64 protein-coding genes (2 of these 64 running past the window's edge) are annotated in these 53,094 nt (G+C 57.7%); 18 read left to right on the top strand and 46 right to left on the bottom strand.

Translation table 11 applies throughout. The annotated features are described in order from the left end of the window. The 6 genes from dnaB to AC07N6_RS21650 all read left to right on the top strand — a co-directional run. Positions 1-1,230 carry the 3' portion of a replicative DNA helicase gene (gene dnaB / locus AC07N6_RS21675; protein ID WP_494783691.1) on the top strand. 144 nt of this gene lie to the left of the window's left edge, so 1,230 of the gene's 1,374 nt are visible here — the last part of the coding sequence; its start codon lies off the left edge, out of view; the stop codon is at positions 1,228-1,230. Between the two features lie 61 nt (positions 1,231-1,291). Then, positions 1,292-1,543 (top strand): hypothetical protein, encoded by a 252-nt coding sequence (locus AC07N6_RS21670; protein ID WP_494783692.1) that lies wholly within the window; start codon positions 1,292-1,294, stop codon positions 1,541-1,543. 77 nt (positions 1,544-1,620) lie between these two features. Then, positions 1,621-2,421 carry a SprT-like domain-containing protein gene (locus AC07N6_RS21665; protein ID WP_494783693.1) on the top strand — a complete coding sequence of 267 codons (801 nt, stop codon included), beginning with the start codon at positions 1,621-1,623 and terminating at the stop codon, positions 2,419-2,421. Positions 2,422-2,586: 165 nt separating this feature from the next. Beyond that, complete coding sequence (locus AC07N6_RS21660) at positions 2,587-2,886, top strand: hypothetical protein (protein WP_494783694.1); 300 nt, start codon at positions 2,587-2,589, stop codon at positions 2,884-2,886. After that, entirely contained in the window at positions 2,880-3,488 is a 609-nt protein-coding gene (locus AC07N6_RS21655; RefSeq protein ID WP_494783695.1) for a DUF6036 family nucleotidyltransferase, read from the top strand. The genes AC07N6_RS21660 and AC07N6_RS21655 overlap by 7 nt, the downstream gene beginning before the upstream one ends. 78 nt (positions 3,489-3,566) lie before the next feature. Next, positions 3,567-4,100 (top strand): hypothetical protein, encoded by a 534-nt coding sequence (locus tag AC07N6_RS21650; protein ID WP_494783696.1) that lies wholly within the window; start codon positions 3,567-3,569, stop codon positions 4,098-4,100. A gap of 101 nt (positions 4,101-4,201) precedes the next feature. Here the strand turns inward: AC07N6_RS21650 and AC07N6_RS21645 are convergent, their stop codons facing one another. The 13 genes from AC07N6_RS21645 to AC07N6_RS21585 form a co-directional block, all read right to left on the bottom strand. Further along, on the bottom strand, positions 4,202-5,053 hold the full coding sequence (locus AC07N6_RS21645; protein WP_494783697.1) for a prepilin peptidase: 852 nt from the start codon (positions 5,051-5,053) through the stop codon (positions 4,202-4,204). A gap of 9 nt (positions 5,054-5,062) precedes the next feature. After that, a complete protein-coding gene (locus AC07N6_RS21640; RefSeq protein ID WP_494783698.1) occupies positions 5,063-5,413 on the bottom strand; it encodes a hypothetical protein in 351 nt (116 codons plus the stop codon). Positions 5,414-5,509: 96 nt separating this feature from the next. Continuing rightward, the gene (locus tag AC07N6_RS21635; RefSeq protein ID WP_494783699.1) at positions 5,510-6,040 is read right to left on the bottom strand and encodes a DUF5440 family protein; all 531 of its coding nucleotides are present in this window, start codon (positions 6,038-6,040) and stop codon (positions 5,510-5,512) included. A gap of 38 nt (positions 6,041-6,078) precedes the next feature. After that, complete coding sequence (locus AC07N6_RS21630; protein ID WP_494783700.1) at positions 6,079-6,969, bottom strand: hypothetical protein; 891 nt, start codon at positions 6,967-6,969, stop codon at positions 6,079-6,081. A 23-nt stretch (positions 6,970-6,992) separates the two neighbouring features. Further along, the gene (locus AC07N6_RS21625) at positions 6,993-7,916 is read right to left on the bottom strand and encodes a recombination-associated protein RdgC (RefSeq protein WP_494783701.1); all 924 of its coding nucleotides are present in this window, start codon (positions 7,914-7,916) and stop codon (positions 6,993-6,995) included. Positions 7,917-7,985: 69 nt separating this feature from the next. Beyond that, positions 7,986-8,480, bottom strand: a complete 495-nt coding sequence (gene ssb / locus AC07N6_RS21620; protein ID WP_494783702.1) for a single-stranded DNA-binding protein — start codon at positions 8,478-8,480, stop codon at positions 7,986-7,988. A gap of 253 nt (positions 8,481-8,733) precedes the next feature. Then, positions 8,734-9,132 carry a hypothetical protein gene (locus AC07N6_RS21615; protein WP_494783703.1) on the bottom strand — a complete coding sequence of 133 codons (399 nt, stop codon included), beginning with the start codon at positions 9,130-9,132 and terminating at the stop codon, positions 8,734-8,736. Continuing rightward, positions 9,132-10,382: a DNA methyltransferase gene (locus AC07N6_RS21610; RefSeq protein ID WP_494783704.1), complete on the bottom strand. Its 1,251-nt coding sequence runs from the start codon at positions 10,380-10,382 to the stop codon at positions 9,132-9,134. Before AC07N6_RS21610 ends, AC07N6_RS21615 begins: the two co-directional genes overlap by 1 nt. Further along, positions 10,379-10,945 (bottom strand): hypothetical protein, encoded by a 567-nt coding sequence (locus tag AC07N6_RS21605; protein WP_494783705.1) that lies wholly within the window; start codon positions 10,943-10,945, stop codon positions 10,379-10,381. The genes AC07N6_RS21610 and AC07N6_RS21605 overlap by 4 nt, the downstream gene beginning before the upstream one ends. Then, complete coding sequence (locus AC07N6_RS21600) at positions 10,942-12,039, bottom strand: phosphoadenosine phosphosulfate reductase domain-containing protein (protein ID WP_494783706.1); 1,098 nt, start codon at positions 12,037-12,039, stop codon at positions 10,942-10,944. The genes AC07N6_RS21605 and AC07N6_RS21600 overlap by 4 nt, the downstream gene beginning before the upstream one ends. Before the next feature lie 211 nt (positions 12,040-12,250). Beyond that, entirely contained in the window at positions 12,251-13,867 is a 1,617-nt protein-coding gene (locus AC07N6_RS21595; protein ID WP_494783707.1) for a class I SAM-dependent methyltransferase, read from the bottom strand. Between the two features lie 21 nt (positions 13,868-13,888). After that, positions 13,889-14,920: a DUF5131 family protein gene (locus AC07N6_RS21590; RefSeq protein WP_494783708.1), complete on the bottom strand. Its 1,032-nt coding sequence runs from the start codon at positions 14,918-14,920 to the stop codon at positions 13,889-13,891. Then, positions 14,917-15,201, bottom strand: a complete 285-nt coding sequence (locus tag AC07N6_RS21585; RefSeq protein ID WP_494783709.1) for a hypothetical protein — start codon at positions 15,199-15,201, stop codon at positions 14,917-14,919. The genes AC07N6_RS21590 and AC07N6_RS21585 overlap by 4 nt, the downstream gene beginning before the upstream one ends. Before the next feature lie 408 nt (positions 15,202-15,609). On the opposite strand from AC07N6_RS21585, the gene AC07N6_RS21580 reads away from it, so the two are divergent. From AC07N6_RS21580 to bamE, 3 genes are all read left to right on the top strand, one after another. Further along, positions 15,610-15,942 (top strand): hypothetical protein, encoded by a 333-nt coding sequence (locus AC07N6_RS21580; RefSeq protein ID WP_494783710.1) that lies wholly within the window; start codon positions 15,610-15,612, stop codon positions 15,940-15,942. Between the two features lie 64 nt (positions 15,943-16,006). Continuing rightward, the gene (locus tag AC07N6_RS21575; protein WP_494783711.1) at positions 16,007-16,285 is read left to right on the top strand and encodes an HU family DNA-binding protein; all 279 of its coding nucleotides are present in this window, start codon (positions 16,007-16,009) and stop codon (positions 16,283-16,285) included. 24 nt (positions 16,286-16,309) lie between these two features. Then, positions 16,310-16,663 carry an outer membrane protein assembly factor BamE domain-containing protein gene (gene bamE, locus AC07N6_RS21570; RefSeq protein ID WP_494783712.1) on the top strand — a complete coding sequence of 118 codons (354 nt, stop codon included), beginning with the start codon at positions 16,310-16,312 and terminating at the stop codon, positions 16,661-16,663. 55 nt (positions 16,664-16,718) lie between these two features. Here the strand turns inward: bamE and AC07N6_RS21565 are convergent, their stop codons facing one another. From AC07N6_RS21565 to AC07N6_RS21550, 4 genes are read right to left on the bottom strand one after another with little or no spacing between them, the layout of a single operon-like run. Beyond that, complete coding sequence (locus AC07N6_RS21565; RefSeq protein WP_494783713.1) at positions 16,719-17,225, bottom strand: hypothetical protein; 507 nt, start codon at positions 17,223-17,225, stop codon at positions 16,719-16,721. Between the two features lie 31 nt (positions 17,226-17,256). Then, positions 17,257-19,956: a hypothetical protein gene (locus AC07N6_RS21560; protein ID WP_494783714.1), complete on the bottom strand. Its 2,700-nt coding sequence runs from the start codon at positions 19,954-19,956 to the stop codon at positions 17,257-17,259. Positions 19,957-19,969: 13 nt separating this feature from the next. Further along, entirely contained in the window at positions 19,970-20,599 is a 630-nt protein-coding gene (locus AC07N6_RS21555) for a hypothetical protein (protein ID WP_494783715.1), read from the bottom strand. Positions 20,600-20,644: 45 nt separating this feature from the next. Further along, positions 20,645-21,601 carry a tyrosine-type recombinase/integrase gene (locus AC07N6_RS21550; RefSeq protein WP_494783716.1) on the bottom strand — a complete coding sequence of 319 codons (957 nt, stop codon included), beginning with the start codon at positions 21,599-21,601 and terminating at the stop codon, positions 20,645-20,647. A gap of 109 nt (positions 21,602-21,710) precedes the next feature. Between AC07N6_RS21550 and AC07N6_RS21545 the strand changes: the two genes are divergently transcribed. Next, on the top strand, positions 21,711-21,878 hold the full coding sequence (locus tag AC07N6_RS21545; RefSeq protein WP_494783717.1) for a hypothetical protein: 168 nt from the start codon (positions 21,711-21,713) through the stop codon (positions 21,876-21,878). A 173-nt stretch (positions 21,879-22,051) separates the two neighbouring features. Here AC07N6_RS21545 and AC07N6_RS21540 read toward each other — a convergent pair whose 3' ends face one another. From AC07N6_RS21540 to AC07N6_RS21455, 18 genes are all read right to left on the bottom strand, one after another. Then, positions 22,052-22,612 carry a hypothetical protein gene (locus tag AC07N6_RS21540; protein ID WP_494783718.1) on the bottom strand — a complete coding sequence of 187 codons (561 nt, stop codon included), beginning with the start codon at positions 22,610-22,612 and terminating at the stop codon, positions 22,052-22,054. Positions 22,613-22,621: 9 nt separating this feature from the next. Then, positions 22,622-23,752: an ArdC family protein gene (locus AC07N6_RS21535; RefSeq protein WP_494783719.1), complete on the bottom strand. Its 1,131-nt coding sequence runs from the start codon at positions 23,750-23,752 to the stop codon at positions 22,622-22,624. Between the two features lie 2 nt (positions 23,753-23,754). After that, on the bottom strand, positions 23,755-23,895 hold the full coding sequence (locus tag AC07N6_RS21530; protein ID WP_494783720.1) for a hypothetical protein: 141 nt from the start codon (positions 23,893-23,895) through the stop codon (positions 23,755-23,757). Between the two features lie 341 nt (positions 23,896-24,236). Beyond that, positions 24,237-24,638, bottom strand: coding sequence for a hypothetical protein (locus AC07N6_RS21525; protein WP_494783721.1), 402 nt, complete (start codon positions 24,636-24,638; stop codon positions 24,237-24,239). A gap of 130 nt (positions 24,639-24,768) precedes the next feature. Further along, entirely contained in the window at positions 24,769-25,536 is a 768-nt protein-coding gene (gene dsbG, locus AC07N6_RS21520) for a thiol:disulfide interchange protein DsbG (RefSeq protein WP_494783722.1), read from the bottom strand. Beyond that, positions 25,524-26,144: a YcbK family protein gene (locus AC07N6_RS21515; protein ID WP_494783723.1), complete on the bottom strand. Its 621-nt coding sequence runs from the start codon at positions 26,142-26,144 to the stop codon at positions 25,524-25,526. Before AC07N6_RS21515 ends, dsbG begins: the two co-directional genes overlap by 13 nt. Continuing rightward, entirely contained in the window at positions 26,144-28,654 is a 2,511-nt protein-coding gene (locus tag AC07N6_RS21510; RefSeq protein WP_494783724.1) for a type IV secretory system conjugative DNA transfer family protein, read from the bottom strand. Before AC07N6_RS21510 ends, AC07N6_RS21515 begins: the two co-directional genes overlap by 1 nt. A gap of 15 nt (positions 28,655-28,669) precedes the next feature. After that, the gene (locus tag AC07N6_RS21505; RefSeq protein WP_494783725.1) at positions 28,670-29,386 is read right to left on the bottom strand and encodes a hypothetical protein; all 717 of its coding nucleotides are present in this window, start codon (positions 29,384-29,386) and stop codon (positions 28,670-28,672) included. Then, a complete protein-coding gene (icmP, locus tag AC07N6_RS21500) occupies positions 29,364-30,512 on the bottom strand; it encodes a type IVB secretion system coupling complex protein DotM/IcmP (RefSeq protein ID WP_494783726.1) in 1,149 nt (382 codons plus the stop codon). Before icmP ends, AC07N6_RS21505 begins: the two co-directional genes overlap by 23 nt. Further along, on the bottom strand, positions 30,509-30,919 hold the full coding sequence (locus AC07N6_RS21495; RefSeq protein ID WP_494783727.1) for a lytic transglycosylase domain-containing protein: 411 nt from the start codon (positions 30,917-30,919) through the stop codon (positions 30,509-30,511). Before AC07N6_RS21495 ends, icmP begins: the two co-directional genes overlap by 4 nt. After that, positions 30,919-31,392 carry a hypothetical protein gene (locus AC07N6_RS21490; protein ID WP_494783728.1) on the bottom strand — a complete coding sequence of 158 codons (474 nt, stop codon included), beginning with the start codon at positions 31,390-31,392 and terminating at the stop codon, positions 30,919-30,921. The genes AC07N6_RS21495 and AC07N6_RS21490 overlap by 1 nt, the downstream gene beginning before the upstream one ends. Before the next feature lies 1 nt (position 31,393). After that, entirely contained in the window at positions 31,394-32,443 is a 1,050-nt protein-coding gene (locus AC07N6_RS21485; RefSeq protein WP_494783729.1) for a hypothetical protein, read from the bottom strand. 95 nt (positions 32,444-32,538) lie between these two features. Next, on the bottom strand, positions 32,539-32,967 hold the full coding sequence (locus tag AC07N6_RS21480; protein WP_494783730.1) for a hypothetical protein: 429 nt from the start codon (positions 32,965-32,967) through the stop codon (positions 32,539-32,541). Positions 32,968-33,098: 131 nt separating this feature from the next. After that, positions 33,099-33,434, bottom strand: coding sequence for a hypothetical protein (locus AC07N6_RS21475; RefSeq protein ID WP_494783731.1), 336 nt, complete (start codon positions 33,432-33,434; stop codon positions 33,099-33,101). Further along, on the bottom strand, positions 33,397-34,971 hold the full coding sequence (locus AC07N6_RS21470) for a DNA topoisomerase (protein ID WP_494783732.1): 1,575 nt from the start codon (positions 34,969-34,971) through the stop codon (positions 33,397-33,399). The genes AC07N6_RS21475 and AC07N6_RS21470 overlap by 38 nt, the downstream gene beginning before the upstream one ends. Next, positions 34,971-36,080 (bottom strand): hypothetical protein, encoded by a 1,110-nt coding sequence (locus tag AC07N6_RS21465; protein ID WP_494783733.1) that lies wholly within the window; start codon positions 36,078-36,080, stop codon positions 34,971-34,973. The genes AC07N6_RS21470 and AC07N6_RS21465 overlap by 1 nt, the downstream gene beginning before the upstream one ends. Then, the gene (locus AC07N6_RS21460) at positions 36,077-36,346 is read right to left on the bottom strand and encodes a hypothetical protein (RefSeq protein WP_494783734.1); all 270 of its coding nucleotides are present in this window, start codon (positions 36,344-36,346) and stop codon (positions 36,077-36,079) included. Before AC07N6_RS21460 ends, AC07N6_RS21465 begins: the two co-directional genes overlap by 4 nt. A 26-nt stretch (positions 36,347-36,372) precedes the next feature. After that, a complete protein-coding gene (locus tag AC07N6_RS21455; RefSeq protein WP_494783735.1) occupies positions 36,373-37,731 on the bottom strand; it encodes a hypothetical protein in 1,359 nt (452 codons plus the stop codon). Between the two features lie 150 nt (positions 37,732-37,881). On the opposite strand from AC07N6_RS21455, the gene pilM reads away from it, so the two are divergent. Next, the gene (gene pilM / locus AC07N6_RS21450; protein WP_494783736.1) at positions 37,882-38,325 is read left to right on the top strand and encodes a type IV pilus biogenesis protein PilM; all 444 of its coding nucleotides are present in this window, start codon (positions 37,882-37,884) and stop codon (positions 38,323-38,325) included. A gap of 83 nt (positions 38,326-38,408) precedes the next feature. On the opposite strand, the gene AC07N6_RS21445 is transcribed toward pilM, so the two are convergent. The 7 genes from AC07N6_RS21445 to AC07N6_RS21415 form a co-directional block, all read right to left on the bottom strand. Continuing rightward, complete coding sequence (locus AC07N6_RS21445) at positions 38,409-38,711, bottom strand: hypothetical protein (protein WP_494783737.1); 303 nt, start codon at positions 38,709-38,711, stop codon at positions 38,409-38,411. A 2-nt stretch (positions 38,712-38,713) separates the two neighbouring features. After that, entirely contained in the window at positions 38,714-39,643 is a 930-nt protein-coding gene (locus AC07N6_RS21440) for a M23 family metallopeptidase (RefSeq protein WP_494783738.1), read from the bottom strand. 3 nt (positions 39,644-39,646) lie between these two features. Beyond that, on the bottom strand, positions 39,647-40,264 hold the full coding sequence (locus AC07N6_RS21435; RefSeq protein WP_494783739.1) for a hypothetical protein: 618 nt from the start codon (positions 40,262-40,264) through the stop codon (positions 39,647-39,649). Further along, positions 40,261-40,986 (bottom strand): hypothetical protein, encoded by a 726-nt coding sequence (locus AC07N6_RS21430; protein WP_494783740.1) that lies wholly within the window; start codon positions 40,984-40,986, stop codon positions 40,261-40,263. The genes AC07N6_RS21435 and AC07N6_RS21430 overlap by 4 nt, the downstream gene beginning before the upstream one ends. Positions 40,987-41,090: 104 nt before the next feature. Then, positions 41,091-42,215, bottom strand: coding sequence for a conjugal transfer protein TraW family protein (locus AC07N6_RS21425; RefSeq protein ID WP_494783741.1), 1,125 nt, complete (start codon positions 42,213-42,215; stop codon positions 41,091-41,093). Between the two features lie 10 nt (positions 42,216-42,225). After that, positions 42,226-42,735 carry a hypothetical protein gene (locus tag AC07N6_RS21420; protein WP_494783742.1) on the bottom strand — a complete coding sequence of 170 codons (510 nt, stop codon included), beginning with the start codon at positions 42,733-42,735 and terminating at the stop codon, positions 42,226-42,228. Beyond that, positions 42,725-43,222 (bottom strand): type IVB secretion system protein IcmW, encoded by a 498-nt coding sequence (locus AC07N6_RS21415; RefSeq protein WP_494783743.1) that lies wholly within the window; start codon positions 43,220-43,222, stop codon positions 42,725-42,727. The genes AC07N6_RS21420 and AC07N6_RS21415 overlap by 11 nt, the downstream gene beginning before the upstream one ends. Before the next feature lie 79 nt (positions 43,223-43,301). On the opposite strand from AC07N6_RS21415, the gene AC07N6_RS21410 reads away from it, so the two are divergent. Continuing rightward, positions 43,302-43,550, top strand: coding sequence for a hypothetical protein (locus AC07N6_RS21410; RefSeq protein ID WP_494783744.1), 249 nt, complete (start codon positions 43,302-43,304; stop codon positions 43,548-43,550). Positions 43,551-43,562: 12 nt separating this feature from the next. Then, positions 43,563-45,803, top strand: coding sequence for a DotA/TraY family protein (locus AC07N6_RS21405; protein ID WP_494783745.1), 2,241 nt, complete (start codon positions 43,563-43,565; stop codon positions 45,801-45,803). A gap of 97 nt (positions 45,804-45,900) precedes the next feature. Here the strand turns inward: AC07N6_RS21405 and ltrA are convergent, their stop codons facing one another. From ltrA to AC07N6_RS21390, 3 genes are all read right to left on the bottom strand, one after another. Continuing rightward, entirely contained in the window at positions 45,901-47,253 is a 1,353-nt protein-coding gene (gene ltrA, locus AC07N6_RS21400) for a group II intron reverse transcriptase/maturase (RefSeq protein ID WP_494783746.1), read from the bottom strand. A 435-nt stretch (positions 47,254-47,688) separates the two neighbouring features. Continuing rightward, entirely contained in the window at positions 47,689-48,006 is a 318-nt protein-coding gene (locus AC07N6_RS21395) for a hypothetical protein (protein ID WP_494783747.1), read from the bottom strand. Positions 48,007-48,125: 119 nt separating this feature from the next. Then, on the bottom strand, positions 48,126-48,473 hold the full coding sequence (locus tag AC07N6_RS21390; protein ID WP_494783748.1) for a hypothetical protein: 348 nt from the start codon (positions 48,471-48,473) through the stop codon (positions 48,126-48,128). A gap of 148 nt (positions 48,474-48,621) precedes the next feature. Here AC07N6_RS21390 and AC07N6_RS21385 point away from each other — a divergent pair, with 148 nt between their 5' ends. The 5 genes from AC07N6_RS21385 (at position 48,622) to AC07N6_RS21365 (ending at position 51,552) form a co-directional block, all read left to right on the top strand. Then, positions 48,622-48,885 (top strand): helix-turn-helix domain-containing protein, encoded by a 264-nt coding sequence (locus tag AC07N6_RS21385; protein WP_494783749.1) that lies wholly within the window; start codon positions 48,622-48,624, stop codon positions 48,883-48,885. Between the two features lie 112 nt (positions 48,886-48,997). Further along, positions 48,998-49,273 (top strand): helix-turn-helix domain-containing protein, encoded by a 276-nt coding sequence (locus tag AC07N6_RS21380; RefSeq protein WP_494783750.1) that lies wholly within the window; start codon positions 48,998-49,000, stop codon positions 49,271-49,273. Beyond that, the gene (locus AC07N6_RS21375) at positions 49,242-50,396 is read left to right on the top strand and encodes a site-specific integrase (RefSeq protein WP_494783751.1); all 1,155 of its coding nucleotides are present in this window, start codon (positions 49,242-49,244) and stop codon (positions 50,394-50,396) included. Before AC07N6_RS21380 ends, AC07N6_RS21375 begins: the two co-directional genes overlap by 32 nt. Before the next feature lie 277 nt (positions 50,397-50,673). After that, a complete protein-coding gene (locus AC07N6_RS21370) occupies positions 50,674-50,907 on the top strand; it encodes a hypothetical protein (RefSeq protein WP_494786280.1) in 234 nt (77 codons plus the stop codon). A gap of 381 nt (positions 50,908-51,288) precedes the next feature. Then, complete coding sequence (locus AC07N6_RS21365; protein ID WP_494783861.1) at positions 51,289-51,552, top strand: hypothetical protein; 264 nt, start codon at positions 51,289-51,291, stop codon at positions 51,550-51,552. 181 nt (positions 51,553-51,733) lie between these two features. Here AC07N6_RS21365 and pilV read toward each other — a convergent pair whose 3' ends face one another. Further along, positions 51,734-53,094: the 3' portion of a shufflon system plasmid conjugative transfer pilus tip adhesin PilV gene (pilV, locus tag AC07N6_RS21360; protein ID WP_494786279.1), read on the bottom strand. The gene runs 7 nt beyond the window's last position; only the last 1,361 of its 1,368 coding nucleotides appear in the window; its start codon lies beyond the right edge, outside the window; it ends in the stop codon at positions 51,734-51,736.

Here is a 53,094-nt window from a genome sequence, read left to right as displayed (position 1 = left end):
TATCGGTACGATCATCGCATTATTTTTGAGGTGATCGTCTCTCTCGTTGAGAAAGCGATGCCGGCCGACGTGATCACGGTGCACGATCAGCTGAAGGTGCTGGGCAAGGACGAAGCGGTGGGTGGTCTAACATACCTGAACGCGATGGCTCAGAACACGCCATCTGCGGGCAATATTCACCGCTACGCCGAGATCGTGCGCAACCGTGGCCTGCTGCGGCGTCTGATCGTCGTTGCAAACGAGATCTCTGACGAGGCACATCGCCCCGCTGGACGCGACGAGCGTGAAATTCTTGACGCTGCAGAGGCCAAGATCTTGGCGATCGCTGAGTCTCGGTCGCGAAAGATGGAAGGCGCGTTGCCGCTGCAGCCCCTGTTGACGCAGGTGGTTGAAGAGATCGACGAACTGTACAACCGCGACGTTCAGGATGGTCTGACGGGGCTCACGACTGGCTTTGTGGATCTTGATCGAATGACGACAGGCCTTCAGCCGGGCGATCTCGTCATCATCGCGGGGCGGCCGGCGATGGGTAAGACGACGTTGGCTATCAACATCGGGGAGAACGCAGCTCTGGAGACTGGCAAGCCGGTTCTCGTCTATTCGATGGAGATGGGTGGTGCGCAGCTGGCAAAGCGCATTCTCGGTTCCGTCGGCCGAATCGACCAGCAGCGGCTCCGGACGGGCCGGCTTGATGACAACGATTGGCCGCGGCTGACGCATGCGATTGGCAAGTTGAACGATGCGAGCATCTTCATCGACGAAACGGCGCTGCTTACGCCGGTGGAGCTTCGCGCCCGCGCGCGGCGTGAGTCGCGCAAGCTCGGTGGGCTGGGCCTGATCATCGTGGACTATCTGCAGCTGATGAGCGGCTCGCGTGAAGGGCAGAACAATCAGGAGAACCGCGCCGGCGAGATCAGCGAGATCACGCGCGCACTCAAGCTTCTGGGCAAGGAACTCGGTTGTCCTGTCATCGCGCTTTCTCAGCTGAATCGCTCGGTGGAAAGCAGGCAGAACAAACGCCCGCTCATGGCCGATCTGCGGGAGTCTGGCTCGATCGAGCAGGATGCGGATATGATCTTCTTCATCTACCGGGATGAGGTCTACAATCCGGATTCGCCCGACAAGGGCACGGCGGAGATCATCATTGGTAAACAGCGTAACGGCCCGGCTGGCGTGGTGCGTTTGACCTTCGTCGGCGCGCACAGCCGGTTCGAGAACTACGCGCGCTGAGCAGGCCGCCAGCTGGTGGTATCGTCCGCAAACATTTCTAAACATTCAGCAAGGAGTTGGTATGACACAGAACGAGGCGAGTGCGGAGGCGCTGAAGGTGTGGCTGGGCGATCAGGATGCGATGAAGGCTAAAACGGCCGCTCATCTGAAAACCCTGATGATGTTGAAGTCGGCCAGTTCGCAGGCGTGGCTCGATGTGGCAATTCAAAAGGCCGACGACTCGCTCAAAGAGCTGGAGAAGTCCATGCAGTTCACCCGGGATTGGATTGCCCTGGCAGAGGCGGAACGGCTGCACAATCCAGCGCACGGTTAATCGCCGGCGGGCATACGCCCGCCTTTTTTTGCTCTCGTTTTCTGTAATGTGCAAAACATTAATAAAAAGTCAATTGTATGACGAGTACGAAAAGGCCAACAGAGGAAGCTTATGCCGAGCTACAGCAGGCATACGACTTCTATAACGAAAGGCTGTTCGGCGGCCAGTTGCGGCCGTGCATGATCACTCTTCAGCGCGAAAAGCGCACCATGGGCTACTTTTCGCGTGATCGCTTCGTGCGTCGGGATGGCACTCGGGCGGACGAGATCGCTCTCAACCCTGAGTATTTCGCGACGTTCCCGATGATCGTCATCATGCAGACCTTGGTCCACGAATCGGCTCATGGTTGGCAGTTTCACTTCGGTACGCCCAGTCGGACCGGGTATCACAACCAAGAATGGGCGGACAAAATGTGCAGCATCGGCCTCATCCCGTCGGATACCGGCCGGCCTGGTGGCCGCAAGGTCGGTCAGAAGATGGACGACTACCCAGAGCCTGGTGGTCGCTTCGAGCTGGCCACGAAAGAGCTTTTCGAGTCGGGCTTCGCGGTATCGTGGCTCGATCGCTTCCCGATCGCGCCCTCGGGTATCGCGGCGCTGCCGGCGCTGAGCCTGCAGGGATATTCAGCGGCAGTGCTAAGCCCGCCAAACAATGAGGAGGATCGCGGCGACAGTGAGGACGATGGAGATCTGTCGACTCTGGGGGCGGAGAGCGCTGCATTGGATGGAACGGCTGCCGCCGGGTCGATTTTTGAAATAAGAGAGGGGGGGAAGAGCAATCGGGTGAAATATTCCTGTGCTGGTTGCTTTGCGAATGTTTGGGGTAAGCCCGGGCTGCACATCAAATGCGCGGATTGCGATCAACTCTTCGTGGGATAGGTGCCACAGTCCGTTGACGACGTTTAATTAAACGCTAGAATGAAGTGGTAAGCTGTCGGTACGGCGAAATGCTAGTTTTTGTTGCTCTGCGGCGTCGGCTGTTCCAGAATGGAAACAGCAGGGTGTTGGACCGGTGCAAGTTTTTGAAAAGCAGGAGATCTCGCTATGTGGACCCGTGAAAAAGAGAACGTGCTACTGCAGCGCTGCGTCACTGCATCGCAGCAGTCGGTCTCGCCCACAAGCGCCGACGAGGCCGACGTTTTTCGCCTTGTCGCTCAGCTGGTGAAGACGCGCCATCCGAAAGAAGCCTTGCGTCTTGACCATGCTTCTCGAAAGTTCTTCCAAGAGCATCCTGGTGCGTTTAAGAAATCATATCCCGAGGTGGTGCGGGCCGGCCTTGTGAAGGATCTACCGCGCTTCCGCAACCTATTGGATCGTCAACTAACCAAAGTCCGCACATGGTAGCGCCAATCAAATTCAACACACAGACAGACCTGGCCGAAGGCTTGATCGAGCTCGTGAAGCGACTCGACAAGAGCCTGCAATTGAAAGAGCCGCTGCGTATGTACATCGCCGGCGGTATGGCAACGCATCTCTATACGGGGGCCCGTGTCACTACCGATGTGGATGCCGAATTTTCGAAGCGCTTCATCGTCCCCGAAGATCTGATCGTGGAAACCGAGCAGGGCAACATGCTTTACTTGGACTCCGCCTACAACAGCACGTTCGCGCTGATGCACGAGGACTACCTGGAGGACGCTGTTGCCGTGCCGGTCGACACCGCAAACATCGAGATGTATGTGCTCAGCCCCGTCGACCTGATCGTGAGCAAGATCGCGCGTCTGTCAGGGCCGGACATGGGCGATATTCAGAGCTTGATCTGGAATCTGCGCGTGACCGAAGACGAGATCCGTGAACGTGCCGAGGAGGCACTGCAGGGATATGTCGGTGCCATCAGCACCGTGCGGCTCAACTTGGCCGACGTGCTGAAGGTTGCGCGCGAGTACAGCAACATCCCTGCGCCCGAAGCAGCTGACGACGATCAGTCGCAATCGTTGCGTCCATAGTAGATGCTGTGGAGCTGCCGTTGAGGGACGGCAGTTCCCGCAGACTAAAGGTGAAAAAATATGGGGGATCTGCCTGACATGGCAGCAGAAAATAGTCTTGAGCTGGACCAGAGCATCACGCGCTTCCAGGAAGTGATGAGTAAGGTGGACGACATTACGCTGATCACGATTAAAGGCCACTTGCTCATTGAGGAGGTGTTAACCAGGACGATCGCGCTGCACCTGTTTCACCCGGAGCATTTCCTCGACGCGAAGCTCTCCTTCGATAAGAAGGTGTCGCTGGCGAGATCTCTCTGTCTCCGGAAGAATAACCTGGGCGAGTGGGACATGATCGTAGCGATCAACGAGCTGCGTAATGTCCTTGCGCACAATATCGACTCACCGCGCGTGCGCGGGAAATTGGATCGCCTTCTTGAGCTGACTAAGCACGAAAGCGGCCCTGGTATAGAAGAGAAAATGAAGCAGCAAGGTGAGGTGGTCTTGATCGTCTACGCATGTGGCCACGTCCTTGGGCTGCTTAGCCAATTCGAAGCTGACGCGAAGGCCTACAGGCGCTTAGTTCACGCAATGGATCGTGGTATGAATCCGGGCCAGCCATCTTTCTCCCTGTGATGCCGGAGGTGCCGGCGATTCTGAGCAGCCTCTCTGCTCACCTCTTTCGACTCCACGGTAACAAGACAGTGAGGTGAACGAGGATGGGGCGTTCTGTCCCGTCAATGGAACGTGACCATCCGCCAGAACGGCACGCTGGCCAGCGCGTTACCACCCAAAACAGCTAGGACGGCAGCGCCGGCGATCGAGGGACCAAACGGGAAAACATCGGCGGTACAGTGGCCGCGCAGCAGTTTGGGAAGCTGGCCGGCCAGCGCCAGCAGCGCGGCCAGCAAGAGGATCCCCGGCAAGATCTGCCAGCCGAACCATGCACCGAGTGCGGCAACGAGCTTGAAGTCGCCATATCCGAGGGTTTCGCGGCCCGTGGCCAGCTTCATGGCCCAGAACAAGGTCCAGAGCGCGCCGTAGCCAGCGATCGCGCCGACGACTGCGCTTTTCAAGGGCACGAAGACATCGCCCAAGTTGAATGCTAGGCCTAGCCACAGCAACGGCAAAGTGAGCATGTCTGGCAACATCTGGGTGTCGTGATCGATGCCGGCCAGGGCGATCAGCCACCAGGCGACCAGCAGCATGCCCGCTGTCTGCGGCGTGGGTCCTAGTTGATAGGCAATGACGACGGAGAGGAGCGCGGTGCCAGTCTCGATCAGAGGATAGCGGACCGAGATCTTGGCGCTGCAGCTGCTGCACCGGCCGCGCAACACCAGGTAGCTGATGACCGGGATGTTTTCGATCGCGCGGATCTGGTGGCCGCAGTGCGGGCAGCGTGAGCGTGGGATCCAGAGGTTGAATGCTGGTCGAGCATCATCTGGCGTCACTTCCAACTCCCGCTCCAGCATGACGGGCACGCGGTGGATCACAACGTTGAGAAAGCTGCCGGCGACCAGGCCAAACCAAGCGATCGACGCGAGGAAGAGTCCGGGGTGGGCGAAGAAGGGCGCAAACAGCTGGCTCATTGTCGAAGCTCAGTCGGTCTTCAGGGTGAGCTTGATCTTGGAGACCGCGGCCATCAGCTGGCTGTAGAAGCCCTGCCCCAGGATCTCGAAGAAGACCAGGGCCACTATCGTGCCGAAGATGTACTGCGACATCTGCTGGGTCAGCTGCTGCATTTCGGCGCTGTCCGCAGGTATCTCGCGCGAGAGGAATGCGCTGATCACGCCCATGGCCAGAATCAGGCCGAAGGCACAGACCATGAAGACCCGAGACAGGAACGAGGCCAGGCGGAAGCCGACGTATTGGACCGGGTGGAGCGAGCGGACGTAGTCGTGAACATCACGCTCGATGGCGGCAGTGAGAGATTTCTTACGAAAAATCATATTTTTAAGATAACGATAGTTAGGCGAGAGGTCGATTATAGCTCTGCTTTTGTGAGAATTTGCTGCCAGGCAAGCGATGCCTGGCAGCTTTTGCCGTCAACGGAGCCGCGCCGGCGGCGCACCAGTACGGTAGACCTCGCCACTACCCAGATGCATCGCGATGGATCCGCTGGGCCCCATGGCGAGAATGATGCTGTGGGTGAGGCCGTCACGGCGGGTACGCATCTTCCAGCGCGCAGCGGTCTTCGGTGTCACGCGATAGCGACGGCCCGACTGCAGGTCGCGAAGCAACCAGGTCTTCTGACCAGGCACGCCCACCTGTCCATCGACTTCAAAGCTGGTTGTCAGCCCTTCGGGGAGCTCGATGACTTCGGGCGGAGGTGTCTCTGCGACGCCCACGGCGGCCAGGACCTGCTGGATCTCCTCTGGCGACGCCAGCGGCGTGTCCGGGCGCGCGGTGTGCTGCCGGAAGTCGCCGGCCAGGAAACGCAGGGCTTTGATGGCGATGCCGGCGCGCATTTTGCTGATCGCTGGCGCGCCGAGGCCGAGCAGCTTGGCCAACCGCGCATCGTTCTTCAGCTGCAGGACTGCAATGGTGTGATCGAGAAGAGCATGAGGCTGTGGCATGACAATTCCTTTCAGTTTGACGGAGTGGGCAGCAGGTGTCACATCCCCAGCCGGCGAGCTTCGGTGGGCATGTGAGAGATCTCGGCAAGGCAGTCGCCCAGCTTGGCCGGGAGGTCGTCATAGCTGACGGCGTCATAGAACGTGGTGTGGGACGCGCGCTCTTCGTCGTCGGTACCGAAGTTCTCCAGCTCGTAGAGGCCCACGTCGATCGCGTCGCCGACCTGGATGTCGCTGGTGAGCTCGTCTGCGGCGGTGACCATGATTTCCCAGGCGCTGTCACCATGAGGGACGGTGCGGGACCAGGCGGTGTTGCCGCCGCCGGTGTCGATCTCGGTGAAGCCGCGGGCGAGGAGATACGCGGCAGGCTGGGCGGGCATGCCTGGTAGCCCCACCTGGATGCCATACGCCTCCATTGCTTGTGCCAGAGCATGTTCCCAGACGACACTGTGGCGATCGCACCAATGGCGCGCGTTGCAGAGGAGATCGCGGAACGCGAGGTCTGCGTCACCGGTGTCGGTAGCGGCGCTTGCGGTGACCGCGACAGCAGCTGCGGCAGCCCGGATGCCGTTGAGCTGGTCTGGGTCATCAGCGAGCATGGCGGTGCCGTTGCTGGCGAAGGGATTCTTGGGCGACGTATCCAGCGTGTCGTAGGCCTCGATCCGGTAATTCTCCATTGCCTCGAAAAGCTCGTGCCCCCAACTGAGTTGGTTGCGGTCGGCAAAGTGGCGCATGCCGCCCAGCAGCTGCGGCAGGAGCTGGCTAGTGGTGGCATAGCCGGCCAGCCGCCACGCCGGCTCGGCCGCCAGGAAGTGGTTGAATGCGGTGATGGCAGCGTCAGCGCTGCGCGCCATGTCACCGTTATAGCCAGTGATGTTCGCCGGCGTCGCGACGCCGGCGGTGTCCGGGCGGATTGATGTGTTGCGGGGCATGTTCTTGTCCTATGGAGAGCCGCTCATGCGGCCTTGGGCTGTTGTTCAGACTCCGTCAATGCGCCACCCAGCGCGTCGACCACGGCGGCCAACATCTTGGCGAGCTCGCCGGTCATCAGCATGAAGTCGCCATCGAAGCGTTCGTCGTCGTTCTTGCCGGTGGCGTCGGTGTCTTCCTTGAGCACGTCCAGCGGGGCGATGCGCTTGATGGTGAGGTTTTCGGTCAGAACGAACGACACCTTGTCAGCCCAGGTGAGCGCCAGGCGAGTGCATTGCTTGCCGGTCTCGACGTGCCGGCGTAGATCATTTGCTTCGAGCGTGTGGCGCACGTAACGCACGGTGGCCTTGCTTTCAGCAGTCGAACGCAGTTCGGTATCCTGGTCGACGGTGAAGCTCTGTGGGGCCTCGTCGGAGACCACCCAGTCGGTCATAGCCGCGACCGGCGAGATCTGCGTGCGCAGGCTTTCGAGCGGGAATTTGGGTATGGCCTTGAACAGCAGCTTCAGCACTTCCTCTGCTTTTGCCGGCGATGCCGCGTCGACCACCAGCCAGCCATTGACGGGATCGATCCAGACGAATGTGCTGCGCAGGATGCTGAACGCGCGCGGCAGCAGCTCGTCGGTGACTTGCTCCTTCAGTTCCTTCATCTGCTTGCGGCCGCAGGCGAAACCTTGTTGCTCTTCCAGCTCCGCCGCACGTGCCTTGGCGACCTGGTTGATCACCGACGCCGGCAGCAGCTTCTTTTCGGTGTCCAGCCGCAGCAGGTACTGGCGATTCACGGTGTGAACCAGGTCACCATTCGGCCGCGGCGGTACCCAGCCTTGAGACTGCATTTCAGCGCTGGTGCACGCGGTGAACTGTTGTGCGGAGAGATGCCCGGCCAGCTGCTCGGCCGATACGGGCCACGGGGCGGGCATGCGGTAGATCTGCAGGTTCTTGAACCACATTTTGATTCCTTGGCGAATTGAAAAGGGAGGATCGCCCCGGCAGGTGCCGGAGCGGTCGAGCGGGCGCGCTTACTGGTACTTGGCCATGCGGCGCTGCACCGGGTCCATGTCCAGTGTCAGGGCCTTCGCGACGAAGGGAATGTCATCGTCCATGTCCGAGAAATTCGGCGAGGGCTGCGCGCCGCCGGCGCTGCCGCGCGATGCAGGCGGGCGATCGTTGTCCGACTGCTGCTTGGAGCCCAGCATCTGCATGGTGTCGGCGATGATTTCCGTGGTGTAGCGCTCGATGTTGTCCTTGTCGGTCCACTTGCGGGTGATCAGGCGGCCCTCGATGTAGATCTGCGACCCCTTCTTCAGGTACTGGCCGACGATCTCGGCCAGCTTGCGATAGAAGGTGATGCGGTGCCACTCGGTGAGCTCTTTCTTTTCGCCGCTGTTCTTGTCCTTCCAGCTTTCGGTGGTGGCCACGCTGATGTTGGCCACGGCTTCGCCGTTGGGCATGTAGCGGACTTCGGGATCGCGCCCCAGGTGACCGACGATGATGACTTTGTTGACCGATGCCATTTAGTGCTCCTATTTGAAGTTGAGTTGAACTACTTGATGTGAAGTGACATCAGGCACGTGCCCTGAGCTTCGCCAGCACGTTCTTCATGTGCTGCGTCGAGGCTTGGGCGGACAGCGCTTGATCTTCTGCGCTCTCGGGGACATCGCCCATGAGACCTATGAACTGGGAGACCTTGGTCAGAGATCTTGCGCAGCTGGCCGAAGGTGTGCGCTGCGGGCATTGGCCGATGCAGGTATTGAGGCAAAGGGACATTCACAGCGCGATCCCCCACGAAGCATTCAAGCTGATGCAGGCGATAGGCTTGTCGTGCAGCTGCTGCGGCAAGGGAACGCTGCGCTCCAATACGACGACCACGCCAAGGACATGCTCGATCGACGCATACCGCGCCACTTGCTGGAGTAGGGCGACGCGAGATGGGCGCTCCTTCTTGACCTCTACGACAATCCCCTGGATCCAGAAATCGGCGCGTGATCGCGAGCCCAGATTGAATTCGCGACGAAACGGAACGCCGACGCGGAAAAACGCGTTGGCGATCTCCACACAGATCTCTTCTTCGGAGCCACCGGCTTTGCTCAGACGGATCGTTTTCAGAGCGGCGACCACAGTAGCCATGTCCGAACTTGGACCACCTTGCTTCTCAATGGCGCTCATCAATGGCTCCCAACAGACATCAGGCCTGGATGCATCGTGAAGCCATTGGCATCTCGGAAGAGTTCGGCCGCGCCACGGATGTACTGCAACATCCATTCGGTGACCAGCCACCGGCGGCCGAGTCGTTCGGCGGCGAGGCCGGTCCTGATCGTTCCTCCGAACGAGTCCACGACCAGGTCGCCAGGCCTGGTCAAAAGTTTGATGAAGAACTCCGGAATATCGGTAGGCTGCATCGCACCATGAATGGGCAGACCGAGGCGCTTGGCGTGTTCCCGATATGCGCGAGTGTCGGCGCAGTTGTGGCCGCGCTCAATGACATTTCTCGGGATCTTGCCGTCCGTTACACGCCCAAACGACTCCGGCCTGAGTCGGTACGCCCCATCGCCATAGACGGCAGTGCGCTGTGCTCCCCCGGCCTGCATCAACGCCATATGCCGCTCAGAATGCGCCTGCAGAACCCTCCTGTTGTCCGCGATGACACGCGCTGGATCGTTCGTGAACCAGTAGATCGGCTCGTATGCCGACGTGAGTTGCACTCGCTGAACGCATGCCCAGTACGTCGGGCCGGGCGGCTTGCTGTAGTTCACCCACGGAAGCCTTTCCATGAGCCAAAGTCCAAGCCGCTTTCGCAACGCAAGGACCAATTCCTCCAAATACGTAGAGCGCGCCGGCGACTTCGACATGAAGATGTCGTTGCTCAGGTTGAGCACGATGCTGCCGCCGGGCACCAGGTTTGCGACGACCGGTTCAATTGCTTTGCAGGCGAAATCAACGAAGGCGCTTTCGTCCGGATTGCCGTAAGCACGTGGCGTGCGGAGTGGATATGGAGTCGAGGAGAAGTAGAGCGTGATCTTCTCCTGCAGGTGTGGAATAACGCTCTCACCCCGTGCCCAGACGGCGACGCCCAGATCTGTGCTGAACGCAACCAGCTTCACATCCGGGAGAGCCCGGTCGAGATCTCGGCCGGCGGGTTCGGTCAAGCGCCAAATCCCGCGCTCGCCCGGTACACGCTCGATGACCTTCAGCTGCTTGAGCGTCTGTTGGTACCAGCGAATTCTGCGAGTTGCCGGCTTGAACAGCGGGCCGTTCTCGCCAAGATGGCGCTTCGCGTGGAGCTCGGCGTCGCTGATCTCAGCGCGTGCAGCCACGATCGCATAGAGATCAGCGTTCGACAGCGTGCCACTTGGCGCGTCGACGTAGGCGGAGGTGATCTGCGAGAAGAGATCCAGCTGAGCAATGTTCTTCATCATTCCAGTGTCTCCTCTGGCGTTCCGAGGCCAAGGTAAGTGCGCCAGTGGATGACCTCGCCATCGACGAGGAAGCCCCACCAGCGGCCAGTGCGTTTGGTCGCGTAGAACACCAACGTCAGGGCCCCACCTGGTGATACGGCAGCGATTCGGTGGAACTCACCGACGCCCATCCGGTACGATTGGCCTGCATAGATCACCTTGCACTTGGTGGTACCGTCGGGCAGGGTGACTTCATTCACATACCAGCCGCGCAGTACCAGGGTGCGGAATTCCCACGGATGATTGTGGTGATGGCTTTCGCTATCCCCTCGCAACAGCAAGTGCAGCCGGGCATTCTTGCGGAGCCGACGCAGCTGATTCGCGACTTGCCAATAGCCGGCGCTTCCAATTTTTGCTGCGGGCGGGAGGAGCCACCAGCGCATCATGTAGCCGTCCAGGTGCTCATAAGGCGTTTTCTGGCCGATGGTGAGAATCCAGTCGATCAGCGCCGGCCTCGCGGCCAGCATTGCTGACACGCGGTTCCAGAAGGCGTCGCAGACACCATTGAAGAGGCGCGCTTTCATCCGCATAGCCCATATGCCGAGGAGCATTCTTTCGGCTCTTCGATTCCATCGAGTAGCGAGAACTGACGGCCACCACGTGTCGTGCGGGACCACATCACCGCGTGCCAGATATCGTTCTCCTGCGCGTAAGCGCGCATGTTCTTAATATCCTTTCCGGGCGCGGGAATGAAGCTCGCTGCTTGCCGCTTAGATGCTTGGCCAACCAGCTGCTCCCAAGTCCACACACGTTCAATGTGGTGCACAAAACGAGCGCCGATTTCCTTCAGCTCGGCCTTGTTCACGTTGATGCAAGGCATGCAGCCTACTCTCCGCATGCCGAGCTTATACAAAGGGTTCGGCTGGATCGAACGGACGCGACAGTAAGCGAAGACATCGTCGGCGCTCCATTCGACCAGCGGACGGTATGCGAATAGTTTGGGGCCAAGGACCTCGAACTTAGCCGCGTTGTTGCGCTCCAGCGATTCGTCACGTCGGACGCCCTGCCAACTGACCACGGTATGGCCCTCGTCGATGAGGTCGAGCTGGAAGCTCACGGCCGGATCACGTTTCAATTGTTCTGTGCAGAATTGGGCCTTGCGGGAGGGGAAGAGGCCTTTCCAGAGACAGAGGTCAAGAAACGGGATGCCCGTTGGTTGGAGAATTTCGAGTGCACGGCGCTTCGCCTTATTCGTCCACCGGACGCGGCGGCCACCACCGACTTTGTACGTTTTCTGGACCGGCTCAGTGATGGTCTGGCCTTTGCGGCGGACGGTCCGCGTAACGACATTGCCGCGCCCATCGCGCTTCCATACAGGCGTTTTTCCGTCGGCCTCGAAGACTGGTTTGGTGTCGTATTCGCGGCGATGGCGAACGTCGCGCGCAATGAACATGCGCTTGTTGTGAATCTCGTTTCCGAAGGTGGCCTTCAGGCGATGGATCTTGATGTCCAGCGCCATTTCCAGATAGGCCAGGTATTCATAGACAGCCTCGTGCTCATTGCCCGTATCGCAAAAAATCGGTACGACGTTTGCTGGGCCAAATCGCTCCAGGGCGAGCAGTAGCGTTGCGGCACTGTCCTTGCCGCCAGAAACCGAAATCACGTGCTTGATGCTCATTTCTTGGCCTTTTTGTTTTGCGCTGCAGCTGCAGTCGGTTGCGGAAGTGCGCGCCGGCAGACGCGCAGTACGAGATCTCGGAGTTCAGGGTCGTCGGCACCATCGAGAAGCTGCTGGAGCGCTGCTGTGAGCTCCTGCTCACGTGCGCTCGCGGTCGATGCTGTGCCGACGCGCACTAAGCCTCCAACGGCACGCTGCATAGAACTCGTGCTCATGGGACCGCCCTCTGCGACATGGAAATCGCGATCGCAACTGGCTGGACCCAGACCGGCATGCTGCTGAGTACGAACGTCTCGCCCGCGCGCGCAAGCAGCAGCGTGACGCCCATCACGTCGGCGATCGATTTGGCCGCCTTTGGGGGAACTGCATTGCCGATGCGTTTACGGTGTGCACTGTCGCTTTGGCCATGGAGAACGAGGCCAGCCAGAAGATCGCCACGCTTTTTCGAATTGATCTCTGCCTGGATCTGGGGGTCATCGGACCAATGTTCCTCGGGATCGATAAGGGATTGAATCGCCCCCAGCTCCAGAGTGGTGAACGGGCGGTGCCAGGTGCCGTCGAGAGCGCGAATCTGCGCGATGGTCTTTTGGCCTGGGGCCGGGAGCAGACCGTCGAGATCAAAGCGGGGGTCGGCTACTGACCAGCGACCGTTGTCGTATCCTGCTGATGCGCTCACCGCACCGGTTTGTCCGCTCCAGCGCACCACTCCGTAGTGGCCGCCTGTCAGGTAGGCGTCGCCGGCCTTACGATGCATCGTGCGGGGGTCATGTACGGAGATAGCACCTTCATGCGCGCACTTTTCAGTGGGGGCAATAGCATAGCGATCGACGCCTGGCACAGGAGAGTAGGCGCGTGGATCGGCGATCGAATATGCGCCCGTGGTAGGTGTGCCGCGGCCTGAAATGGTGCCGATACTTTCTGACCAGCGGTTGACGCCCAGGTAGTCGCGATGACGTTCCGGAAGGATCAGGTAGTCGCTCAGGTGACCATTATCGACAGCGAGTTTATTCAGCGTGCGCCAGTCGCCGCCGGCTTCAACGAAGGCAAGGCGTACCCATGTTTTCCATTGGAGATTCGGGATTCTATGCATGGGTCCCCCGCGCATGTCGCCCGGTGGGGGCATACGTTCCAGGACCTCGCCGACCGCGCGCAAGCGCTTCTTCTCAGGTTGGTAGAGGAACGGTGGCACCTTTTCCATGTGGCGTGCGACAAGCAAGAACCGCTTGCGGCTTTCTGCGAGCTCGCCCAGTTCGCCGCAATCGTGCGTTGTTTCTGCGACCGCGTATCCGTAGACTGCAAGCAGCTGATTGATCTGGTCGAGAAGGTGCCGCGCGCGAGAGGTGAGACGAGGCACGTTCTCGAAAATGATCAGTTCGACTGGATCATCGGCCCAGGCTTCGCACATCAGCCAGACGCAGCGCAAGGTCAGCTCGTTGCAAGCGAGGTACTTCGGAGTTTTGCTGAGTTCCTCGGATAGAAGACCTGAGCCGCCTTGGCAGGGCGAACTGATGAATGCTGCGTTCGGGCGCTCATTCCCCGCTGCACGACGGATGTCTGCCGGCGTGGCTTCTCTCCAGCCATCGGGTGGCTGAACGCCGTGGAAGGCGATGTACTGGTCCCTGGTGAAGAGGTCCATTACAGTGCCCGGTCGACCCGGGCCGGCGGCGTCGAAGTCTTTGATGGCAGCGGGATCGCTATCGACCCCGCCAATGCAGCGCCAGCTGCCGCTTAACCCGGCCGCACGCGGCTGGGACATGTTGAAGCCCTTCTTTCCACCGCCCAGGCCACAGCAGAAATGGAAGTGCGTGAATTCGATTTTGGTTTGCATCGCTATCATTTCTTGATCGCTTCAACTGAGGTCGTTGGATGTGGAGTCCGGGTACTGATCCCAGAGGACCCCGTCGAGAAGGCGGCCAGCCTTTCGGCGGCCGACGCGCACTGGCTTCACTGGGCGGTCGGTGCTGGTGGGCTCCTTGCCGACGCAGGAGCTGCACAAGCCTGGCTCCACCCACCAGCAGCTTCCCGGGCAGGCGTTGTGCCAGGTGCAGCCGCAGACACGGCAAGCCTCGGCCCCGTCTTCGGGCACGACGAATTCCCCCAGCTGTTTGAGGTTGAATGGGATGCGGTGCTGAACGCTGAAGTCGCGTAGCTGGCGAAGCCAGTCTGGATGCGCAAAGCGCGCTTTGGGCCCAGACTCGCCGCCGGCGACGATCCAGTTCACGCCTGGCTGGCCAGGTACCGGCGCGGGCACGGTAAGAGCCGAGAGCAACGGCTCCGCGCTGATCCAGTGGACGGCGGCGGGAGTAGCGAGAAGCTCCGACAAGCGTGTGTCGAGTGCATTTTGATTTTCAGCAGAGATGCCGAGCCAGACGTTGGGCAGCGGCCATGCCATGGCGTCGATGGCGTGCAAGTCCAGGCGTGGAGCAACATGCTTTGGCAACGCCACCGCATGCCGGAGCAGTTGCATGACGCAGACCGCAGCTGGGCTCGTCCGCCGGCCTTCGTGTGCAAGCCACTCGAAGAAGGCCCGCATTCTCTGCGGCCGCTTTGTCAAGATCTGAAAGGTGTGCTCCGGAGCGAGTGTAATGGTTCCGAAGACTGCCGCGACGAACTCCAAGGGGATCTCGTCCTGGAAGAGGTCGCTGATGGAGTCGACGAAGATCCGCACAGGCCTGCGCCAGGAGAACGGTGCCGAAAGGCGCGCGGGATGGATCTGCACGTCGTTGAAGTCGCGACCGTAGGCGATGTGGTGCGGGTTGTGCCGGTGGCGAATGTTCCATTCGCGATCGGCGTAGCAGTTCTTGCAGCCTTGGGATACTTTCACGCACCCGGATGTCGGGTTCCATACCCGATCGGCCCATTCGATGCTCGTGAGTGTCATTGATGGCCCCCGACAGTGCGCTTAGCACTCCATGCCATAAAGGGGGCTCTGATATCGGCCTTGAAGCGGTCCGCTGCCGCGCTGTCGGTGTCAAGATCGCGGCGCGATTGGATATTGCAGGTCTGGCGGATGTAATCGGCCGGATTGAGATCGGATTTCTTCAATCCGTAGACTTTTCCCTCTTTTGTCCCATGTTTGAGGATTTCACTATTCAGATAGCGAACGAAGTCTTTATTGCTCGACCAAACGCCAGAGAGGCGCGATAAAGTGAATCCTTGCATAATTTCGTCACTTTCAAGAGATTTTGAGGGGCAATGCTCAATTTGTATATAAAACTGGCATTCACACGCTAAAACTCTGAAAACACACTCTCAGTCGCTATCAGTTAGATTTTCAGCCGTTCTGACTTTAACTTTCGTTGTGGTATCGTGACTCTATTTAATAGGATATAAGTGCGAGTGTCAACTTTCGTTAGACTATCATCCGATTAAATTGTGTAAATATGGAATTTACACAATGTATTTGGCTGTCATGAGGCTCTTCCTGACCTACCGGGTCTGCTTTCACGCAATCTTATTTACACAATGAAGTAGGTAGATTTATCGGAGTTTTTGAAATTTTGAGGAAAAATTGACGCACCAATGCTATGCTTCCGCAAAATGTCACACCGAACATCATTTTGGAGAAATATGGCGATGCAAGAAGAAAATTTGAAAATCTCCTGCAACCTTGAGGGTGAGAGCGCAAGAGACTATGAAATGATGGCCTTACTGTTCAAAATTCAAAATATTGCGCCGAACCGCTCAAAACAACAATCTCTGCTGATTTCTGCTGCATTATTGGCCTTGAGCGCGTTGGCAGACCGCTATAGTGACAACACGGGCAATCGCTACGGTGCATTAGAGGAAGTGCTGAAATTCGGAGGATGCCGAGCGCAGGACATCGAAAAGTTACTCAAAACGTCGCCGGCGGCAATAGATGCGATTCAAGGGGCGATTGGCACATATAGTGCCGTGAAGTAATATTCAACACGCATTACAGATGTAAAGATTTGCGGTCATCGAAAAATTAAAGGGGGCAACAGCAATGAGTAAGGCGGCATTGAGTGGGCTAATTTCGGCCAAGCACAAGATCCCGAAGGCAGACGCCGATCGTATCGTGGACACCGTATTCGACGGCATCACCAGCGCTCTACGGTCGCAAGGGCACTTCACGTTCGTCGGATTCGGAAGCTTCAAGGTCGACGTGCGTGCAGCGCGCGCCGGCCGCAATCCGAGTACGGGAGCTCCCGTCGACATTCCCACCACCAATGTCGTCAAATTCAAGGCCGGGGAGCCGCTCAAGAAACTCATCAACAGCAAGTAACCAATAATTCGAAAAGGATTCATCATGCGCATCAACACCAAGAGTCTGCTGTGTGCTGTGGCTGTCGTTGCAAGCCTGTCCGGCTGCGCCAGCAACTACGGCAATTCCTCGATCACGGACCAGGACAAGGTATCCCAAGTCCAGATCGGAAAATCGACGACCAAGGACGTGGAAACGCTGCTGGGCAAGCCCAGTTACGTGAATACAGAAGAGGGTGGCGAGCAGGTATGGATGTATCAGAACGTGAACGTCAAGGGCTCTGCGTTGATTCCCTTCGCGGCGCTGTTCGGCGGCACCATGAAAGAGAACAACATGCAAATTCGCTTCAATAAGAAGGGTGTGGTGAAGGCGATCGGGAATGGCGAGAAGGTGATGTAAGCCGGCCAACTGCAAGCAGAAAAAAGGGGACCTACGGTCCCCTTTCTCATTTGCGTTAGAACGCAGGCAGCTTAAACTCAGAACAGGGCTCCAGCAGCGCGAGTAGTGCATGCACACTGTCCTTGTCCAATCCCACAAACTCATTGTTCAGCAATATGCGCGCTGCATCGCCGGCGCTGAGTCCCTCCGTCGCCTCGATCGGCTTCTTCCCGAAGCCGACATTCTTCCTTCCAGACGCCAACAGCTCCTTCAGGAGGTGGCCAACCTCTGCAGCGCGCTGTGGCCGCCGCATGGTGACGCCTGCAGCATCCAGAACCAGGTTAAGTGTCTCGCGAACCGCCGGCAGGATAATGACCACGGCGGCGAGCAACACTGGCGAATTCTGCAGCAGCTGATGGCGCTCAATGCTGTGCGTCGGGAGTTCCTTCGCCTCGCTATAGCGCTGGCTAACGCTCAGAAAAACTTTGGTATCGAGGTCGACGGAGGCATACTTCAAAACGGCGGCACAGAACTCGTCCGTCGAGAACAGCTCTGTACGAAGAGCAATCAAATTTTGGGGCATCACGGTCCTATAGATGATGGTGTTCGTTGAATTACGCCGGCTTCAGGCTTGGCATCGGCTCATCCTCTGCATCGTGCCCGAGCTGCGGTATGAGAGAAGCCCTCACGGCCAGTATATGGCGCGCGTAGTCGACCATGCTACCTTTGATCGGATAGAGGCGTCCCTCGCTGCGGTTCACCAGGCGATAGCGATCGACAGCGCCATGCCGGGCCGTCTCCAGGCTATCGAATCCATCCTCTACGATCTTGTCGATGAAGGCCTTCGCGGACATCTCCTGTCCGGCCAGGCTGACGCGTGTGTTCGCTAGGATGCTCGTTGCATGATCGAGCTGCCGGCGCGCGTCCTCTTTCTCATATCGTTCCTTTCTCTCCACCTGCAGGGATGCTTCACGCTGCTGGGCGTCAGCTGGAGAATACCCGGCCCATGCATACAAAGCGGCCTTGCAGCCTGCTGCCGTCTTAGGAAACACCACGCCGGTCACCTTGGAGAAGAACTGCTTGGACATATCGTTCTGGCCAGCCGGCCGCGCCAGCACCGATATCAAGAAATCGATCTTCTTGTCCTCGATCGCCAATGCAAAGTTTCGGTGATTCGAGCTTGGGCGGCTGCTATGTAAGGTGGGGAAGCGCTCCTGCAGGAAATTCGCATACCCGACGGAGATCGCCTCCAATTGTGCGCCGCCGTCTGTTCGCTCAGCCTTGATTGCTGCCCATAGACGTTCACCTTTGATGTGCGACATCGCTGTGCCGAGCGCGAACTTCACATCACTGGCGCGGCCGTCGATGGCCACCAGCTCGACGCCGACGGGTGGGCCGTCACCGAAGGTCACCAGCACGGAGGCATCGCCGGTCCATGTGACGGTGATGTCTGCCGGCAAGGCCAGTTCGTCGCCGTGCCGGTAGACCACCGACTCTTCTAAGCCGGCTCCCTCCGGGAACAGCTGGACCAGGTGCGCGGCTGTAGCATCATCGCTGCGGCGGACACCTATGATCTGCTCGAAGCTCGCCTTCGAGCAAGCGATTGTCAGATGGTGTGGAGCTATTTGGGTCCGTGCCTGCTGATAATGCCGTTTCATGACATTCAACTGGCTCACCGCCCAGCACGCGGCGTTCGCCAGCGAAAGTTGAGAGCCAGTACCGCCACGATACAGCGTCGGGACGTATACACCCGGGCTGTGGAATTCCAGCATGACGGCAAACGGCAACGCGGGGTCTCGAAAGCGGATCTCGTAGGACAGCTCGTCGACGCGTTGAAGCGCGAACTGGTCTGTTGAGGGCGGATCTCGCCTGAACTTCTGGTCAATGAGACCATCGTTCTCCGCATCAACCTCACTTGCGATAGCTCGCAGCATGGCGTCGCCATCGAACTGGTCCGCGTTCGCGCGAGCGAACTGGATGGCACCCCGCAATTCAGCATTGCTAGGCCTGGCCTGCTCCCACGGCTCTCCGAGGCTGCGCCATTGGCCCTCGATCAGTGCGCGCGCGTATGTACACGTCTCGTTCCGGCGCTCGCTGCGGGGCTCATACTTACCTAATTTGCGTCGGAAGAGGGAAACTGGAACGTCGTCGACAACCAGGTGCACCTCGGCACCTGCAACCACTTCGCCGATCTGCACCCCTGCCGACATAACTGATGCCTCCGTCGAAGCATCAGCAACTGTGGATTCGATTTCCGCCGGCGCGCGCAGCGTCGCCAGCTCTTCTTTGGTGACGAACTCCACTCCACGCTTGTCGAGGAGAAGCCGCGGCACGCCATCGATCAGCTGGAGCGTTTCCGCATTCATCCTTCCATTGACCGCGTATGCTCGGACGCCGACCGAATTTTCCCCCACACGTTGGCCACGCAGGTTTTCCCCAACATGACGCCACTCCTGGTTGTCGTCAATGTAGCGATCGAGGAGGCGCTCTCGCAGCCTGGCGAGAGCATTGGCTTCAGTGTCACCGATGCCCACCGAACCAGCGAATTCACCTTCGATGGCCCGGGCCTGGTACATGCCAGCATAGAGCCCGTCGACCACTGGTGCCACTGCATGCGCGGGCATGATCTGTTGATGAACCCATTCACCCATCTCTCGGGCAACATCGCGCTGCTTATCGGTAACCATGCTGTCGTACTGGGTGACGATAGTGTTGGCATGGTGAATGATCTCCTGGCCGGCAGCAAAGACTGCGCCGGCCCGGCTAGAAAAAGGGTGTCCATACGTCGACAGCGGTCCATGTCGGCCAGCCATGTTGCCCTGATGATGGTCGATCGACACTGCGCTATACCAGCGCTCGCCCACACGCATTGAGCGAATCGTCGCGCGGGCGGCGGTCCGCGACCCAGCCTTTCTTCGCGACTCAAATGTTATCGACTCCACGTCGTTGGGTTCGGGCTCCACCTCATCGTCGAGGCCTTCGCCTTCCAGATGCCGCGGCGTCGACGGCGGAGCAACCGGCCCTGCAGGATCAATTGCAGCAGGCGGCACGTCGTGTGCTTGAGGCTGCCATAAGATCTCGCTCAGTTCGAAGTCGCGCGATCGAGCCTGGGAGAAGTGTTGCTGGATCTCTTGGAGAGTGAAGCGCAGACTTTCGCGCTGATAGTGATCTCCATTCTGCTTAAATCCCAAGGAGATCACCGAGGAGGGGAGGGGGGTCTGGGACAGCGTCCGCAGGATAAGCTGTTTTCCTAGAGCGGTCTGCTGCACATTCAAGACCGCATCGTGGTCGGACAGATCTACCCAGGCTGGCATTTTTACCTCATCGTCAACTTCGCCTTTTCAAGAAAAAGTGCTTCAACAGACGATCGAACTCGTTTTGCTTGTTAGCGGCAACTGCAATTTCTTCCAGCTGCGTCAGCATCGCCGCCTTGCCATTGTACTTTTCCAATAGCTGGGCAACGATCTTCTCCATCTCAACGTCCGGAAGATGCTTCTCCACGTTCTGCTTAGTGGCATCCATGAGATGAATCAAAGTCATCTCGGGCGTTGCGCAGGGCATCTCAAAAGCCGCGTCAGGACCGAAGCCATCTTCGAAACGAACCATCTCATACATTCGGGGGTCGTCCAGCTGCGGATTCACCAGGCTTTGTATGACCTTGAAATCGCCGGCATAGGGCGCGACAACCTTTTTGTACGGGTACTCGCCTCCGACGAAAATGCGCCCATCCTTCGGGCGTTTGTACCAGGCGGTGGAGTGGGTCAACGCCACCTTCTGGAAAAAATAATTCGCGAGCCGGATACCGTATTCGTTGAACAGGTCTTCGGGTTCTTTCCCATCCTTGAAATAGACACCTTGCGCGGCCCGAACAATCACCTTGTCACGGCGGCAGGCGAAATAGGCCTCGTGCTTGGTGATGTTCAGGCCGACGATGAAGACATCGTGACGATCGTCCATGTGAAAACCATTATACTAATTATGCGTTGCATAACACAACGAAAGTTAAATTTCCTGCTTGGCCACGCCCTCATTTGGCGTGAGCAGGTGCGCATAAATTTGGGTGGTCGCCAAGTCTGTATGACCGAGGTTATGCATGATCTGCAAGACTGGAACATGCTTGGCGAACATAATACTGGTAGCGGTATGCCGTAAAACGTGAGGCCCCCTTTGGCTCAGATTGGTGCCGACGCCGGCATCCTTAATGTACTTTGAAACTTGTTGGTACACGAGCGCGCCGGAAAGCCGGCGGCAGGTGCGTGAAATGAAGAGCAGATCCGATTCAGAATTGTTCCAGGCGAGAATGCTAGACCGCTCATGCAGCCACAGCTCGACTAGGCCACGAACGGCTTCATCGTGGTCAAACATTACCAGGCGCTCTTTATTGCCCTTTCCGATTACCCGCAATCTCAACGCGGCCAGATCTACGTCACGAAGACGCAGGGTGCACAGCTCATCGCACCGCAGCCCTGTGGCTAAGATCAATGCGATCAAAGCAAGATCACGCACCGCCGTGGAGCTCGTCGAACCTGATACCGTCCGGAGCAACTTCACCTGGTCATCCCAACTCAGCACCACCGGAAGCCGTTTGGGCACCGCACCGCCAGTAGGACCGAACCCTTTGCTTTTCTCAGCGCGCCGCTCCCGAACTAAGCCTTCGACCGGATTGTCGAACACCTCGCCGCGCTCGTGCAGGCACAACCAGAAGACGTTAAGAGCGGATGCACGCAGTGTTTGATAGGTAACCGAATAATGCTCACCAGTCTCCGGATTCCAACCGATGAATCGGCGCAACCACGCCGAGTTAAATTCTGTAAAGTTTCGGATGTTTTGGACCTCTTTGAACCTCAAGAAACCTGCTACAACCGACAAATAAACACGTCTCGTTTTCGGAGAATATGGGTGCAGAAAGTAGCTGTCGAGCCACTTAGCAAAGTGTTCCGGCGTTATTGCTTGTGGCATGTTTTCACACCCGCAGTCTTATTCCCATTTGGTTGATTAAATACTTTAATCGCATTCTCCAAAATGCTACACTATAAACCAACGGAAGTTACGATTACAGAGGCCAAGAATGGAAAATACGCTCTCTTTTGCCCTAAAGTCCCTGATACAGCAAGTCGCGGATTTTAAGCCAAATGAAGTGCAAAGTGGCGCAAATGCTGACGCGATAACGATCAGCCAGGTGCGTGATGCAGCGGAAGAAGCAAAAGATGCATTACGACACGATTTCCGCAGATAAATTCTATTCCCAATGACTGGGAATGGGCTGGACCATGGCCGTACCGGCGATGGCCAGCAGACAAGCGAAGCGCGTCAGTTGCGTCACTCGGATCGGATAGATCCATTTCAACGAAAATGAAAACGGAGATGAGGCTCACGCCATCATCTCCGTTTCTTTTTGAAGAGATACCTCTACATGATTCGCCGACGCTCGCCAGGCGGCACTCGAAATTCCGCGCGCCACTCTTCCTCTGCTTTTTCAATGGTACCACCGAAGGTCATATAGCCAAGATCAAGGATGTCGTGCGTGGCATCAGCGATGTCCTCGCCAGGGTAGGTCTCACTCCATTCAGCTACGTCAATGCGCATCGGGGCCATCGAGTCGTCATCGCCATAGATAGGCCCTAGGACAGCTCCTGTCAGCGCGTCGAACTCAACCTCCCCGTGACTGCCGTCAGCGGTGGCAACAGCGCGCCCAGGAATCAAATAACCGCCCTTGCGCAGCATCCCGGACTTTACGATCGCGAGCGCGCCTGCAGCAGTGACCGAAACCTCCGGCCAACTCCCTCCAAGCTGATTTGGCACATCACGGCCTGTGCGCGTCGCAAGTCCTGCATCTATGCAACGCTGCAGCTTCTCACGCCCATATCCGCCCTCCGGGCCGGCCGTATCTCCCCACTCGAAGCCTCCGCAGCCCCCGGTAGTAGTGAGGAAGATTCGCGCGAGTTCTTGCATGTCGTTGACCTGGTTCATCATCGCTCCTTACGGCCGCATGCCGATGGTCATCACGTCTTCAGGCTCGAAATCGAAGTCCGATGCGTCGAAAATTTCCTCGGGAGCGCCGGCAGCGACAGCTGCTGCCATCTGCTCTCGATGCTCCTCCTTGAACTCTTCGGCGAAGTCTGGATGGAAGCTAAGCACATATCGCGAGATCTTCTCTGCGTCCTTGGCAGCGCGGAAGATCTCGCGCTTGTCGTCTCGCAGGATTTTCAAGTAGTGCTCGACGTAGGTCGCATGCCCTTCGATATTCGATGGCAACCCCAACTGCATAGAGAGCATCGAGCTGGCAATTTCCGCACGCAGCTCTTCACGGGCATACTCCACGCTCTCACGAGTTTTTCCGAACTCTCGGGCCAGGCGGTTGGCCGCCCCGGTCCAGTGGCCCAGTTCGTGCATGTGCGTGGCGTAATAGAGCGAATCTGACTTGAACGAATCCCGGTCTGGCATATAGATGCGATCCTCGGACGGGGAATATGCGGCGCGCCGGCTGCCGTGGACGACATCTGCCCCGGTGGCGTCGATGATCTCCTCGCAGATTTGGATCGTCTCGTCGTCGACATTGGCCTTGCGCTCAATGGACCAGTCGTACTCCGGCGCCCCCTCGATTTGGCTAAAGTTGAAGACCGTGAAACACTTCAGCATCGGGATCCGCTTCACCTCAGGTTGCTGCGTTTCCGCGTTCACCTCACCGGTCTCGCGTTCGTGCATCTTGTAGAAGAAGATCTGGGTCCCATGCTCTCCTTTACGTACGTTCCAGCCCTTTTCCTTCGCCTGCTTGAAGGTACACCACCTAGGGTCCTGCATGCCCTTCTCGGCCAGCATCAGGACGTTGATCCCATGGTATGGCTTCCCTGTGGTGCCATTCTGTGGCCAACGCCCCCTGCCATCCCACGGCGACATCCATGGCGCGGTACCGTTCTCGATCGCCTCGATGATGCTGTCGGTGACCTCCTGGTAGAGATCCCGCGGCGTGAATTTGCCTTTTGCGGTTGAACGCCGGCGGGGCATGGCCTTGCTCTCAGCAGCCTCTTTGGGATTCTGCCGCGGCTCAGGAAATACAGCAGGTGGCATACTAGCCGCGCCAGGCATGACCAGTCGTCTGATGACGGCCATGGCTACGCCTCCGCCGCTTCGCTGTCATCTTCCTCCATGTCGGCCGGCGCAGGCTCCAGGCCCAATTCCTTCACTTCCTTCCAATCCAGGCCGTCAGCTTCGAGCTGGGTGGCCTGCATGGTATTGGCTTCAACATTCGACATACTCTTCTCCATTCCATGGCAAAAATTACTTTTGTTATAGTATAAATGCACATATTGATAAAACAGTAGTAACAATAGTCGGAATATGCGACCGCCGACGAAAAAAATTCCGCAGGAATAGAGTGACGTGCTGCGCAGAGTAAGCAGCAGTGGGAAGGAAAGGTGCACACGAAGACGCAGGGCGCGTCTCGACTCAGCGCCTCGCGCGATGCTGGAGGCGACCGAGAAAGGCCGGAATTACCGGATCACTAGCTGGGAAGAAAAACCAATCCTGGCGGTGCTTGAATAAGCCAGGGAAGACGCCGCGAAACGCCCTTCCTGGCTCTTACACAATCAGCTGTTCAGCCGATCTGCTTTTCAACGAGGGCCATGCGAATGCGGAAGCGCTTTTCCTCTTCTTCTGCCATGTCGCCAGCGGAGTCATCGACCATCTTCTGCAGCATGGCCAACTTCATGTTGCGCACCACGTCGTCTTGCTCTTCGAGGTCCAGCATGCTCAGGACCAATGCATAGGCCGCATCGTCAGCTGTCTTGTGTGCCGCGACTACTGCGACAACCACGTCGAGCACTGCTTTACGAATAATCGGCACATAGCGCTCGTCACCGTACTTCTCCAGGAACTCATCGCGCTCATCCGCATCAGCGATTTCCTTGTCAGCGTAGAGCTCGATGGCGTCGGCCAACAGCGCGGTAGAAATCGTCGTTTGAATCAGGCTGTCAAATATTTGTTTTGCGTTTTCCATTGTCACGTCCATGCAATCGGAAGACTATCCCCCTCTTGATCCCCACGTGAGCGCACATGATGCGTCAAGAAGTATTGCCCCCAAAAGTCAACCGCAGCGAATTTACCTTGGCCGACTGTTATACAAAAAGTCAATTAAGCAAAGCAGCGAGTTGTTGGTCTGTCGGCAGCCCCATTGTCGACACGACTTTCGCTCCACGACGATACAAAATCGTAGGAACGCCAGTGTAACCCGTGTCGCGCAGCAACAGCAGATTGAATGCCAAGTTCTTATTCACTTCGTCGCTTATACGCACAGGCTGCAGTTGGTGATTCGCCATCTGCTGCAAAGCTTCGGAAGGCCGCTTCGCTTCATAGACGGCTGCCGCAAGCGCCTTGCTATCGTCCCGAAGAATCGCAACAGGAATCCATCTGACCTGCACTTGGTTTTTCTCCACTGCGGTCCGCAGGCTGCTCCACAGGCGCTTGCAATAGGGGCAGTTCGGGTCGAAGAAAACATAGATGACGCGCTTGGAATTTCCTTCGGGGATCCAGCGCAGCTTCTCCGCACGCTCCCAGATATCCTGCAACTGGGCATCCGATGCAGGAGACGCCTGGGCCGTCGACGTGATGATGCCGGCGCGGTCAGTGTCGGCCGTGGTCACGTTCACGCCGTGCGCGTCGAACACGTTGCCGACAATCAGACTGTTGCCGTCAGGAGTCACGTAAAAGAGCCGCTTCTCCTTGCCGTTGTCAGCGACGATCGCTTTCAGGCCTGACACGGAATCGAAGGCCTGAACAATGCGAGCCCCGCTCGACATCAGTCGCTGCTCAGCAGGTGTCGGCGAAGGTGCTGCCGATGCAGACATTGCGACAATCCCCAGCGCGACTGCAAATAATTTGCAGATTACTTTACCCAAAATCTAACCCTCCCAACGTCTTGATGAATGAACTTCTGCTTGTTGATGTAAAAGCCGACTCCACCTCCTCTAAAGGCTGCGATTAGTTGGCCTTGATACTCGATCGGCAGTCCCGGGAAGAGACCATCCGAAGCCATCGCTTTGGTGTGGAATGAATCGCGAAGGGCCCCTTCTGTCGCGCCGTTGGTCTTGTCACCACGGTATCCACTGTTGATCTGGTAGGGCTCGACATAACCAAACGCTGCCTCCAGCCACCCCTGTTCTCCGCGCATAAGGTTCAACAGCCGGATATCCATCGCAACAGTAAGGCCGGCCCGCACATCGCGCAGCATGTGGCATGCCTCGCGATAGCCTTGCATATCGACGGCTCCATCCCTCCAATAGCACACCTTCCTGTGTTCGCCGGTCACGGGCCGATAGAGGTTCAGAACCCGAGGCCGCGCCCAGAAAGCAGCGGCCTCGCTGTCGCCGGCGTAGTATTGCGGCAGTAGGAGCCCTGTTTTCGCCAGCAGTGGATTCGCATACGAGAACGCCCCCATCGCAACGATGCCAGTCTGAATGGACCTCTTCAGGAACGCGCGGCGGCGCAGGTTCAATTCAATAGTCATCACCGCCCACCGATCAGTGCTTCGAGATTCCCAAGCACCTCTTCCATCTCTTCATCCTTGCCATCCCGCGTGGGCTTTGGCGGTGTCGGATATTCGGTACCATCGGTCGCAGCCTTGACGATCGCCGCGGCACTACTCTGCGCGTCAGCTGGTGCCCCACCCATACCCAGCACGATCGCGTTGAGCTTCACCTGGGTATCGGCGGCGGCCAGCTGCCCATCGTCTACTTCACCGGCGTGCACCGGTACCGGGGCGACCAACTTTTCTTCAAATATCGTCTCTAAAATTGGAAGTGCTGCAGCTGCAAGAGCCATCACGTCCACGGAGAATTCGGGACGCGGCCGCGACGCAAACACATTCACCGACTCCAACTGTCCGCCATCGAATGCAACCGCGTCAGGCGCGACTGGTGCCGCCGCGAGACTGCCCCCTGCAGCTGCCGTGTCAGTTGCCGCAACTGGTGCCGGCGCTGGCGTAGGTTGGGCCAATCCGACTGTCGGAGCAGCGGCACTCGCAAGGCCGCCGCCGGCGCTGTCCACTTCATCATCCGAATGCAAGGGGGCAACCGCCGAATCGTCGAATTTCATCAATAGCGTAATGCCACGCTCGACGCCCAGCTTCCCGCTCAGATACTTGGCATAAGTGGCGTCACTGTGCATATTACCCGCGTAAGCGAAGTATCCGTCCGTGGGTCGCTGCTTACCCAGGGGGGCGCTTCTGAGTGTCTCCAGCAAGGCTCTGGTATTGATCTTCAGGCGCGCCACTACATCTGCATCCGGACGAGGGACCTTCAAGAAGTGATTGAGACGGTACTGCTTTGCCAGCTTTGGATCGGCGTAATACGCCCGCGCGCGGATGATCTCGCCCTTGACGAAGATGTGGAGCTCACCCTCTACCTGGCGCTGCAGGTCCTGCAATTCGATCCGTGCTACCCGATCAATCTTGGCAGTCTGAGCGCCACGGAATCCCCCCATACCACTCATGTTCTGTTCATAGCCGTCAACCACCGAGACATACGCCTCGCCAGCTAGTTTTTCGAAGAGCTCAAACGTATCCGTGGGATCTTCCAGCTTCCCGACCATTTTTATGTTGCTGTTCGATATGATTGCCAGCGTCTCCTCTTTCGAGGTTCGGTAGAACGCCTGTAGATCTTGACCTGCTGCGACCAGGGAAAAATTAAGTGAGCGAGCTTGAGCCCACATGAGAGCGGCGTCTTCGGGCATGTAATAGCCGAACTCATCGAAGATCGCCAAATATGGCGCTGGTGCGTTCGTCGCGCGCGAGTCGAGCAATTCGAGCTTGCTTCCCTCCAGCTTGCTGCCCAAGCTGGAGCCCATCATGCCTTTCATGCCAGCCACGATGATCTTGCCAAGATTGCCAAGTTCGGGACGGGATTTCTCTAACGCCGGCAGTAGGACCAGGAGGATTCGGCGGTTGGTCACCACGTCGCGTAGGTTGACTTCACCTTGTGGCGTGTTATAGATGTGACCGTAAGTATCGGCAAGTGAGCTCAAGATACGTGTGAACTGCATCTGCTGATAGCCATACTGCTCTAGGAACGTAGCGCTCTGATTTTCGTTTTTGTCCCGCTTATAACCTGGCACGTCCGCAAGATAGGCTTGCATCATCTCCCGGGATCGTTGCGAGATATTCGGATTTGCCATCAACTCCAGATACTTGTTGAATGGCATTGTTGCCCTGACCAAGCCGATGTACAACATCACCAGGCCTTTGTCACGGAGTTCCACGAGTGCTGGCATGTAAGAGCTGATGAAGGTGATCGCACGCCCCTTCCACATGTCGCCCTTGCCATCGGAGGCATCCATTAAGCCAACCAGAAGCTGAATATTGCTCTCAGCATTCCCTACGGTTTGTGGATTGTATGAATTCGATAGTTTGTCCGCTCTCTTCTTCGTGGTATCGACATTACCAGTCATGTAGTTGATGACGAACACGTCGTCTTCACGGCCCTTTGCGCGGCATAGAGAAAAGTGCTTGGCAAAGCAACTTACGTCTCCTTTTCCATCGCCATAGAAATATCCAGACACCCAATTCAGAGCATTGTCAGATAACGAAATGAGAGCTTCGGTCTTGCCTGCGCCCGTCGACCCAACCTCAAAGACGTGAGTCTTCAAGAGGTCTCCGTCTGCCCAAATCTCCGCATTGTCCGAGAGACGATTTCCCAAATGACCAATGCCACGGGCAACCCTTGGCTTGCGCGTGCCAGGGTGAATGTCGTTTCCGTCTACTTCGCCAAGCGACTTACGTATACGTAGCGGAATATCATTCTTGCGCTGCATGGGAACGAATGCGTAGGCTGCCGCCAAAAGCAGAATGATCTCGAAGGTCGGTGAGAAGAAGACCAGGCAGAAGACCAGGCATACGTAAACGATGACGATGGCCTGCAGCGAGCCCATCGTCTCGAATACTTGCTCCATGAATGGACGCGTATCGCGCAGGATGCGCGACCTGCGAAGCTCATGGTGCTTTTCAATGCCATGAAGTGCCATTATCGGTTTCCTGCGTTACTTCGCGGCCACAGGGTCGGGGACCGTGAAAGCCAGCTTCGGATTACAACCCGGACCGGAGTTAGAACCACCGGCGTCCAAGCCAAACGCATCGAGCCCATCAGTGTTGTCGACCACCCGTGGCGGAGTGTTTTGCTGCTGCGCCTGCGCTTGTGCTTCCATCGCCTTTGCGTAGATCTGATCGGCCAAGCTACCCGACGAAGGCGGCGGCGCGTTGACTGGTGCCGATGGGTAGGCTTGGGCTTGTGGTGCCGCCGGCGGAATGAATTCAGCCGGGGCCTTCTGCTCGCCGGTCTGAGCTGGAGAAGTTGCACTGGTGGCACTCGTTGCGATGAACCAGACGACCCAAAGCGCCAGAAGCCGACCTGCCCAGCGCGAAAAGACGTTGGAGGTCAGTACGCCGTTGAGGCGCTTGAGAGCGCTGTTGGCCTGAGATTTATCCTCAAAATCCGCAAGAATGGTCTCCGAGCCGTTGCCCACGATCATCGCCAGCTGGTGGCTGGAGTCCGAGCTCTTGACGGAGAACCGAACCATTTCTTGCTGGCCTGGACGAGGGATGACGTGCAGCCCCTGAGTAGTGGCGGTTGGGAAGTAGACCAGCAAGTTCTTGCGGGTCACTTTGACTTGCATTCGCGGCTGAAACCGGGCGGCAACCAAGCGATAAGCGCAGGCCGGAAGAACAACAATCCACTTAATCATGTTCAATTTCTTCATCTAGTGTCTCTCCGAGGTAAGTCCGCAAGCCCTCAATGGCTGGTTCGATTAGGGGATCTTGGATTGGCAATTTAGCGAGCAGCTCTGCGTCCCACTGTGCGCGGATTCCAGCTGCTTCGACACTGGCGACTTCGAGGCCGAGGTCATTGAGCGCATACCAGGTGATTCGATCGACGGTCTTTACCCACCGGAACCACGCCGAAGGCAGTACACCGCATGTACGCGCGCCATGAAGCATCGAACGCAGGACCGTGCGCGTGTATGCATGGCTATTCACGATGCGCCGCACCGATTCGCTGTTGCCATACTGGTGAAGTGCCTTCTGTGCGCGCAGTGAATTGATCAGCTTGGCGTCCTTTTGTGTTCTTGCGCGGAGATAAGAAACTGCCAGATCGTTGATAATGGCGATCGCAAGCGCATTGTCATTGTTGATCTGTGCCGCAAAGGCTGCGAACAGTGCACGCTCATAACCGCGTATTCCCTGCACTCCTGGCCATTGCTGACCCAACTGCGCGGCAAATACCTTGCGCGCGCGATCAAGACGCAGCGCAGATCGATTGTCCAGCGGTTCCACGTTGGAGACATCGGCGTCGGCCCCAATAGAACTCAGGTTCACGAGAATGCCGAGGCGACGTGCGTAGTCCCTAGGCAGCTGCCTCATGCCATTGACCGGATCGTCCAGAGGAATATCAATCAGGTTCATACCCAATACTGGTTTGAGCACCGGCCAGATCTCTGCCTCCTGCTTTGCCAAGCTGGCGACGGTATAGGTGCGTGAGTACCGGCCATTTCGATCGGGGGATCGAAAAGCCAGATAGGCGAACAGGATGGTGATCAAGGCGAAGACACCCCATCGCAGCGTCTGCGCAGCGACAGCCCCCGACCGCCACAGCTCGCCTGCAGTCGCGTCCGCAGGATGGCGAGTCTGCAGCCAGGCCGCCAACATCGCACGCCCTTCTTGGTCGAATACCATGAGATGTAACTCGAACTGGCGAACCTTCATCACAAAGGCCGCAATCTTTTCGTGGCCAAACACCCAGGCAGCGATCGAGATCGCAAACAGCCCGCCCAAGATCCAGAGCAATTCATTGTCACTGGTGTGATTGTTGCCTCCAGAAGACTTCATGGCGCGCCCCCCTGGATGACCTTCAGGCGGCTCCAGACCCGTTGCTGATATGCAGCGTTTTTGTCTGGCGTCTTGGAGTGGTAGTTCCCGGTCCCACGCCACAAGTTGCCGGCCGCGATGATATTGCTCTGGAGATAGTAAGTACCGATCATGATGTTCAGGCACTCATCATTGGTAAGCATCACTGCAGTGATGTTGTATCGGGCGAGCTCGGGCAGGTGCACGCTGTTGATCGCCATCAGCCCCATGTCATACGTGCCGTTCTTATTGAACGTGACCTTGCCCGTCGTGCCGCCTTCGGTTGCGATCACAGCACGAATGAGATTCGGATGCGCCTGATACTGGGCTGCTGCATTCTGAATGCATGCCTCCCGATAGATCGCCGGGGGGGTGACGGGTAGGTCCATCACTTTGCCTCTTTCTCGACGTGACGCCGAGTCAACCAGTCTTTGAACGAGAAGAGCTGACGGCGCTCAATCTGGGCAACGCGGAAGCGTGTGCCCAGAAACTTGGAGAACGCAACGACGAACACGCCTGCGGCCGTGACAATGTGATTCCAAGGATGGGGCGTCAGTCCGGCACCACAGGCAAATAGAACCGCCAGAAGGGAGACCATTCCATAGAGCATGCCCAGCGCGCTCAGCTCTCGCGCCTGGCGCTGCAAATCAGCCTCGCTCACGCCCCGGCGAGCAACGGCTTCATCGAACGTCTCGACACGGTACTTCCCGTTGAGCAAGCGAGCGATGCCGGCCCGCAAACGGGCCATCTCCTTCTTGCGTTCGTCCCAGTTCCCGGCGATTGACCACACGTAGGCACGGCCGACTGCCTTCGCAGCGCGGCCTGTAGCTCGCAGAATCCCTCTTTTCTGATTCGTTGCCACGTCAGCTCACCTTCGGCGCCGCCTGGCGCATCATGGTCAGCGCATATTGAGACGCGCCCGTCAACCGCTTCAGAGCCTGCGCTGCGCGGGTCTTCAGCTGCTCCAAGGGGAAACCGTGCGAAATGGCGCTGCTCTCGAAGATCTTGGCAGCGTCTTCCGCACTTTCGGCCTCCTTGATCACTCCGAGGATCTCGCCGCGGCAATACTCCCAAGACGCCAACACCACTTCCGATGAATGCTGAATCAGCGTGTGAAAAATGACCTGGCGATCGTCATCGCTGAGCACGGTACCGTCAGCAACGACACGGTCCAGATGCTGCGCCGACTGCTCAGCTACAAACTGAGCCAGCTCGTTGATGATCGCGGCCTCATTGACGCGATCGCCACCTTGCAGAGGCAGCCGCGTATTGATAATGGTCGCGTAGCGCTCCACCTCGATGGCGATCGGCGTGATGCCTGCTATGAGTGCAACCTGAATAGAGGCCTGAGACGACACCACGGCCGATGCGCGCTCGGCCACGTCGACAGGCAGCGTCAGTACAGCGTTGATAGCCGGAATGAACTGCTCGATGCTCATTGACGGTAACTGTCCTTTCATGACGCCGCCTTTCGAGATCACGCTGGTGACCCACTGGCTCGACACCAGCTGGGCTGTGAAACCGTGCAACACCTTGCGCGACCATCCAGAATCCACCTCCAATGCGTCAGCCTGGCTGGAAATGAACCCTGCCAGATCGACCGACACGCGCGACATTAGCTGCACCGCTGCCGCAAGTTGCTGTGGGGAGGCCTCATGCCCCGGGTAGATCGATGCGGCCTTGAATACCGGCGCGAGCGCCTGCAGGACATTCAGATAGTCTTGGGCGGGCCTGACACCAGCCGTTTGGGGCGCGGCCTCTTTCGGCACTTCGGCCGCCGCCGGCAGCGGTTGGGTAAGCGCTGGCGCAGGGGATTGAGCAGGAACCTGCGCGACCGACTGGACTGCCGGCGCGGACTCTACCTCGGAGCCCGCAGATCCTGACGTCAGCAATGCCTCCATCTCGTCGAGCATGCTCGCAGATCCGCCGGCGTCAGACGCTGGCGCAGGCGCAGCTGCTACGGGCGGCTCCGGGCTTTTAGAGCTCTGTAATCGGCGCAACTGGGCCATCAGTATGCCTCCTGGATGGAGCTCTCGCTCACGTGATGCGCGAAGGCGTCACCAAGCACGAACTGAAGGGAGTCAAGAGAGATATAAGGGCCGTCCTTCGGCAAGGATTCGATCATCCTGGTGCTGCCCAGAATGCGCCACAGCTGCGCCTCGAAATTGCGGCCGGCGGCGGTAAGCTGCACCTTGGCACCGAAAAGGGAATTGCTTTCGCCAACCAGCGAAAAGCCCAGATCTCCGCCAATCTGGCGGGCCTCGAACTCATCTTTCACCAGGGTAAGCAAAGCGGGGGCATACGTCGCTTCGTTAAAAATCGTTGCGACCGGGATTACCTCGTCGGTGAACTTGAACTCCCATCCACGTTCGGTGGCGAGATGAATCATGATCCCCTCGAAGTCGGTATATTCGGTCATCTTGATGTCGGTAGACATTTGATTTACTTTCGACTAACTACGCATATAAGATAATGAAAGTCAGCCTCTAGGGGCATTCTAACAATACGCGATAAAAACTGTAAAGCGCTTTGTTATTTGGTGAAAAGATAATCAAATAAAAATGACAACTATCTATCACTGGCAAGGCCATATGCCGGCTGCTGCGCCTTCGCCAGGTCGATGATCGCTTCAGCCTTCTTCACCGAGATCTCCCCGCCGCGGCGCGCGTCGTCGAAGGCCTGGCGCACCACGAGCGAGTTAGTCCGTTGCACGAACCGCGCGAGCGCTTCCATCTCCGGCGACGTAATCGGCCCGGTGAAATCGATCCACTTGGGAATGAGCAGTGCCATTGCTGTGACGAGCCCGATGCCGGCCGCCGCGAAGATCAGCCACCTTCTGCGCGCTGCGGCAGCAACGCGGACCGATTCAAAATGCTGGCCGCATGCGCGGGCGATCTTCTTCATGTTCATCTGCGATCCTCTCCAGCCGCTCGACAATCTGGGTAATTTGGAATTGGTCGCCGGCGTGCGCCGCGCTGAGCGCCGCATCAACCAACTCGGAAATATCGGTCTTGCCCGATTCAAATATCTCTTCGATTGCTCGGGACGTAACCACGTCTCGAAGCGCTGCAGGAGCATGCGCAAGTACCTCCATGCCCTTTGCGGTGAGCTGGAATTGCTCGTCCACATAACGGCGAGACAGAAATTTCTGCGCATGGCCTGCCCAAGTGCTGGGCCTGCCAACTCCGGCGGCGGCCATGCTTTGTACCAACACATTGTCCTGGTCCAGCAGGACAACGTCCGCCTGCCGTACTGCAGCCCATGGGAGCACGGGCTTACGCGAAATGCGCTCCCACTCGCAATGCTGAGCCCAAGCAGGTGCACCGGACAGGTCTGGCTTGTCGACTTGCATTGTGATGCCACCCTCGCATGCCTTTCTTGCGATCAGCGCAATGGCCGCCTCTGCCATTGATGCGTGGAGTTTGAATGGCTTGCCCAGGTCCAGCCTACGCAGCAACTTCTCATTGAGTGGTCGGATTGCCTCATGCGCCTCCGATGTCTCGGCCACTGGCAACAGCAGGCCCTTCTTGAAGGCCAGCAAGCCCTTCGTCTTTGCGAGCCGGTCGATTGCTTGTGCGCCAGCACCAGTAAAACCTCGGGATTTCGTGCGCGGGTAGGATATCTCCCCTGCCTCGTACAGCTCCTGCAGGAGCTCAGCGCCACGTGAAATAGATAAGCCCAGCTCGCCATTGAACGCTCCCAGCGCGTCGGCGAAATTGAGCGGAAGTCCGACGGTACGCGCTCCTGACGTGGCGACGGCCGCCGGCGGCAAGGGGCTTTCACGTAATGCCGCCAGCATCTCCGCCGGCGAGCGCTTGCCAGAGACAGGCATGGTGCCAATGAATGGCTTTCCACCATCACACGCCGGCATCTCAAGCCTCACCTCGGCGTGCTGCATACCTTCCGTGCATAGTCCGAGGAGCGCGCTCTGGACCCGGCCAACGGGAAGCCCGCGCTCGAAATTCGAGTGACATCCACCGATGATCCGATCGGTCAACCGCCGGGCGGTGCCGCCGGCGGCGTGCCGAATGTCTGCGGCCACCATCTGCTCCAACCCCACCCGCACCGACTCAGCATCCAGGCCGTTAAACTTCAGTCGGAGCACCTCGTTGCGAAGACCCATGTTTCCAACCAGCCTGGCTACATCTGCAGCGATGACCTCCCCTTCCTGGTCAGCATCCGTGGCAATGAGGATCCTCCCCTTGCAGCGGACGAGATGGTCGCGCAGGCAAGCGAAGGAGTCCGGCCTGACTGGTTGGCGACGATATTCGATGTATTCGCCGTCACGCCGCCCGATGGCGAGATCTCGTAGATCTGCAGGGTTCTCCAGGAAATGACCAATGGTCGCCACCAGGTCGGCGTCCAAGCCGACCTCGGCGAGGATCCGGTACATGGTCCGAAGCTTTCCAGGAGCCTCGATGATGACGAGATCTCGCCCCATCAGATGCGCAGACCCGAAGTGGGTTCGTTGTCGAGCTCTTGTCCATCGATCCCCTTGGTGCGTGACGGGACGTGAAACGCTACGCCACGCTTCGCGTCCATTGCTTGCAGAGCGATACTGCCGCCAAACGCCGTGGAAGTAGGTGGCATGCTGCCGGCGAATCGGAGTTCTGTGACGGCGATAAGCTGTTCGATAGACTTGCCCGCACGGGTGACTCGATCCGTGACCGGCACCAGCGACTGCCTGTCGTACTGGTATTCCTTCGCGGAGAACGGCTTCGCCGGATCTGCGCCCGCGCGCAACAGCGCTTCGGCCAGGGCCAGCCCTTTGCCAGAGGCGTCGAGTGCCGCCGAGTGAAGCGCAGTCTCGCCGCGCATCCCGTAGGCATGGTCGACATGCTTGTAGGGAGCGTCAATGTTTGCCCCAGCCCGTGACAACAAGTCCACCGCCGCCGGCGACCGCGCAAAGTGGATCGGGGCCATGCCTCGCTCCACCGCCGGTCGATCCGCATATGCATTCACGTCCGCGCCAGCATCGATGAGCGCCTTTGCGAGCTTGAGGTCGTTTTGGCCCAAGGCAATGGCCAACAGCGGAACGCCACGCAGTTTATGGCTTGCGTCCAGAGTGCGATTGTTCAACGCCGAGATCACACGACCAGGCGCGCCATACATGTCGTCTTCGAGCTGGCGGGCGTTCGCCTGCCAGAACTTTTCAGACAGAAAGTCCTTCACCTTGCCGAAGCCGCGTGCCAGGGTAACTGCTCCGGCCGCAATGACGGGCCCGAGATAGGAGACTGTGACTCCGATGCCCTGAGCATTGCCGCCGAACGACGGCAGTTTCCCTTCGAATGCCAGTTTCGAATACTCCAGGAGCGAGTCAACGGGTGCCGCCTGCATGGCAGCCTTGTACGCCTGCACGGCCTGCAGCCCACCTTCCTGCAGCAGCTGACTTTGGCCGTGGACCTCCAGGCCCAAGCCGTACATCGTGGCCACCACACCAATGATCGCGGGCACGGCGACTGCAGTGCGCAGATCGATCTGCGCCAGGCCAGAGCAGAATTTGGAAAACAGGCTCTGTGCCTGTTTGTCAAGGTTCGAGGTGTCCTTCATGGTTTCTCCACGTTGTTCAATTCTGATTCGACGAGGGCGCAGAACGCATCGACGAGCTTGAGGTTCTCGCTGGAAGGTTTCATCCGCCAATCGATGCGATTGGCGCTGCAGTCCGTGACGAAGGCCGCGTAGATCGCGCCCTGTTCGCGGAGCCTGTTGAGCGTGACTTCCGACGCCGGCGGCACTTCCTTCTTGAGGGCATCGTTGATGAGGCCAACGCACGCGTCGAGGCGTGCAATCAGCTGTTCGAAATTGATCGGGGCCATCTTGCTCCAAGTAGGTTAGGTGAACGTTATTGATGGGCGAAACGGCGCATGATGTTGTTTGCGATCTCAGCCACGCGATCGGCGACCTGCTGCGCGATTTCCTGAAGGTTCTCGATGACACCATCCTCCTTCTTCGAGAAAAAACCCTCGGTGAATTCAGAGACCTTCTGCAGGTTCCGGTCGAGCAGGTCCGAGAAATCCACGTCCAGATCCACGCCGGACTTGGCGTAGCGTGTCGCTTTCTCGCTGAAATCCGCCAAGGCCGCTTGGAGCTTGGTGAAATCGGCGGCAAAGCCAGGCTTTGCCATGAGCTTCTCAAAGCGCTCCAGAATGCCGGAATGCTCGCCGTTGATCATGTTGGAGAAGATCTCCTTCGCTGGCCGGCCGGTGAGGCGCATCTCGTCGATCAACGCACCCATTCCTGCTTTTTTCAACGACGCAGTGAGGGCACCGATCTCCGTGGTCTTCGCGTCCAGCTGCTGGCCAAGAATGGCGTGGCCGTTGATCTTGCTCTTGACGTAGAACGATTTTGCCTGCTGGCCCGCCGAGCGGAGGGAATTCAGCACCAGGCTGCCGGCAGCGAAGGGGGCAGACAGCATCTTCGACAGCAAGTCACTTCCACCAGCCACGGCGGTGCCTGCAGCTGCCTGCTGCTGTTCGGCTTGTTGTGGCGTCGACTCCGGCGCTTGAGGGGTAGGCTCAGCGCGCTTGGCCCATTCCGGTTTGCGAAAACCATCGGAGAACGGCTCTCGCGGTATCTCCCGAGCGTCCACATCGATGGTGTTGGGATCCAGCGTATTGAGAAATGGAGACACACCGGCTCCGGCGGAGGCTACGCCCGCCATCGCTGGACCGGCGGAAAACTGGTGCGTCCGCTCATGCTCCGGGGCAGACGAAGCCGAAGCGCCGTGTGACTGCGCGTAGCCGCGGTGCTGCCCGTTGGCGGCCTGGCCCTGTGCCGCCAGCGCCTTGAACTCCTCCCCGTATCGGCCCATGGCTTCCGCGAGCGACTTGCCGGCGGGGGCAAATTGCCCCCACATAGATTCGACCTCCTTCGTATAGCCGGCCTTCACTGCACGCAGAATGTGCGCCTCGATGATCGTCCATTCGACGCGGCCAGCTGCGCGGCGCGTTGCGTCATCCGCATTGCTGTGTTCCCAGTCGTGCGCTTGCAAGAGGTCTTGCAACTCGGCCAGTTCCGGCGGGAGGGCCTTTTTAACCAGGCGTATCGGCGTAGCCCCCTTTGCGGACGCTTGCCCAGCGTGTGCTGTGGCAGCAGCTGTGGCGGCAGCGTGATCTTCGGGCGGGAGGTGGTCCATACCATCCGGATCGGAGTGATCGTCGGTTGCACCGTTCTCGCCCTGCAGCTTCTTCAGTAAGCCCATCTCCAGCTCCTCGTAGACGTTTTAAAGTTGACTTTCGTTAGTTTATCTTATTTATCTTTCTTGATGTTGCTCTACGTGGTAGCCTTTTGAGAATGCCCGTGACACCTGCACTTTTCGGCGAAATCTGACTAAAGTTACTGAAACTGCAACATGCCCATCATCCCTCTTCTCGTGGCCGTCATGATCTTGGTGACCTCTCTCATGGCCCAATCCAACCGCGCCTCCGAAACGGCCTCCGACCGAAATGAAGCGGCTGCGATCAACGGGAACATGAGGGTCTACCGCAATGCAGTGGTCTCCTACGCGGCCAACAATCCAACGGCCAGCGGGACCGTATCGGACTCGGCACTCGGTCTGCCAAGCTGGTTTAACCACATGCCTGCTGTTAGCAATGTCGTCGTTGGCGGCAAAGGCTATGTCTTCTATTCGTCCGCCACCCCCGGCCTGGCCTACGAAATCACTAAGGCTACGAATAATTCGATCCTTGTTGGCATCAACCGTGGAGGCATGCTTATCAATCCACTGTCAGGCAACTCAGGCATTGCCCTCCCAGCTGGCATCCCCGAAGGAAGCGTCGTCTACGCCGCAGGATAAAAAAAGCCCCGACCGTGGGGCGCGGCCGGGGCAAAAGTCACCTGCTGATAGAGCGCAAGTAACGTGACACTGGTACAGGCAATTCACTTCCCGGCTGTCGTGCCACCTTCCGTCACAACGGCGGGCGTGCCGATATAGGTGAGATACAAGGTCAAGGCGCCATCTGCCCCTGTCGACACACATGTCGACAGCGACACTCCGATCACCGCGTTTGCCTTCTCTGGCGCAAATCCGGCAAACTGATCCAGCGCCGCCTGCGCGGCAGCTTTTTCGTCAGCCTTGCGTCCCAGCTTCACCGACGAAGTGAGCTGGATCATGTCGAAGAGGTGGTCGACTCGGAAGCCGACCGGCGGCTCCGCCACAGTAAATAAAGTCGGCAGAGCCATTGCTAATTCGCTTTTGCCGCAGCTTCACGCTGCCGGTCCAGGCGTAACTCCATTTCCTGGCGATTTTGTCGGGCAAGCCTTGTCGCAAACATAGCTTCCACGCGGTCCTTAATCTGCCGCACATGCAGATTCATGTAGGCCTCCAGCGCTTTCATGTGGAGGTACTCAATCACCAGCGGCACCGTCGAGCGCTCCGCCTGGTCTTTGTACCAATCAGGGTTAGCAAAACGCTTAGCGACCTCTGCCGAGAAAATCTCGGAGGTGGACATGTCGTCAAACTGTTCCACTTTGGGAGCAGGTGGAGGAATTTGATCACCTGGTGCAGCTGTAACTGGAGATCCAGTTGAGGGCGATGACGGCGCGCCTGGTGCGGTGCCCGCCGGCGGTGCAGAGCTTCCGCCATCGCACTGGCCGCCGTCTGGATTGCATGCTTTGATCGGAAATCCATCCACCATGTCCGCGCCTTGCTTGCGGCTCACACCGCCACACAGAAGAGGTTCTGGGTTGACATCACCGCCTCCCTTTCGGTAGACCTCGAAGTGCAAGTGTGGCGCAGCCGATGCATGTCCAGTATTTCCTGACAAAGCAATTTGCTGACCGGCGCTCACACGCGCCCCCGGATCGACCGTCGCTCTAGTCAAGTGGAGATAGCGCGTCACCGTGCCATCGTCACCGATGATCCTGAGCTCGTTACCACCGCTGGAAGAGCTAGACACCTGAATCACACCATTTTGGGCGGCCACCAGTGGCGTGCTCATCGACGCACGAAAGTCCGCGCCTCGGTGCAAACGCCAGCGTTTAAAGACCGGGTGGTATCGCCAGCCATACAGACTGGTGATAGTGTTCGACGGGGATGGGATCGTCAGGCAGGCCATCGCGTCGGGCGCAAGGATGGCCAGGCCCAGCGAAACCGCTAGAAATAGCTTCTTCATGGCCTACTTAACCGCACGCGCGCTGTTGATGATCTTTTCCTCTGTCGGCGTGACGCGCAACTGCTTCAGTGCAATTTCGCCGGCACGAACCGCCACGTCGTCGTGGTAGATCTCGCCGATCACACGCAGCTGCGCCGCGAGCTGAAGGGCTGGACGGACCGACTTGAGCAGAGCCTGTGCCTTCTTGGTCCGCTCTGCGAATTCAGCGAGTTCGTCGCCTTCGTCTTCGTCACCAGACAACATGGCGTCGACAAAGTCGGCCATGCCCCGACCTGCGGCGCTGGTTCGGAATGCCGGCTGCTGACGCGCAATCGCCACAACCGTACCGCCGGCGATGGGGTGACCATTCATCAGCAGCGTCGCTGCCTGGTAGAACAGCGTCTTCAGGTACGCATCCTTCTCTGTCGCAATGCGACCGGCCGCGTACTGTTGAACCAGCATCTGATCCATTTGAGTGACAGCTTGCCGCTCATTAATCTTGAATTGGTACGTCGACGCCGCCTGTCTGAAGACGGAGGAATAATCAACTGCTGGCGCTGCCTTTGATTCCGCCGGCGCAGCCTGTACCTGGCAGCAGATCGCGAGAAGCACTATGCAGACGAGTCGATAGAGGCTATTCATTGCTGATGCTTCCTTGTCCGATGTGCGATAGCGGCATTGAAGCTGTGAGCAGCCAGAGAGAGCGCAGCCTGGTCAGCCAGCATGCGTGCATCCAGTGCTTTGTCCTGCGGCGTCATGCTTTTCTGCACCGCGCGTACCGTTGGAATGGGATTGACGACGTGTTGAACGAATGCGATAGCAGCGTCTCGCTCCTCATCCGAGAGCGTTTCGTACTGCCCTTCACCAGGGGTCATGATGGTGTTGATCGTTAAGTCTGCGTTTTGCATTGTGGGGGACGCAGCGCTTTCACACCTACCCGTTGCCACATCACCTGCAGAACAGTAGGGCTTATGTCTAGCCCAGATAATGCTCATGTCAGTCGCCTTACTGGAATACAGGGAATTTGCGAACGTCGCATCAGCAGAAGCAATCTTTTGGCGAACCACATTGCGTTGTTCAGACAACAAAAGCGAGTTAGTTACAGTTACAGCTAGTCCCGCAGGCGGGACTGCATTTTCCGCAGCCTCAGCAACCCGGCTCTGAGTATAAAGTTGTGAAGCCGCAGCGATAGAACCTTGGCGAATCGTCTTTTGCGAGACACCTAACTTGGCCTGTTCGCCTGTCACACGGCTGAAATTAGCGTCTAAGGACATCGACAGAAGCTGTAATCGCAGTAGCAAAACGGAAGCAGATGCTGTAATGCTGGTCACGACGGTTTGACCCGCCGTCACAAAGGCCGCCATACCGACCGCTCCCCATGGATCACAGCACTCCCAGGCGGACGCCTTTCCCGGATAACCCAGACACAGCAAGAGCGCGAGCAGATGAGTTCGAAATAGTCTGCCCATTATTGCCCCGCTTTAGCTGCGATCGATCTCGCCTGTGTGAGTCGAGAGTCAGCATCTCGTTTGACATCCATGGCGAGCTGCGTAGCAAGCATCATTTCCATGCGTTCTTGCTGCTTGAAAGCCTTGAGATCCATCCACAATCTCAGCGCCTGCATTTTGTTCAATTCGCGCACAAGATTTTCTAGAGAAAAACCAGCGATCATGGAGTACCACGTTGGAGACTCAAAACGGCCGCGGACTTGGCTTTCCATCAGGTCTAACTCTGAAACATCCGCCTTATTGAGCATTGCGGCTGTGCCTAGACCTTGGATTGGCGTACGAATAGCAATCGCATTGTTCAAAGCATTGGTTGCTACAGATGCTCTTGCCTGTTCAATGTATTGGCCTGCTACAAACGCCTTTCCCTGAGCGGTTTTTTCCCAATTTTTGGGGATATTTTGTGTAGGGATTGGATTCGTCAAATTGTTGACCAAGGATTGAGCAGCTTCCAATTGACCCGACGAATAACTAGTTGAGTTCAGCATAGCGTCAGCTCTCACGTCAGCATTTTGCATTACAGGATCTGCCGCAGATGAGCACCGACCAAGCTGCACGTCTTGAGGCGAACAGTATTTGCTGGTGTGATCATCGTAAAGTTTGGAGATTGCCGCCGTGGTATTTGGCGTGAACAGAGTGCGCTGAGCGCTATTGCGATTTAGGTCATTTAGATTTGCCTGGGTTTCTCCTGAGGCAAGTCCCCCGGCCGCCCCTCCTGCGGTTTCAAAGCAAACTCGGGGAGAAACCTCGAATTTCATAGCTGCGTCGGCGCGAGCTTTCTCCATATGCAGTTGAGATTGCGCCGCAATTGCACCCTGTTCGACTATCTTCTGCTGTGCTCCCTGCTTCGCAAGTTCTCCATTTAGCTTTGCGAACCCGCTTTCTATCGAATAATTCAGTCTTTCGATCCACCCCACTACAGCGGTGGTAGCCGCGCCTATGGCCGCGGCTACTGTACCTCCGGCAGTAATAGCACCAGCTGACGCGATAGCGCCATCACCGCAGCAAGCGTTTGCCGATGGGGCATTTACGAACATCACTGCTACCAAAAGTATGAATGCAGCGAGAGTTTTTCGTATCGATTTCATGATCACCAAGTCAGAATTTGTTAAAAATCTTGTCCACGCCCTTGTCCACCGAATTCTGGATCGTTGCACCACCATCACCTTTGACGCTACCGGTAACGCCGACCCCATTGCCACCGCCGGTGGTAGTGCTGGTACCAACTGACACACCAGGAATCTGTGATGCTTGGCTGTTAACTGACTGGACCGCATCATTGACTGCCTTGTCGAATTGACCGCGTGCTGCTGCGCAGGCTCGCGCCAATGCCTTCTTCGCCACCGCGATTACCGCATCCCATGGGCTTGGTATGCCCAGTTGGAAATTCATAACAAAGTCAAGACAATCTGTCGTTGCATCTTCAAAGACCTTTCCGGGATCTACCGCCGGTTTATACGTTTCTATGTATTTAGTCTGCGCGTTCAGTGCTGCCTTTTTCACGTCGTCGCAGTACGCCTGGACCGATTGAGCATCCAGCGCATAGACGAGGTTGTGATGAGCCAGCGCGACGACAAGGGCGATGAGCGCAGCATATTTACGTTGCATGGCTTTCTCTTTCTTCACGATACAGTTGAATCGCTCGAACGATGCTGTCGAGCGTCTCTGGAGCCAGCAGTCGCTGGAAGTAGGGGGTGTTTTGGATGACATGGAGACGCTGCAGCATCGTGCCCGCAAGAAGCGGATCCGCGATATTTGAGAAGACGCCAAGGCCATTCTGCGCAAGCAGAGCTTGCAGCGTCCTTGACCCCATGCCGTCGTGGGTCTCGTCCATCCACTGAATGACGCGGAACGCCTTGCTACTGCTGATGTAAACGAGGAAGAACAGCAGCTGATTCTTGTCGGCATCGGCCAGGCGCGCCGTCGCCGCAGGATCCGACAACGTCAGTCCAAAGCTGGCCAAACGGTCAGCGATATCCGGATTGTTATCAAGAACCCAGTCCTCGGTCTTCTCGATACGCTCAAACAGCTCAGCAAGCTCCGGATTGAGCTTGTGCCAATGCTCTTTCACCGATTCCGTTGAGAGGCTAAGCATAATATGATGCTGACTTTCATTATGTTATATTCCTCAAGTATTGTGCATATTTAATTGCAGGTCAATAGCGGGAAATAACATGTTGAAGATCGTTCGTCAGCTGCGACAGGGGATTTCAGGCGCAGATAAGACAGCAAACGTGGTGATAGATAAGTCGGCGGAAGTTGCTGATTCAGCATCTTCGGGTGCGCCGCAAATCGCGCCTCCGAGTTGGAAGGGGATGGCTGACAAGCTGGTTCAAAAGCTGAATGTGGCCGACGCCCAGCACGCCGATTTACACATGCCTGCATCTCCCGCCGCACCAGGTCAACCACGCAATCGGAGCTGAGGAGGCTCACCAATGAAGAAGTTCACACTCGCCCTGCTCATAGCCATCATAAGCATGCCGGCCTGGGCAGACACGGCCGGAGTCTCCCTGAATCAATTCACCCCGCCAGCCGGCGACACGTCGGTCGATTTTCTGCGTGAAGTGTTCGGCGATATCGTCGGTCTCATCTCATCAGGGGGCAAGGCTTCAGCCGCACCGACTGATACGGTGCTCGGATCCATGATGGCAATCTTCAATACAGCCGTGCTGTTTCTCGGCATGCTCTTCGTCGGCTACACGACCGTCAAGGGAACGGTCGACTCGGCGCACGACGGCGAGCTGCTCGGCAGGAAAATGTCATCGATCTGGATCCCCCTGCGCACGGTTGGTGGAACGGCGCTGCTTCTACCACTCAGCTCTGGCTTTTCGCTGATCCAGATCGGCATCCTATGGCTCGCCCTGCAGGGCGTCGGTATAGCCGACAAAATGTGGAACGCCGCGATCGAGCAAATGAGCCGGGACAACATGATCTCTCGCCCCATGATTCCAGACTCCAGGCCTCTGGCAGCAAACATTCTGCGATTCGAGGTCTGCGCCGCAGCGATGAATAAGCAATACACCGAGTCCGGGCGGTCAACGCGCATCGAGCCCGCAACATCGCAGCAGGTCATGATGAATTCTGGCGAGCTGCTCAACTACGACGTGTTCGATCTGGCCCCGCCGGTGGCCATGTACACGACGGCGAAGAACTTCTCGAATGCGACTTACAGCGTCACCAAGTACACCTGGAATGCTAACGACAACAGCTACATCAACAAGAACGTGTGCGGTGGCGTATCTTGGAAGCAGTCTTATGAGGCCTCCGAGGGAAACAGCAACACCAAGATCCTGAAGGAGCCAATTCTGGCTGCGCACGCCGCGGCGCTTCAGGCAATGATCAAGGAGCTGCAACCTGTCGCCAATCAAATCGTGACTGGTGACAAGCCCACCGCCGGCGCAATCGATACCGCCGCCAACAACTACGAAAACGCGCTACGCACGGCCGCCAAAAACGCAGTCAACCAGACGAACGATCGGGCGCGATCCGACTTTCTGGCTGCGGCCAAAGATGGCGGCTGGATCTACGCCGGTACCTGGTACAACCACATCGTGAAAATGAACGATGTGATGCAATCTACGCTGAATGGCCTTCCGACATCGGATCCTATCGCGATCAACGACAAGGAAACACAGGAGGTCCTCCAGACCTACAAAGACGCAATGGCAGTCGCCGACGAATACGCCAAGCATCGGTCCGACAGCGTGCGCCAGGTGTACTACACCGAAACCGACGTGCGACTGCCACAAGCCGGGGAAGGTGCTTGGGAGTATGTGCGCAAGCTGCTGTCAGCCCCCTTCATGGGCGGCATCAATCAAATGACGCAGGAGATTGCCGGCTCCAACCTGAATCACATGAGCCAGATGAAGTCATTCGGCGACACCATCGTAGGCATTGGTGAAGGATGTCTTGCGGCGATGGCCGGCGCGGCTGGCGTAGCCAACTCGGTCATCGCGAAGGGTACGGTCGGACTGGCTTTCGATGTCGGCTCGGTCCTGCAATTCCTGTCGGGCATCGCGACATTTCTGACGCTCGCGCTGTTCTTTTTCGGCGTGGTCCTGAGCACCTACATTCCGATGGTTCCATTCATCACTTGGATGACCTCCGTGGTCAACTGGTTTGTCCTGGTGCTGGAATCGGTGATCGCCGGCCCCTTGTTTGCTGTTGCCCACGTCCATCCGGATGGCGACGACGCGGTCGGCAAGGCGGGACCTGGCTGGATGATGATTCTGTCCTTGGTCATGCGTCCGAGCCTCATGCTGTTCGGCCTGATCGGATCCATGCTACTCACCCAACCGGTCACCGGCCTGATCAACGGTGGCTTCATGACCGTCGTCGCCGGCGTTCAGGCGGATTCAATGACTGGTATCGTGTCCTTCCTGGCCTTCATCGGCATCTACGCCACACTGATGACCACGGTGGTCCACATCGTGTTCTCGCTCATCCACTTCATCCCGGATAACATCATGCGTTGGCTGGGTCACGCCGCCGGCGGACTTCCTGGTGCCGAGCGTGCCGGCGACGAGAGTCATCAAATCATGGTGGGCGGTGTCAAGGAAGTGAAGCACGGCGCTGCGGGCGGTTTGGGCAGCTTGGGCAAGAAGCACGGTGAGGATATGCCGCCTCACTCGCCCTTCCCGAAGAAAACACCTTCCAACAAGGATCTTTTCGGCTGATGGAGGAGATCGGGATAGGGGCGGCTAGGAAGCTAGCCGATCCCCTCCCACACCACCCGGCATGCGGGTCCGCACCGGGCGGTTCGAGTAGTTGAGGTTAGCCGAGCCGGGGGACGCCAAGTCGGTCGAAGTAAGCAATAGGCATGGCTCGGTTCAGTCGCCGGTAGCTGTTGCGCCACCAGCGACGGTTGTTGGCCGCCACCTTGCGGGCATCGGCCTCCGAGGCGCCCAGCGCTCTCAACTCCCGGTACATTGTCGTCCCTCGACGCCAGTGTTTGAGCTGCAAGGCGCGCAACCGGTGTCTGATCCATTCGTCGAGCTCCCGGAACACCCGTGGCGTCTGCGCCAGTTGGAAGTAGGCCTTCCAACCCGGCACATACGCTCGCAATCGTTCCGCAACCTCGGACAGGCTCCGCCCGCACGAGCGGCGCGTCAGCTCCCGGATACGCTGTTTAAAGCTCTCCAGCGCCTTTCCGGCCACTGCGCATTTGATTCGGTCGTCCCGGCTTTTCCATAGGGCATAACCCAGGAACTTCCGACCGCTCGCCCGCGCCACGGCCGTCTTGGCTTCGTTGACCTTCAGCTGGAGCCGGCCGTAGAGCTTGCGTAGACCATCCAGCACCCGTACACCCGACCTCAGACTGCGTACGTACACGTTGCAGTCGTCGGCATAGCGCACGAACCGGTGTCCACGCTTCTCCAACGCCCGATCCACTTCGTCTAGCAGCACATTGGCCAACAGCGGCGACAGCGGCCCACCTTGTGGTGTGCCTTCGTATCGCTCGGTGACCACGCCGCCATCCATGATGCCAGCCTCCAGATAGCGGCGAACCAGCCGCAAAACGGCTTTGTCCACAATCCACCTCGATAGCCTGCTCATCAGAATGTCGTGATTGACCCGATCAAAGAACTTCTCCAAGTCCACATCCACTACCACACGGTAACCAGCCTGCACATGCCGCTGTGCCATCAGCACCGCGTCACCCGCACGCCGTCCCGGTCGGAATCCGTAACTGTGTTCGGAGAAGCTCGGATCAATGATGGGCTGCAGCACTTGCAGCAGGGCTTGCTGGATCAGTCGATCCGTCACCGTCGGTATCCCCAACTCACGTACCCCGCCTCCGGGTTTCGGAATCTGGACTCGCCTTACCAGTTCTGGCCGGTAGCTGCCATCCAGTAACGCTTCCCGTATCCGAGGCCAATACACCTTGAGATCTTCCGCCGTCTCTGCAATCGACTTTCCATCCACCCCAGCACTGCCGCGATTGGCTTTAACGCGTTTCCACGCCATCACCAGATTCGCTCTCGAGAGCGCCTGCGCAAGCAGACCTTCTCGCCCCGGACCTCCGGTGTCGTCGCGTACCGTCCGTGCTTCATCACGCAACGCTTCCGGCGCGGCTTCACCTCGCCCTCCCGCGTTACGCCCCGCTTGCGCAGGCTTCTGATGCATTGCACCTCCGAACACCACGGCCTTCGGCCCTCCTACTCGTTCGGCCCTTCGCCCTCATTCCCGCAGCTACTATGGCCTCTGCTGACTCCTCGCTCCGGATCAACTCCGTCGCCCTTTCAGGCATAAGGCGAGGCCTCCCCAGGTAAGAACGCACTCCTTCATCGCACAACCGCCGCATCTACGCCGCTTCACCTTGGTCACGAGAGTTTCACGGTTCTTTGCCCGCTCACCCTGCTCGGCAGCGCCTTCTATACGATTCTTGTTCATCGGCTCACGATTTACGCTCCACGCTTCCTCCCCACATTCGGTCGCCCTCATGCAGTTGCGCTTCACTTCATTCGCTGTGACCAGCTTAGGGCGGGACTTGCACCCGCAGGAGTGCGCCCATGCTGGGCGCACAAAGTAAAAACCCGGCTTCGGCCGGGTTTTTTGTTGCTATCTCTTCTCTTCTGGCGCGGCTGGCAGCTGCTGTATCTTCTTGCCAGCGCGCTTGTGCGCTTCTCTCATCGCGCGGCGGTACACCTCCGCGTTGCTCGGTGCATAGCCGACCGCGATCAGCTGGTGCATGAGCTTAAGATCGTCTCCGTTCGTGTCCACGCGCACAGGTTTTCCACCACCGCTCGCGAGCTTATCCAGGTGAGCGCCCTGCCGGCGCGAGCTGGTGTTGTCGTAGATATTCTTTTTCTTACCGCGGCTGGCACCCATCGCCGGTTCAGCAATGGCAGCCTGTTCTTGAGTGGTAATTTTCGTCATTCGAGCAGTTGGTCCCGTCCGAGTAGTTCTCTAGTTTAGGATTATAGCGTTTAATTAAACGGGGTCAAGGCAAAGAAAAAGCCGCCAGCTGGCGGCTTTAAGCTTGGCCTGGGGCACGTTCAGCGGCTCTTCCCGACCAGCTCACCCTTGACGACATCGAATTGATACCCCTTGGTGGCCAAGGTGTCTGCGATGTGACGGCGGCGCATCTGCTCGCGCAGGCCCTTATCGAGCAGCGGCGACGACGGGTCTTTTGCGCGCAGCGCCGCCAGCGCTGCTTCCAGCACGATGTCGGTCGCCTCTCGTGCAACGTCGCGGAACATCTGGTTCTCTTCAGCGGCGTGCAGCCGGCTCTCAAGTTCGGCGGCGTAGTTGCGCCAAGCCGGGATCGAATTCCCCGGCTGGTTACCTTGCCTGTTTTCCCAGAACTTGTTGACTGCCATCCCGCCAAGCAGATCGCTGGACATGACTCGCTCCTGTGTTTGTTACTTCCAATATATGGAAGACTAAGCCCTTCAACTGCCGATAGTCAATGAAATTCCGACAAAAGTCGGACGACAAATAGTCCCTGAGCGCTGACAATCTCACATTATTTTGTGGTATTGAGGCAATTATTTGACAAATAACCCTATCGCCAAAGCATTCGGCAGCGCTTTGAGACGACTTAGGAAAAAGCAAAAGCTCACGCAAAATGAGCTTGCCAACGCGTGTGGACTAGATCGCACGTACATCTCGATGCTGGAGCTCGGCCAGCGGTCGCCGACGCTCACATCGTGCGTCGAGATCGCGCAGGGAATGAATCTCCCCCTTTCCCAGTTGATCGATACGTTCGAAGAGGAACTGCAGGGCTCAGTTGCGTCCCAAAAGCCGAATATCTGAACTGGCAATCCCTTCGTGGTGCTAGCTAAGTCATTATGGCCTTATATGTGCGTATAAGCGACTGACTGTTGACTATAAGCACATTGAAAATACCTCCCTCTCAAGGGAGAGTATGAAGAAAAACCCACATGCAGCATTTATCTTAGGCCTTACGATTCGCGAGCTCCGCTTGGGGCGACGTATGAGCCAAGAAGATGTCGCGTTAGAGGCAGGAGTCGACCGCACATTTCTGACCCGCATTGAAAACGGCAAGATGTCGCCATCCTTCGATAGCATCCTAGCTATCTCGTCTGCACTCGGCATTTCACTGACTCAGCTTTCCCGCAAATTCGAAGACAACATGGGGAAGTCTAAGCATGAGAAAAGTCACACTGACCAAAGCACTTGAGCGCTACCGTCGCGAAGTATCCATCCTCAAACGAAGCTATGCTTCTGAAAAATTCAGACTAGAGCAATTGGCCAGGTCATCCCTCGGCGAGATGAACGTCGATGACATTACCAGCGTCGATATTGCTACCTATCGCGATGCACGCCTTGCGACAGTCAATGCGAAGACAGGCAAACTGCTTTCTACCTCCACTGTCCGATTAGAGATGTCTCTCCTGTCCAGTGTCTTCGACATCTGCAGGATCGAATGGGGATACTGCAAATCCAATCCCACCTCTAACGTCCGCAAACCAAAGGTTGCGCCTGCACGTATCCGCCGTCTCTCCGCGAGGGAAGAACGACTGATCATGCGCTATGCACATGCTCACCCCAATCCGGAGCTGCAGGTGATCGTGACAATCGCGATTGAGACTGCCATGCGCCAAGGAGAGATCCTTAAGTTGAGATGGGAAAACATCAATCTGCGCACGCGTATCGCGCACCTGCCTCAGACAAAGAACGGAACAGCGCGCGATGTACCTCTGAGCTTGCGAGCGCGCGATGCGCTGCTGCGTCTTGGCGTTCAGACGAAGGGAGCTGTCTTCAGCTACACCAGTGCCGGCATCAAGAGCACCTGGCGGTACATGACCACGGCGCTGGCGATCGAAGATCTTCACTTCCATGACCTACGCCACGAGGCGATATCACGACTCGCGGAGATGGGTTCGTTCGATTTGCTTGAGATCTCGGCAATTAGCGGCCACAAAAGCCTTTCCATGCTCAAGCGCTACACCCACCACCAGATCAGCAAACTGGTCAGGAAGATTGATGGGCCGGTCAACAGGCAACAACAGGCTCTCTCCCAGCTGCTTGTTCCTTACCCAGCAGCAGTCAAGCGAGAAGCCGAGGCATTTCTGGTGAGGATCTTAGATTTTGACAATCTCCAGGTTCGAGCGAGATCTGAGGAGGAAGCCGCGGCACTTGCAAGTGATGCGCTCCTTCGAAGACTGTGCACCTTGCGCATGCAGGGCAAAAAGCCCCCATTACCTGACCAGTATTTGGAGGACGTGTCTGATGAAGATCTCGTGATGGTGAATCCGGTATCGATCGAGGACGATGTGGCCGAAATTGCTGTTGCGACTTAATTTTTTGATGAGTCGCAAAGGAAGGTGGCATTTAGCGCCCGACCTCTTTGCCAACCAACAAGTGGCGGCGGATTTCTCTGGAAAAGTGGGATCCGCAATGGCGGCACATACGGCCTAACAGGAAAAGGTTGGTTGTTAGCTCCCCTGGGCCGGCATCAGTTCTGCGCCCTACAATCAGTGCAGAATGATTTTGCTGAGCAGTCAAATACTTGCAGTGTTAATGGAGCACCGGGGGGGGACTGGGTGCTTTCGCTCACTGCCGATCCATCAGTTCCTCATGACATTAGTTGTGCCGCTGGATGCCTGGATTGACCGCCTTGCCAATCCACTAGCAATGGCATTTCATGGACTCGACCAGGTGAACCAGTATTGTCGGGCACGATGTGTGGATGGCATGCAGGAGGATCGTATTGGCCGTGCCAAGGGTATGATCCTGCCACTTCGTGTCCGAATGGTTATTGGAGTTTTGGGTTCAACACAGGTAATGGTGTTATTACCAGGAGCTGCTTAAAACTCTAAAGATGTTTGGTCGCTGTAGCCACTTGCGGCAACTGACCACCTTGCCAATCCGATGGCAAATGGACGCGAGGCGCCTTAAGCAACAACTTGGTAGTGATTCAAAGTCCGGTATGGTCCCCGTGGTATGCGAAGAACTCTTCGACTTATCTTGCCGCGTCTAGTGTTGAGTGCCCTCAAGGGACGTCATTAATTTGGTCAGGTGGACAGTGTGACGGTTCCAATACTCCTTCAATCTGGGCGTCCCTGCCAGGGTACCTTGCGTGCTCGATGCCTAATAATGGCGCCCCCTCAGGTGGGCAAGGGGCTCTAGCGTTCGCTATTTGCTCTGGCAGATGACAAAGGAATATAGGCTTGCCAATCAAGTGGCGGCGGATTGCTCTGGAAAGCAAGCTCCGCCGGCATCAAAAACTACGCATGGTTCGACTGGTACAACGGCTACGGTACGTATGGGACCGGACTCTCTTACAACCAGTGGTTCTGCGCGATTAGCCACGTCGGCGGCAAGTGGGCAGGCGGCGGCGAGAATATTCAGGTCTATCGAGATGGGGGAAGCGGCACGTGGATCGTGTCAGGCACAAGTTCGTCCGACAATACTGGCGCATTTGCAAGTATTGGTTGTGTACAACTGGGAGGATAAATGCTCACCAGTGGTGATTCGGACTATCACATTCACACCGGACGCAGTCGCTTGGTCAGCGGCCGGGAGGTAATCCAGGAGCGAGAAATAGCCACTCGCCGGTATCCCCGCATAGAGCATTTTTACTTTCGATGAGGTACCGCGACAAGCTAAAGTGCCGCCACTTGATGGCAAAGCCTGATCAATGGTAGCTGATGATCGCAGCGCTACCGACGGCGTCATTGGTGTTGGTGTAGATGAAGCTGTAGCAGTGGTAGCCTGGCGATACTGTAGCGCGGAGTGCGCTCAGTCCATATTCGTGATCTGTCGCAGTGTCGAATCCCGATTGATCTTGCATGACTCCGTCAACGTATAACCGCACGCCTGGTCCGATCCCACCATTGGAAACTAACTCGGCGTAGAACGCGAGATTAACGGCTATAAATGCGGGTACGTAGCTGCCGGTGTCGAAGCATCCCCCAGCTGGAACGCCGATTCCGGCCATTTTCAACGCCGGACTGACGCGGTGCCATTTGCTATCGGATTGGCAAGAAAGTGGCAAACCAGCACTGTCGCGGCTTTGCCGCCCGATTTGGGGGCAAGCCGTGTTCTCTACGGCGATTCCGTCCAGCTGCAAATCTGTACCTGATGACAACAATCCATTGGATCGAACGGTGCCTGCCTGGACTTGACCACCGGTATAGACGTTTTTATCCGCGTAGCTCCGGATCCAGGAGGAATCGCTCATGTACCAGCCGCCATTCCATTTTTCGCTGTACCAGCCCCCGTCTCCCTTGGTCCTGAAATTGCCACCGGTATAGGTCTCGCCAGCGGCGGTAATGTTGCCGCCGGCGGTAATATTGCCGGTTGCGGTCACCGTCACCGCGTTGACGGTGCCAGCATTATTGAGATTGTTGCCATTCATATCGATAGCGGTGTTCATCCTGTTGAGCTCAGGATGTCCAGCCACGGCGTTTCGATAGAGGTAGTCGCTTACCAGCGCGCCGTCTTCAAAAAAGAGTGACGTGGCCAGGTGGCCGGCCCCGGGCGAAATGCCGTAAGAAGCCAGCGCCATTTGCCATCCGGCGTAGCTGCCGATCGCCATGGCCGGGTTCGTCGCCGAAACATAGCCGCCGCGGGCACCTTGCGACTGCGCAATCCGCCGCAGGCTCGACTCAGAGATCGTCTCCCCGCCGATGGTCAACACCAGGGTCTCCAGCTTGTTCGGCAGCGGCTGCAGTACGGCGATCGAGTAGCTCTGGCCGAATGGGCTCAGGTCCGTCGTGGACGTGGACAAGTACCCCGTCGACTTGAGCATCGGCACGGTGATGATCGCCGGTGAGGACGCGCTCGACGCCGCAGTCAGCGCGGCGTAGTTGTCTTTGATGTACTTGCCGCCGGCGTCGACGACGCGCTCGTTGTGATCGGCGGCGCTCTGATCGACCTGGCGGTCCGCATAGTCGTTAAGGTAGCTACCGGCCATGCCCATCGCGCTGACCGCGACGATCAGCACCACGATGGCTTCAAGGGCGGTGATACCGCGCTGTAAGCGACGAGAACGAA

It is taken from the genome of Herbaspirillum sp. GW821-FHT09A12 (assembly GCF_059418325.1).
The sequence above is the reverse complement of the archived record's forward strand: the minus strand, read 5'-3'. Positions and strand labels throughout refer to the sequence as shown.

Excerpts from the sequence above, each read along its gene's own strand:
- AC07N6_RS21530 (WP_494783720.1), bottom strand. The coding sequence starts at position 23,895 with ATGTCGAATGTTGAAGCCAATACCATGCAGGCCACCCAGCTCGAAGCT.
- AC07N6_RS21555 (WP_494783715.1), bottom strand. The coding sequence starts at position 20,599 with ATGGACGATCGTCACGATGTCTTCATCGTCGGCCTGAACATCACCAAG.
- AC07N6_RS21540 (WP_494783718.1), bottom strand. The coding sequence starts at position 22,612 with ATGAACCAGGTCAACGACATGCAAGAACTCGCGCGAATCTTCCTCACT.
- AC07N6_RS21480 (WP_494783730.1), bottom strand. The coding sequence starts at position 32,967 with ATGTCTACCGACATCAAGATGACCGAATATACCGACTTCGAGGGGATC.
- AC07N6_RS21380 (WP_494783750.1), top strand. The coding sequence starts at position 48,998 with ATGAAGAAAAACCCACATGCAGCATTTATCTTAGGCCTTACGATTCGC.
- AC07N6_RS21535 (WP_494783719.1), bottom strand. The coding sequence starts at position 23,752 with ATGGCCGTCATCAGACGACTGGTCATGCCTGGCGCGGCTAGTATGCCA.
- AC07N6_RS21435 (WP_494783739.1), bottom strand. The coding sequence starts at position 40,264 with ATGAATAGCCTCTATCGACTCGTCTGCATAGTGCTTCTCGCGATCTGC.
- AC07N6_RS21645 (WP_494783697.1), bottom strand. The coding sequence starts at position 5,053 with ATGAGCCAGCTGTTTGCGCCCTTCTTCGCCCACCCCGGACTCTTCCTC.
- AC07N6_RS21605 (WP_494783705.1), bottom strand. The coding sequence starts at position 10,945 with ATGAAAGCGCGCCTCTTCAATGGTGTCTGCGACGCCTTCTGGAACCGC.
- AC07N6_RS21465 (WP_494783733.1), bottom strand. The coding sequence starts at position 36,080 with ATGAAGGACACCTCGAACCTTGACAAACAGGCACAGAGCCTGTTTTCC.
- AC07N6_RS21460 (WP_494783734.1), bottom strand. The coding sequence starts at position 36,346 with ATGGCCCCGATCAATTTCGAACAGCTGATTGCACGCCTCGACGCGTGC.
- AC07N6_RS21425 (WP_494783741.1), bottom strand. The coding sequence starts at position 42,215 with ATGAAATCGATACGAAAAACTCTCGCTGCATTCATACTTTTGGTAGCA.
- AC07N6_RS21390 (WP_494783748.1), bottom strand. The coding sequence starts at position 48,473 with ATGTCCAGCGATCTGCTTGGCGGGATGGCAGTCAACAAGTTCTGGGAA.
- AC07N6_RS21420 (WP_494783742.1), bottom strand. The coding sequence starts at position 42,735 with ATGCAACGTAAATATGCTGCGCTCATCGCCCTTGTCGTCGCGCTGGCT.
- ssb (WP_494783702.1), bottom strand. The coding sequence starts at position 8,480 with ATGGCATCGGTCAACAAAGTCATCATCGTCGGTCACCTGGGGCGCGAT.
- AC07N6_RS21665 (WP_494783693.1), top strand. The coding sequence starts at position 1,621 with ATGACGAGTACGAAAAGGCCAACAGAGGAAGCTTATGCCGAGCTACAG.
- AC07N6_RS21475 (WP_494783731.1), bottom strand. The coding sequence starts at position 33,434 with ATGAAGAAGATCGCCCGCGCATGCGGCCAGCATTTTGAATCGGTCCGC.
- AC07N6_RS21595 (WP_494783707.1), bottom strand. The coding sequence starts at position 13,867 with ATGCAAACCAAAATCGAATTCACGCACTTCCATTTCTGCTGTGGCCTG.
- AC07N6_RS21405 (WP_494783745.1), top strand. The coding sequence starts at position 43,563 with ATGAAGAAGTTCACACTCGCCCTGCTCATAGCCATCATAAGCATGCCG.
- AC07N6_RS21625 (WP_494783701.1), bottom strand. The coding sequence starts at position 7,916 with ATGTGGTTCAAGAACCTGCAGATCTACCGCATGCCCGCCCCGTGGCCC.
- AC07N6_RS21515 (WP_494783723.1), bottom strand. The coding sequence starts at position 26,144 with ATGACTATTGAATTGAACCTGCGCCGCCGCGCGTTCCTGAAGAGGTCC.
- AC07N6_RS21575 (WP_494783711.1), top strand. The coding sequence starts at position 16,007 with ATGAGTAAGGCGGCATTGAGTGGGCTAATTTCGGCCAAGCACAAGATC.
- AC07N6_RS21565 (WP_494783713.1), bottom strand. The coding sequence starts at position 17,225 with ATGCCCCAAAATTTGATTGCTCTTCGTACAGAGCTGTTCTCGACGGAC.
- AC07N6_RS21505 (WP_494783725.1), bottom strand. The coding sequence starts at position 29,386 with ATGAAGAAATTGAACATGATTAAGTGGATTGTTGTTCTTCCGGCCTGC.
- icmP (WP_494783726.1), bottom strand. The coding sequence starts at position 30,512 with ATGAAGTCTTCTGGAGGCAACAATCACACCAGTGACAATGAATTGCTC.
- AC07N6_RS21455 (WP_494783735.1), bottom strand. The coding sequence starts at position 37,731 with ATGGGCTTACTGAAGAAGCTGCAGGGCGAGAACGGTGCAACCGACGAT.
- AC07N6_RS21550 (WP_494783716.1), bottom strand. The coding sequence starts at position 21,601 with ATGCCACAAGCAATAACGCCGGAACACTTTGCTAAGTGGCTCGACAGC.
- AC07N6_RS21485 (WP_494783729.1), bottom strand. The coding sequence starts at position 32,443 with ATGCTCGACGAGATGGAGGCATTGCTGACGTCAGGATCTGCGGGCTCC.
- AC07N6_RS21630 (WP_494783700.1), bottom strand. The coding sequence starts at position 6,969 with ATGCCCCGCAACACATCAATCCGCCCGGACACCGCCGGCGTCGCGACG.
- AC07N6_RS21395 (WP_494783747.1), bottom strand. The coding sequence starts at position 48,006 with ATGACGAAAATTACCACTCAAGAACAGGCTGCCATTGCTGAACCGGCG.
- AC07N6_RS21430 (WP_494783740.1), bottom strand. The coding sequence starts at position 40,986 with ATGGCGGCCTTTGTGACGGCGGGTCAAACCGTCGTGACCAGCATTACA.
- AC07N6_RS21580 (WP_494783710.1), top strand. The coding sequence starts at position 15,610 with ATGGCGATGCAAGAAGAAAATTTGAAAATCTCCTGCAACCTTGAGGGT.
- AC07N6_RS21615 (WP_494783703.1), bottom strand. The coding sequence starts at position 9,132 with ATGAGCGCCATTGAGAAGCAAGGTGGTCCAAGTTCGGACATGGCTACT.
- ltrA (WP_494783746.1), bottom strand. The coding sequence starts at position 47,253 with ATGCATCAGAAGCCTGCGCAAGCGGGGCGTAACGCGGGAGGGCGAGGT.
- AC07N6_RS21370 (WP_494786280.1), top strand. The coding sequence starts at position 50,674 with ATGACATTAGTTGTGCCGCTGGATGCCTGGATTGACCGCCTTGCCAAT.
- AC07N6_RS21510 (WP_494783724.1), bottom strand. The coding sequence starts at position 28,654 with ATGGCACTTCATGGCATTGAAAAGCACCATGAGCTTCGCAGGTCGCGC.
- AC07N6_RS21415 (WP_494783743.1), bottom strand. The coding sequence starts at position 43,222 with ATGCTTAGCCTCTCAACGGAATCGGTGAAAGAGCATTGGCACAAGCTC.
- AC07N6_RS21445 (WP_494783737.1), bottom strand. The coding sequence starts at position 38,711 with ATGGCTCTGCCGACTTTATTTACTGTGGCGGAGCCGCCGGTCGGCTTC.
- AC07N6_RS21610 (WP_494783704.1), bottom strand. The coding sequence starts at position 10,382 with ATGATGAAGAACATTGCTCAGCTGGATCTCTTCTCGCAGATCACCTCC.
- bamE (WP_494783712.1), top strand. The coding sequence starts at position 16,310 with ATGCGCATCAACACCAAGAGTCTGCTGTGTGCTGTGGCTGTCGTTGCA.
- AC07N6_RS21410 (WP_494783744.1), top strand. The coding sequence starts at position 43,302 with ATGTTGAAGATCGTTCGTCAGCTGCGACAGGGGATTTCAGGCGCAGAT.
- AC07N6_RS21650 (WP_494783696.1), top strand. The coding sequence starts at position 3,567 with ATGGCAGCAGAAAATAGTCTTGAGCTGGACCAGAGCATCACGCGCTTC.
- AC07N6_RS21640 (WP_494783698.1), bottom strand. The coding sequence starts at position 5,413 with ATGATTTTTCGTAAGAAATCTCTCACTGCCGCCATCGAGCGTGATGTT.
- AC07N6_RS21670 (WP_494783692.1), top strand. The coding sequence starts at position 1,292 with ATGACACAGAACGAGGCGAGTGCGGAGGCGCTGAAGGTGTGGCTGGGC.
- AC07N6_RS21440 (WP_494783738.1), bottom strand. The coding sequence starts at position 39,643 with ATGAAGAAGCTATTTCTAGCGGTTTCGCTGGGCCTGGCCATCCTTGCG.
- AC07N6_RS21470 (WP_494783732.1), bottom strand. The coding sequence starts at position 34,971 with ATGGGGCGAGATCTCGTCATCATCGAGGCTCCTGGAAAGCTTCGGACC.
- AC07N6_RS21545 (WP_494783717.1), top strand. The coding sequence starts at position 21,711 with ATGGAAAATACGCTCTCTTTTGCCCTAAAGTCCCTGATACAGCAAGTC.
- AC07N6_RS21495 (WP_494783727.1), bottom strand. The coding sequence starts at position 30,919 with ATGGACCTACCCGTCACCCCCCCGGCGATCTATCGGGAGGCATGCATT.
- AC07N6_RS21375 (WP_494783751.1), top strand. The coding sequence starts at position 49,242 with ATGAGAAAAGTCACACTGACCAAAGCACTTGAGCGCTACCGTCGCGAA.
- AC07N6_RS21660 (WP_494783694.1), top strand. The coding sequence starts at position 2,587 with ATGTGGACCCGTGAAAAAGAGAACGTGCTACTGCAGCGCTGCGTCACT.
- AC07N6_RS21560 (WP_494783714.1), bottom strand. The coding sequence starts at position 19,956 with ATGCCAGCCTGGGTAGATCTGTCCGACCACGATGCGGTCTTGAATGTG.
- AC07N6_RS21655 (WP_494783695.1), top strand. The coding sequence starts at position 2,880 with ATGGTAGCGCCAATCAAATTCAACACACAGACAGACCTGGCCGAAGGC.
- pilM (WP_494783736.1), top strand. The coding sequence starts at position 37,882 with ATGCCCATCATCCCTCTTCTCGTGGCCGTCATGATCTTGGTGACCTCT.
- AC07N6_RS21635 (WP_494783699.1), bottom strand. The coding sequence starts at position 6,040 with ATGCCACAGCCTCATGCTCTTCTCGATCACACCATTGCAGTCCTGCAG.
- AC07N6_RS21590 (WP_494783708.1), bottom strand. The coding sequence starts at position 14,920 with ATGACACTCACGAGCATCGAATGGGCCGATCGGGTATGGAACCCGACA.
- AC07N6_RS21525 (WP_494783721.1), bottom strand. The coding sequence starts at position 24,638 with ATGGAAAACGCAAAACAAATATTTGACAGCCTGATTCAAACGACGATT.
- AC07N6_RS21600 (WP_494783706.1), bottom strand. The coding sequence starts at position 12,039 with ATGAGCATCAAGCACGTGATTTCGGTTTCTGGCGGCAAGGACAGTGCC.
- AC07N6_RS21585 (WP_494783709.1), bottom strand. The coding sequence starts at position 15,201 with ATGCAAGGATTCACTTTATCGCGCCTCTCTGGCGTTTGGTCGAGCAAT.